The following is a 46,238-nucleotide window of genomic DNA, read 5'->3' as shown; positions in this document are numbered from 1 at the left end:
GGAATCTTTGACTTTATTGAATGAACAAACTGCTCAATTAATGTCATTAAGTCCACATAAACGACCTTATTATCAGCGAGGTCGAAGAGCCGAGATGCTTATCCGGTCTACCTTTTAGCCATAGTTGTCACCCCGTCAGGCCTAGCAGCCGAAAGCAGACGCTTTTCCCAATCCTCTCTATTGGCTGCATATCCGGTTGCTGTTGATTCTCCATTAGTAATCAACAGTGGTTCTAATTCATTGAAAACAAGGTTGTAGTCGGGTTCTAGTGTGGCAATGAATGAGCTTTGGCTACGATGATGACTTGGAATTAATAAACTTCTGTTGGCTGGGTTAGCTTTAATTAACTTCTCAATCTTTTCTGGCGAACGATGGTCTTTTCGTTGATTGCTGTATGCAATTCGAGCTAAGGTAGGAGCATCGGTTTCTAATTCAAAACTGATGCCTCGTTTTTGCAATCCGGGGATGGTTGGTTTTTGAGCATGACCGAGTTTACTAGCAGCAAATCTTACACCAGACATCTCATAACGCAGTCCATCTACTACCCCTTCTCTTGTAACTTTTGCCCCAACTGTTATGCCTCTAGCTTCTAATGCTTGTACGTAACTGGTAAAGTTTTGAGTAACTGCAATTGCTTCTTCTATAGCATCCTGAAGCTGGTCAATCACCGGAGGTTGCGCTGGTGTATCCTGTTCCTGTTCTCGCATCATCCGGCGCTTTTGTCCGGTTGATGGTGCAGTACGGTTGACTTCCCAGGAACAGGGAACAGGCGTTAAATCAAATGTTAGCAACATCTCGAAGCGGACTGTACGTTGCTTTGATTTAGTTGGCATGGTAGTACTCTATATGGAACAGTGGTTAGCCTTGGTTTTAGCAACAATATTTGTGCGATAACTGTGGCAAAATTCTTGCCACTGAGCTTCGTTCTTAAACCATGAATGTCTGTTGTAGTAGTTCCGAAGCAGGTGGGGACTGCAATTTAACAACAAATTGATTAGCTGCTCGAATTCCCTCCAATTACATTTACGTCAAAAGCGATAGAAGAAAAAATCACTTTTGGCATATCAACTAGTATTGAATAGCTTGATAAGTTGAAATCAATTCTTAAAAATCAACTAATCGAGAACAGATGCAATGGGCAGATTAACAAAGCTAGCCTATCCCGAAATAACGCTAACTCTGGATTTTGGTGGCAGTGGTACCAAGGGAATTGTACAAGTTAAAGGAGGCGTTCCCCATGCCCTGTACATGGAGCCAGAGGTGATTGAAGCAACTCGCCTTTCGCTAATCGATAAAACCGAAAACAACCTGAGCAATGCCTACCCGGAGAACGTAGCTTGGGTGGGAGTTGGTGACGAATATCGAGCAGTGGGATATCTGGCAGCAAATTATTATAGTGCCGCACAGGGGCTACGACCGAGAAAATACGAACTAGCACTGTACAAGACATTGGCAGCTATCTGGGTGGTGAAGCAGAAATATAAGTTATCTGAAGCGTTTCGCGTATCCTTAGCACTACTGTTGCCACCGGGGGAGTTTGAAGATTCCTCGCTGCTGAAACCAATGCTAAAAGAAGCACTGGCTGGTTTTAATACCCCTACAGGTGAAATCCAAGCAAACTTAACCAATTACGAATGCTTTCCCGAAGGTGGTGGCATCTATGCGATGTACTGCAAAAACTCCAAAGCAGCTATTAAGCGTCAAATAGTTGCGCTGGTCATGGTAGGTTATCGCAATGCTTCCTTGCTGGTATCCCGTCGCGGCATCTTGGATAAAGGTAAAACAACCAACTTGGGTATGGCTAGGATGGTTGAGCTAGTTATGGAACGCACGGCAGGACTAACATCCTCCCAATTAGTTCCGGCGATACTGGCAGCAGGAAATCATCCAAAACCGCAACATTTCCTTAAGTTAGTTAGGGGCAGCGAGCGATCGATCCGCGATACCGAGATAGATAAAATAATATCTGCGGTAGAATCTGCCAGGACAGAGTATGCAACATCGCTTGCCTCATGGTTAAAGGAAGTGTTGCCACCCAGTAGTGAATTAGACGAAGCTATTGTCTGCGGTGGCACAGCAGATTATTTGCACCAAGAACTAAATGCGATATTTCCCGGAACGCCTGTAACGTGGCATGGCGGGGTAGAAATCCCCACATCCCTAAACGAACAATGGTTGGGTACTCGCTTGGCAGATGTATGGGCGCTGTCAGTTTACCACGCTGCCAAGGTGAAGGCACTGGCTAAGTTGCAAGAACAGGAAAAGGAGGCAGTGGTAAATGGCTAACCGAAAAAAAGATTTGACCTGGCGTTATCAACCACCTGTTGATTCGGATAAAGCAAAGTTACTCAGTTACATCCAGAATCAAAAGCTGCATCCAAATCAAGACAAAACAGCAATGATTATCAATGCCCTGACTTCATACTATATGCCAGTAGCATTGCACAGCGAGGGCAGTTATTCGCAGGAAACTTTGGAATTGCTACTGCTAGATTCAGCAATAGCTTTTGCCAATCAACTCAAGTATTTATGTGCTGCTTTAAATGTAGAACCAATGCGGGTAGGCAGCGTTTTGTGCAGTGCTTTTCCAATATCGAATTCAAACTACAACCAAACCAAAGTTTCAGATGCAGCACGGAATGAAATTGTGGATGAATTGGATGATTTTGACCCGCAAGCTTGGAATTTGTCAGGAATCACAACCGACAGCGAAACTTTTGAATTTATTAATTAGGAGAAAAGTTGATGGCAAGAATACATTTAATTGATGGAGAAAAAGGCGGCGTTGGCAAATCATTATTTGCCCGTGTTATGGTGCAGTATTGTATTGAAAATAAGATAGAACACGCCTTGATAGATGCAGATATCACCAATCAAGATGTGAAGCGGTTCTATGACTATGCCGTTGATGCAGAATTTTCCGAAGCTCTGAACAAGGGAAATAAAGCTGACATTATTTTTGAGTTAGCTAGGGAAAAAGCAGTAATTGTTAACCTTCCGGCTAATGTATTTCCCTTGGTAAATAACTGGGTTACAAAGGGGAGACTGCTAAATGTGGCTGATAAGTATGGTGTTGATGTGTGCAAGTGGTTTATCTGCGATGGTGGATTTGAATCGATCGAGTTATTCTATCAATCAATGGAGCAATACAAAGACAAAATGCTGCACGTTTTTGTCCGAAATTTAGGGAAAACGGACGACTGGAGTTTTTTAGAAAGCGAATCTAAGTATCAAGAATTGAAAGATAAGTACAAAAAGACTTTGCAAGTTATTGATTTTCCATTGCTGTATCCAGGTGATAGATATTTCATCGACTCGAACAAATTCAAATTCAATGACCCTCAAATTGAAGAGAAGATGCCAATTATGTCCCAACAGCGATTGATGACATTTCTGGAAGATTCCTACTTGCAAATTGCGGTTACAGAACTATGGACACCGGATAAGCAACCTAAAAAAGCTGAGAAGGAAAAAGCAGTAACTTCTAGTAAGTGAGCCAAATGTACCAAATCAATCCGATACACGATACCGCTGCGACTCTCAACTGTGATGTTACCCAGGATGGACAATATCTAGGACGGCTGTATGTATTTCCAACCACTAATCCCAACTTCATAGTAATGGGAATTGAGAAAGAGTGGTTTTTAGCTCATGCAGAAGGAGAGTTCGTTATTAGCGGTTACATTAATACTAATGGACAGTGGAGTTTGTCACCTCATCAAAGCTTGCAATTGTCAGAGGAGTATACCACTCAATCTGCAATATTTGACCGAGTATTTAGCCCACAATACGTTCTGGATATACTGGCATCCAGCAATCTCGAACCATCTTTGGTAGCCAAAGATATGACGGTTGCAAATGATAGTAATAACAACGTTAATGGGGAATCTGGTGAGGATCAGCCAATGAAGTTTGACAATAAATTAATGGTTGATTGGAATGCGATGATTCCCCATCTAGATGTGTTAAGAGAATTGCTAATTCGCGAAGTTGAACAAGAAGAGTTTTCTAATCACTTTGAAGAAGAGCAACCCAACGAATTAGCGACAGAAACTGAACGTCTTAAGGTTCAAGATACTTTAATTGACGCAGTTTTGGAAGAATACCAGGAACAAGAAACAACAGAATTTATGCTGCCACCTTTTGGCATTGTTACGGTACACGCCCAAGAGGAATATTTTGTACTGCGTTCTGAGAATGACGGACAGACAATACTGGTCGCTAGCTTAGATGGAGAAGTCATCGAAGAACTTTCTCAGAATGATGCTGCCAAGTTTGAGGATGTTTTGAAACACTCGAAAGTAGAGGTAACTAAATGGCTTGATACGAATAGCAATCTAATCGGTCAAAAAAGTAAACAAGTGCAGGATGTGGAATATGGTGATTAATTTTAAAGAAGGCGTACAAGCCAGAAATGAAAATGCTTTGTTGCAGTTATTGGCAGATAAGGATGCTGAGTATCAAAAGCGGGTACTAGCAGTAGCAGTTGAATATGGTTTGAAGACAAACGACCCCCTGTTCCTAGTGATGTTAGCAACGGGACAATTGCAGGTAATTTTAGAAGATAAACCGCACGAACTGAATGGTTTGTTTGATAGGTGGACTGAAGCCATCCACGACCAATTAGAAACAGCAAAGCGTACTGCTACTAAGGGTCAAGAAATCGAAATTCGCAAGATGGTAGACCGATTGATTGCTTATTGTTCTGCCAAAGAACGCAGTCGTCTTTCGTTGATGTTACCTGCTTTTGGGTTGTTTGTAGCGGCAATGGGATTGGGTTTTTTAGGTGGAATGGCAGTTCCAATTTGGTTACAAGGTGGTTATGCACCAGGACAAAAAATCACAATGGATGCAGCTGAAAGTTTACGCTGGGCGCAAAGTCCGCAAGGTCAATTGGCAAGGAATATTGTGACTTGGAATTCCGAAAGTTTAGCTAATTTGAATTGTACCAAATTAGCTGCTCAACAATCGTTGGTAGCTAAAGAAAAGGGGAAAGCAGCTGTTTCTCAATACTGTTTATTGCGAGTAAAACCAGTTAAATGAAGGAGTAAATGTGATGAAAAGTGAAAGCAAGTTGATGCGCGTGTTGGGGAGAGTACAGGATATTTGCGGATGGGTGCTCACAGTGAGTATGGCTATTTTGGCAATGGTGCTTATGTTTTTCTTGCCTCTGCGTGCTGTGTTGTTTGGGTTGATTGCGATCGGTGTTTGTCCCAGAGTGAATCTTCCTGATACTGTAAGAGTTGTGGTGGCAATTGTCGCTTTGATTGGTTTGAGTGTTTGAGTAAAGCGAACTCCCGATTTAGGGCTTGCTGAATAAGCCTGCGATCGCAAAAAGCGGAATTAAGCAGGGCGATCGCACTTATTCAAGCAAATGATTTCTGTACAGAAGATAAACCAACCGTTTCTGCATCTCGACAGACTACTGCTGGGGTTCTTGCATAAGTTCCCCTAATTGAGAGATATATGTAAGCGGATAATCATCTTACATACTGACGATTTGAGTAGCGAAGAGCACGGTGGTTTAGGTGTCGCAGCGAGAGTGGTTAATACTTCTGATATCACTACTTTATTGATCGCGTTTGAAGTGGGTACTTAGCCGCACAAGCAGTTGGTTTTTGCATAAGTCCAAAAATGCCAGACATATCACTAATCAGAAAACAATCTAACTACTGGACTATGCAATTTCAAGCTTTCAAAACGGCAATAACACAATATGTAACGTAGTTTATCTGATGTGCGAGTTATGCGTTCTCGAAAAATCGGTTTAACGGTATTTATGACACTGCTGGCTACTATTTCAGAGCCTTTTGGGTTTATCTCAGTACCATTGGTTATAGAAAAGGCGATCGCGCAAACTGCCAATAATCAAAATTTAGACGAAAATCGCGTCGCCAATCCTGCTGTATCCGGCAGCTTTGTTGATTACTTCGCACAAAAAACTCAACTTAAAGGGCATCAGAGCTATAATCTCAGTGCCAGTTTTAGCCCAGATGGCAAACAGATTATTACAGCATCGGGTGATAACACCGTCCGACTTTGGTATTCATCTGACAATCACCTAGCCCAACTTCGGTTCCCTGAAGCCTCCTCTTCCCCAAAAGTAGAATACAATCGACCAACGTCAGGTTTGCCGTTCGTTGCCCAAAGCGCAAATTTTAGCTCAGATGGACAGCAGATTCTCACAGTTAACGAAGACGGTACTGTGGGAATGTGGAATACTTCCGGCAAGTTACTGGCTCAAATCAAAGGAGATCGACATCAGATTACGAGTGCGGTTTTTAGCCCAAATAGCAAACAGATTCTCACAGTATCGAAGCACGGTATTGTGGCGGTGTGGAATACTTCCGGCAAGCTGCTGACTGAGTTAAAAGGACATCGGGATATTATCTGGAGTGCTAGTTGGAGTAACGATGGACAACGTATTGTCACTGCATCCGCTGACCAGACTGCCCGTGTATGGAATACCTCTGGCAAGCTGCTAACCGTTCTCCAAGGAAATCAGGGTCGAGTCACCAGTGCCAGTTTTAGCCCGGATGGACAACGGATTCTCACCACATCTTCTTATGAAGGTATCGTCCATGTATGGGATAGCTCTGGTAAGTTGCTAGTCCAAATTAGAGATACTGGTATTGCAAGTGCTTATTTTAGTTCAGATGGGCTGCGTATACTCGGTGCATTGACTAGCGGTGCTGCTCGCGTATGGGATACTTCAGGCAGGTTGCTAGTTCAACTTGAGGGAAATGAACCAGGTTTCGATCGAGTCTTTTTAAGCCCCGACGGAAAGCGAATTGTCATTGCAGCTAGAGATGGTACTGTCCGCGTGTGGGATAGTTTAGGCAAATTGCTAGTCCAACTTGAAAAAGATTATTTAAGAGTTTTCGATGTTAGGTTCAGTCAAGATGGACAGCGCATGGTAATTGTAAATGATGGCAGAACCGTCGATGTGTGGGATTTATCCGGCAACAAGCTAGCGTCATTCCAAGGGAAGATTGACAGTATTAGCGAAGCAAGTTTGAGTCCAAATGGACAGCAGATTGTTGTTATATTTTCTCAAGACCCCGCCCGCTTGTTGGATTTCTCTGGAAAACAGCTAGCAATTCTTACAGTACGTCCGAGTAGTGTCAACAGTGCTAGCTTTAGCCCAGATGGAAACTATATCGTGACTGCATCATCTGACAAAACTGCCCGTGTGTGGGATATTTCTGGCAAATTATTAGCGGAACTTCAAGGACATTTAAACAGTGTGAATGGTGCTAGTTTTAGCCCAGATGGAAAATTAATTGTCACTATGTCATCTGACAGAAGCGCTCGGATTTGGGATACGTCTGGCAAACAGCTAGCTCTTCTCAAAGGAAAAAATGACTCGATTACGGGTGCAATTATTGATTCTGGTGTTACGACTGTCAGCTTTAGCCCAGATGGAAAATTAATCGTCACTATATCTGGTGATAGCATCCTTCGCTTGTGGGATACATCTGGCAAGATGTTAGCAGAATTTTCAGAGCATTATCCACGTTTCCAGAATGCCAATTTTAGTCCAGATGGACAGCGCATTTTTACTTCATCTATTGATGGAACCATCCAAGTGTGGGATTTGTTTGGCAAGTTACTAACCGAACTTCCAAAGCAACTCCCAAAAGGTCAGTTAGGTCTGTTCAAAACCGCTTTTAGTCCTGATGGACAGAACTTAGTGATGATTTCCTTTCCAGATTTTTACTTTTCTAATGTTCGTGTATGGGTATCAAATTTGTCGATCGACCAACAGCCAGTTGAACTGAAAGGACATCAAGGTTTTGTATACAGTGCCAGTTTTAGTCCGGATGGCAAACGGATTGTTACAGCATCTAGTGATAAAACTGCCCGTATCTGGGACTTATCCGGCAAACTCCTAGCGGAAATAAAAGGGCATCAAGACATTATTAGAAGTGCAAATTTCAGCCCCGATGGACAAAAAGTTATTACCGCATCTGATGACGGTACTTCCCGTATCTGGAACATCAACGGTAAACAGTTAGCTGTTCTCACTTTATCTGTGTCTCCATCTTCTTCCAAGGTGGAAGCAGACTCTAATTAGCATTTTAGGAATATTTCAGCCAGGTGTTAGCTTAGAATATGGGTTAGCAGTAGGTGGAATCAAGAGTAATACTTTCATTACAATGATGGAATTACAAGCTGAGAAAGCCGTGCAATGGTGGCAAGAGACTGGGGAAATGATTGTTTTTGACAATTATTCGATTTGAGTATTGTTAGCTACGATGATAGCCGATAGTAACAGTACTATCGGCTATCAAATTTAGCTAATTAAAAGTAATTAAAGGGTAGTAAAATCAGTACTAGAGATAGCGTTAGCTTGGATGCCAATCAAAGTAGCAAGAACTTCATTGTTACTAACCAAACTAATCACAGTATTGCTGGCATTATTCCCCGTACCTTGAGAAACTTTGAGTTGTTCAAAAGTTAAGCCGTTGGTGAGACCAAAGCGATCGCTACCCACAATAAAATCGAAGATAGCATCAGTACCAGTACCAGCAACTAGCGCAAAAGTATCTTGACCGACACCACCAATTAAACTATCTTGACCAGCACCACCATAGAAAATATTATTTCCGTCGCCACCATCAAGATAATCATTACCAGCACCACCATCAAGCAAGTCATCCCCAGCATTACCAGTTAAGGAATCATCATTATCACCGCCAGCTAAAGTATCGTTACCTTCCCCACCTTCAAGTAAGTCAACACCCTTACCACCATCAAGGAAATCATTACCATCTTGACCGTAGAGTTGGTCATGACCATCACCACCAACAAGCGAGTCATTACCATCGCCACCTTCAAGGTAGTCATCACCAACACCAGCATCTAAGATATCATTACCAGCTTGACCGTAGAGTTGGTCGCGACCATCGCCACCAGTGACGAAATCATCATCTTCGCCACCTTCTAAATAATCATCACCTTTACCACCATCTAAAGTATCCTTGCCGAGTTGACCGTAAAGTTGGTCATTGCCATCGCCACCGGATAGGGAATCATCTCCGTCACCACCTTCGAGATAATCGTTGTTAGCATCACCGGAGAGGGTATCATTGCCAGCTTGACCGTAAAGTTGGTCGTTGTTGTTGCCACCACTGAGGTAATCATTGCCATCGCCAGCATCTAAATAATCATTACCCCCTTGTCCGAATAAGCTATCAATACCTTCACCACCATCGAGGTAGTCGTTACCATCTCCACCAACTAAGGAATCATTACCTGTGCGACCATAAAGGTCATCATCTCCGGTACCACCGTTGAGAGAGTCATCACCAGCAGCACCTTCTAGCGAGTCTCGACCAGCACTACCAAAGATTTCATCATTGCCATCTTCCCCAGTTAGCAAGTCATCGCCATTACCACCATCAAGGGAGTCGTTACCTTCTCCACCTGCTAAAGAGTCATCGCCGTTGTTGCCAAACAAAGTATCATCGCCTGTTTCGCCTAACAGCGTGTCACCGTCGTTACCGCCATCGAGGAAGTCGTTGCCAGTACCACCGAACAAGGTATCGTTGCCGAGTTGACCGAAAATGCGATCGTTCCCTGCATTACCATAAAGCAAGTCATCATTCTTCCCACCATCGAGAAGGTCATTACCATTGCCACCATTGAGGGTATCGTTGCCAACATTACCGTGAAGTTGGTCGTCGTCATCGCCACCATCGAGGGAGTCATTGCCATTACCACCAGTTAGGTAGTCTACGCCTGCTTGTCCGAACAGGATGTCTGCATCATCACCGCCATCGAGGAGGTCGTTGCCTATACCACCAAATAGAGTATCACTACCTTTTTGTCCGTAAAGGCGATCGTTATCTTCACCGCCATCTAGCAAGTCGTCGCCTACATCACCGTCTAGGTTATCATTGCCTGTACCGCCGTTGAGGGTATCGTTGCCATTTTGTCCGTAAAGATAATCATTGCCAGCGTTACCCAATAGTAAGTCTTCGCTGTCTCCACCTTCGAGGTAATCATTACCTTCTCCACCATCCAGGGTGTCCTTACCAGCTTGTCCGTAGAGTTGGTCGTTTCCGCTATTACCTGCTAGGGAGTCATCGCCGTCGCCACCTTCGAGGTAGTCGTTGCCAGTACCGCCGTCGATAGTATCGTTGCCAAGTTGACCGTAAAGTTGGTCGTTGCCTTCACCACCATCAAGGATGTCGTTACCTTCGCCGCCTTCGATGTAGTCTACTCCAGCTTTTCCATATAATAGGTCATTGCCAGCAGAACCTTGAATGCGATCGCGATCGTCTCCACCATCAATGGTGTCATCTCCTAATCCACCATCGATAAAATCAGTACCAGCTAAACCATCAATCCGGTTATTGCCATTGTCACCGATTAAGGTATCGATGAATTCCGAACCAATCAGGTTTTCAATTTGTGTTAAGGTGTCACCCAAGGCATCTCCCGCCCAACCTTTTCCGGTTAACAGACTAACTGCAACTCCAGTTTCCGAGTTGAAGTAGGAAGCGGTATCATCACCTGTGCTGCCATCTATGGTATCTGCACCTTTACCACCAACTATCAGGTCGTCGCCTGCTTCGGCAAAGATAGCATCTTCCCCTGTTTCACCGTAGATGGAGTCGTTACCTTCTCGACCATAAATTAGGTCGTTGCCATCTCCAGCAGTAATAATATTTGCTTTGGCATCGCCTGTAATTTCATCGTTGAAGATGGAACCGACAACGTTTTCAATATTGAATAGTTGGTCAATGTTATCAAAACCATCTCTGGCAGTGTTTTGTTCTAAGTTAACTATGGCACGCATTGGGTCACGGCGATAGCTGACGGTATCGATATTTTCTCCACCATTGAGGGTGTCATTGCCAGCGTTACCGATGAGTAAATCTTTGCCTGCTAATCCTTCAATGCGATTGTCACTGCTATTGCCGATGAGGATATCATCGAATTCTGAACCGATGATGTTTTCTAAGTTACGGAGGGTGTCGGTGTTGCCATATCCATCTTCGGCGGTGCCTGCATTGATGGTAAAGTTGGGTTCGATGTTAACTGGGTCAGTGGAGTTGTTGTTGTAGTTTTGAGTTTCGTTGATGTTAACAATGACTGCTTTGGGGGAGTTTTCGTAGGTGACGGTATCGATTTCTGTGCCGCCATCAATTAAATCGTTGCCGGAGTCTCCGATTAAAAGGTCGTTTTCGGAGTTGCCGTAGAGTGAGTCGTTACCTGCATTACCGTTAAGAGTGTCGTTTTCAGTTCCACCATTGAGGATGTCGTTGCCTTCGCCACCGATGAGAGAATCGCTGCCAGCTTCGCCGTTGAGGGTGTCGTTTTCAGTTCCGCCGTCGAGGATGTCGTTGCCTTCGCCACCGATGAGAGAATCGCTGCCAGCTTCGCCGTTGAGGGTGTCGTTTTCAGTTCCGCCATCAAGGGTGTCATTCCCTTCAGCACCAGATAGTATATCCGCTCCAGCTTCACCATACAGCAAATCTTGTCCTTCATGACTACTGAGAAAGTCATTGCCATCTCCACCTGCAAGGGTATCATTACCAACTTCCCCATAAAGTTGGTCATTTTCTGACCCCCCATCAAGGATATCATCTCCTATACCACCAATGAGTGTATCTGTATCTGCTTCCCCATAAAGCTGGTCATCTTCTGATCCACCATTGATGATATCACTCCCGATACCTCCTGCTAAGATATCTGAATCAGCGCCTCCATAAAGAAAATCGTTCCCGGAACCACCGTTAATAATGTCATCACCATTACCCCCATAGAGGGAATCTACACCATTTTCACCTTCAAGGTGATCATTCTCAGAACCACCATCAATAATATCATCACCATCACCACCAAATAAGCTGTCCGCACCAGATTGACCGTAGAGTTGGTCATTGCCATTCCTAGCTTCTAAATAATCATTACCTTCGCCACCTTTAAGAATGTCCGCTACAGCCCCGCCCCGAAGAATGTCATCACCAGAACCACCATCAAAGTCAACGCTAATATCTGCTTCTGGATTGAGGAAAATTTGGTCATTTCCAGTGTCTCCTAATCCAAGGATTTTGTTAATGTTCAAGTAAGTTTGTTCGTATCCGAAAGCCCAAACTTTAGTTTCGCTTACTCCTGGAACTTTGCTAAGAATGAATAGCTCATCAATAATTTCTGGGCTAGCATTGCGTTGACTTGCATACTCTCCCTCTCCCATATTGAGTCGTAGTACACCGTCACCCAAACGCAATGCTAGATTGGGGTCGAATGGCTGTTTTGCATTATCGCCAAAGACAAAATCAAATAACTCAATTTCAGCTATTTTCCATTCCTTTTTCTCAATAGTTTCCTTTAAAGCTTCTTCCCATCTTCCACGAAGTAAATTACCAAGTCCCTTCCAAATTCTGACAGGGTTGTATGTAATGTGTTCTACGTACAGGCTAGAACCAGCTTTGATGTCGCCGTCTATATCAAAAATTTCCAGCGGATCGGTTTGTAAATTACTAGAAATTTCTCCAAATCTGACCTTACCATCACCCGGAGTTGGATCGTCAAGTGAGAAATTACCACTACCATTTATGTAAACTTTTCCACCTCCTTTAAAACCGGGAATACCTACAGACCCATCCGCGTATAGATTGCCATTAAGTTTAAACACAGGCTGAGAATTATCTATGAAAAAACCCTGAGTAAAAATATCAGATGTAGTACCATTTGGTTGAGATGCTTTTCTAAAGCCTGCTGTGTCATATCCAAATGTGAAATTTGGAATTTCAAAACTTGCTGTACCTCCTAATGTCACAGTTACAGGAGGAAGAGCCCATACAGGAATAGGATAATCAGCAGAAATTGAGCCTTTAAATTCAGGTAATGTGAATTTAAATAGTTCTGCATCTTTATCTAAAAACAGGTTAAATGCTTGAGTAGGATCTTCAAGGATAGGAAATTTTAATCCTCCGCCTGGGATTTTTTCACTAGTTGTGAAGAAACTGCTTGCTCCATTAGCTTTGGCTTGCTCAATGGCATTACTGTTTGGTTGAAGACTAGTAAAGTTTTTATTTTGATCGATACTAAAGTTACCAAGATCTATAAGTACAGAGCCGCTACTATTGATGGTATTGTCAAGGTTTTTTATAGCATCTAGTGCTTTGATGAAGTCTGCACTTGAGGACAAGCCTGCCATGTTTAAAAGACTTAAATTAAGACCTACACGATCTAATACTGGTATAGGTTGAGATAAAAAATTGACAACGGGATCAAAGGATTTTGTAACATTACGAACTTCTTGTACAATCGGTTTGGCAAAATCGTTCAAAAATGAACCCAAGTCCAATTTAACATTATTAAATCCTATAGTGGGTAATTCGCCAAAGCTAGCATCGTCGATATCGACTGCATTAAAATTCCAATCTAGATTGAAGTCGCTGCTAAGTTTGGGGAATTTAGCTGAATCACCAAAGCTTGTTGCCAGATTTAAGTTAACGTCAGCATTGGCAGTCAGTTTAGCGTCAACTAAGCTTTGAAAATCCACTGAGGGAATCTCTGCAATTTTTAGCCGATCGCCAGAGTCAGCTAAATCGACAGTGAAGGAGCCATTAAAGTTAGTTCCTTTGTCTGTGGCATTAAGGGTAAGAAATCCAAGTTTGCCGTTGGCATTTAAACCTGGAGTTGCAGCATTTAAATCAATTTTGAGTTCATCATTTGTGGATGTATCAATGAAAAAACCTTCAGTTTTATTTACACCAAGTTTTAGATTAAAGTCAAAACCTAATCCAACATTTGCGTCACCACTCAACTCAAGTCCGACCCCTGGTATGCCAAAGTTTGATGCGAATGCGGTTTCAAAATTAGATGGTGTATTAGAACCAAGTTTTAAGTCAAAGATTACTTCATCAGTGGTGTCAACAACCTTGATTGCTTGTTTGAGAAGCTTTAATCCACTTGAACCTGAACCAAGTGCTGTGTTAAGAGCATTTTGAATATCAGTAACAGTTGCATTGCTTAAGTCGGTAATATCATTCAGTTTGTCGTGGACAGCAGTTCTAATATTTTCGACGAATTGCACTGCTTGCTCAGTAGAATTTTTTAAACTATCGCCAACAATAGGTATACTCTCGCTAAAAACTCGACTATTGATACCATCTTGTAGTTTAGTCAGCAGCTGATCTAATTCGGTAATAGCATTTTTGAATGTACCCGTGAAATTCTGCTCCTCCAGCTGAATAAGTTTTCCATCTAAGGTGAGAATAACTGTATCATTTTCAGCCTTTAATGCCCGAAGTGCAGATCCATTTAACTCCACACCTCGGACTACAGAAGAAAAAATCGCTCCTTCATCCCCAGCAGCATCGAATGTGTTAATTCGAGAATCAATAAAATGCCCAATTTCTTCTAACAGAACATTAGTAATCGCACTCCCATTGCCTGCATTTAATACCAAATACTCTTGAGCTAAATAAATCTTGTTATTCTCCCAAGAATAAGCACCATTAGCACCGTTAATTTCTGCGGCTTTGCGAATTTCAATTTCTGGTAATTCGACAAAGTTACCATTTCCCCATTGCTGAAGTAACTTATCGAGGTTTTCTTTATTTATTTCATCACCAAAAGCCAGATTTATTTTCCCTAACAAATTCTCATCTTTGGCAAAATTAGTTAATAAATCCTCTGTAAGTTCGGTAGCTTCATCAATTACTTCTACAGAATTAACGGTGTTAATTAAATTAACCATTGTTTTCTCCTTGGTTGAATTCTAGACGATGCAAAGTTTAGGCAAACGAATCTATCAACACTGCTACGAAAAAAGTGTGCTGAGTTCTGATAATTAAACTTGTGGCAAAAGTCAATTAAGAAAATTGTTTAGGGGAAGCTTATAAATATGTTTACAGAGAAACATGATTTTTTGGCGATTGCTTCACCCATTTTAGGGATTGTCTCTATTCGTCCTTGATTCTACCGAAAAGAGAATTAAATCTTAAAAAAGTGACCGTTCGGTGATGAGAGAACTAGTAGAGAATAACGCTGATAAGTAGAACTACATTTCACCCTGACAGTTTTCTGAAAATTACAGTTCAGAAATATCAGTATTTATGCTAAAACCTCAATTCACAGCTTACTGTGGAAATTACGGACTGGCAAGAATTTGTAAATCGCCTTTTACAAATTTAATTAAAAATCAGTCCGACATAGCAACAACAGTGCTGACATGGCAATACTTTAAGAATTTTTTCTTAAAGTACAGTTAGGCTGCTCCAAGTGCTATAGTGTCAAAAACAACCAATAACCGCAATATACCAACTGCACATTAGAAGGGTGTCAAGCATTGTCTTATCAGGATTTTCGGGGTGTAATCAGCATCTATGCGTACTCCTTTACTCAAATTAGGTAATGCTAAGAAAGGTAGAGAGTGCAGTGCTTGGTAGCCTGGAAGCATCCCCACCTCAGCGATTACTTATATTCTTGTTCAAGCAACTCTCGATGTCAGTTGGATAAAGTAGGGAAAAGTAGGTTTCCTTAGTAGGGTGTAGCTACCGTAAAATTACTTAACGTTGAGCTATGAACCTAGATAATCATAAGTTACTAATCGATTTAGTAGATACACTCCTGTTCCAAAACACCAAAAAACACCTAACAGACGTGCAAACAGCCATCATCAAAGGTGCATTGCAAGACAAATCTTACTCACAAACCAGCGAAGACAACGGATATACCGAACAATACATCAAAGAAGAAGGGTCAAAATTTTGGCGTTTACTCTCCAAAGTATTAGGAGAAAAAGTTACCAAGGTTAATTTTAGAGCAGCACTAGAACGTAGATTAGAATCAGAGAAAGTAGCACCAATCACAGTTGATTTACAATCACTTCAATCAACCATTCCCGCTATTGAACCTCACCAAGACTGGGGAGAAGCACCTGATATTCCGCTGATTTATGGTAGAAATAATGAATTGGCTACCTTAGAACAATTGCTAATTAAAGAAAAATGCCGTTTAATCGCATTATTAGGTATGGGTGGAATCGGGAAAACCACTTTAGCTTTACGCATTTGCCAAGCAACTCAGCAAAATTTTCAATATGTTATTTGGCGCAGTCTCCGGGAATCTCCACCAATTGAAAAAATTGTAACAGACTTAATAAAATTCCTCTCCCATCAACCAGAAGTACAAATACCCGAAACACTAGGAGAAAAAATTACCCAGTTAATCAATTACTTACGCAATTCTCGGTGTTTAATTATTCTAGATAATTTTGAATCAATTTTAGAGAGTGGTACTAGCAATAGTGACTATCGCCAAGGATATCAAGGATATGGCGATTTAATCAAAAGAATTGGGGAATCAAAACATCAAAGTTGTTTGATTATCACTAGCCGGGAAACTCCCCAAGAAGTAGTACAATTATCAGGAAAAAATCGACCTGTGCGTAGCTTACGTTTAAGTGGGTTAGCGCAATTAGAAGCACAAAAAATCTTTCAAGAACATGGCATTTTCTCGGCTTCCACAGAAGAATGGCAAACTTTAATCAATCATTATGCTGGTAATCCTCTAGCTTTAAATATGGTAGCTTCTGCAATTGAAGAATGTTTGGATGGTAATGTTTCGCGTTTTGTTAGCCAGTACTTAAACAAGGAACGTGCTTTGTTTGATGATATCCGCGAACTATTAAATCAGCAGTTTGAACGATTAACTTCGGCTGAGAAAGAGATTATGCACTGGTTAGCAATTAATCGGGAACCTGTAACTGATTGGCAATTAGAAAAAGATATCATTTCTCCGGTTACACAACAAGAACTCTTACCAGCTTTGCGTTCGTTAATGCGACGTTCCTTGATTGAAAAGGTTAATGATGGTTTTACTTTACAAAATGTCGTTATGGAGTATACAACCAAAAGATTAGTAGAAAAGATTAATCAAGAAATAACAACTGAAGAGGTTAAGTTTTTTATCAGTCATGCGCTGATGAAAGCCACAGCCAAAGATTATATCAGAGATACTCAAATTCGGTTAATTTTAAAACCACTTTTGGAAAGGTTAGTAGCTAATTTAGGAAATTTAGCTAGGGTTCAAGAAAAGCTCAAACGAGTGGTTTCTTGCTTGCAAAAGCATCCTCAACCTGGGTATGCAACTGGTAATACTTTAAATTTATTAATTCAACAGAAGGTTGATTTATCTAACTACGATTTTTCTAATTTAACTGTTTGGCAAGCTTTTTTACAAAATACAAATTTAAAGGGAGTTAATTTTAGTAAGTGCGATTTAACTAATTCGGTTTTCTCGCAAAGACTTAATGGGATTATGTCTTTAACTTATAGTCCAAATGGTCAGCTTTTGGCAACAGGTGATATAGAAAGCGATATTTGTTTGTGGCGAGTTGCAGACGGTCAATTATTATCTATTTATAAAGGGCATTCTAATTGGATAAAATCTCTGGCTTTTAGTCCTGATGGTAAACTTATTGCTAGCGGTGGTATGGATGCACTGATTAAATTAACAGAGATTCCTACGGGTAAGTGTTTGCGAACTATTACAGAACACTCTAACATGATTGGAACTGTAACTTTTAGTCCTGATGGGGAAATTTTGGCAAGTAGCAGTGGCGATCGCACTATAAGATTATGGAATGTAAAAACTGGAGAATGCCTTTCTATTTTACAGGGTCATACTCATTGGGTAGCTGCAATTGCTTTTAGTCCAGATGGCGAAATTTTAGTTAGTGGTTGTGATGATTATACAATTAAAGTTTGGCAGGTTAATACTGGAGAATGCTGGGCTACTTGGTCGGGACATACTGCTCCTATTAGATCGATCGCTTACCATCCTCATGGTAAAATTATTGCTAGTGCTAGTCAGGATGGCATCATCAAATTGTGGCAGATAACTACGGGTAAATGCCTAACTACATTAACTGCACATTCAGACGAAATTTGGTCAATCAATTTTAGTCCAGATGGCGAAACTTTAGCTAGTTGTAGTTCTGATAAATATGTTAAATTGTGGCAAGTTGATGAGCTTAGTAATATAGAATGTAAACAAGCTTTATTAGGGCATCAAGATATAGTTTGGCAGGTAGCTTTTAGTCCAGATGGTCAAACTTTAGCTAGTGGAAGTAATGATAAAACAGTTCAGTTTTGGGATGTACGAACAGGTCAAAGATTGAATATTCTCAAAGGGTATCTTAGTTGGGTAGAATCTCTGTCTTTTAGTCCCGATGGTCAAACTTTAGCTAGTGGAAATGGTGATGGTAGTGTGAGGCTTTGGAATATCAATAACTATGAATGTGAAAAAACTTGGTGGGGTCATAAAAATTTAGTTTGGACAGTTACTTTTAGCCATGATGGACAATACTTTGCTAGTGGTAGTACCGATTATACTATTAGAGTTTGGCAAGTTGGCACTGATGAATGTTTAGTTTTAACAGGACATACAGGTTGGGTACGAAAAGTGCTATTATCATTGGATAATAAAACTCTGATTAGTAGTAGTCATGACCAAACAATTAAATTTTGGGATTTGGTCACTGGTCAGTGTATAAAAAGTCTTAATGGACACGCAGGTTGGATATTTTCTATTGCTTTAAGTCCTGATGGTAAAATGTTAGTTAGTGGTAGTGGCGATCGGACTGTAAAATTCTGGGATGTTGATAGTGGTAAGTGTATCAAAACTTTGACAGGACATACAGATTGGGTTTGGTCTGTTGCTTTTAGTCCAGATGGAAAAACTGTTGTGAGTGGTAGTTCCGATCGCACTATCAAAGTTTGGTGTGTTGCTACAGGAGAATGTTTGATAACTTTGTTAGGACATCAAGATTGGGTAGGAAGTATCGACTTTAGCATGGATGGTAAAAGATTAGTTAGTGGTAGTAGAGATGGCACGATTAAGTTGTGGGATATGCAATCAGGAGTTTGTCAGCTGACTTTGCAGGGGCATGAAAATGGTGTAGAGTCGGTTATTTTTAATCCTAATGGTAATCTTCTAGCTAGTGGTAGTATGGATGAGACAATCAAGTTATGGGATGTAGCAACTGGTGCTTGTGTTCATACTTTGCGATTGCCACGACTTTATGAAGGGATGAATATTACTGGAGTTACTGGCGTGAGCAATGCACAAAAGGAAACTCTGAAAATTAATGGTGCTGTGGAAATGGAAATAACCAGTTAAATTAATAATAAAAATCAAACCACTTCCCATTCCAGAAGTGGTTAAATAAAGTTATTAAATATACTGGTGATAGCCCAAAATACCTCGATATTCGTAAATATCAGGATATCCTTTCTGTTCGTCGCCCGGAGTGCATTTACCGAAGTAGAACGCGATGTGGTCTGAGTTCCAATCGAAGCTACCATCACAACAGCGATAAAACCGAGTTTCTAGCCAGTTTTTACTACGGAAAGTTAGCCCGTATTGGTTAAACTGCAATGCAGGTGCAAAGCAATTACCACAGCAATTGGAAAACCAAATTCCTAAAAATTTGAAATGAAATTGCATAAGCTTTGTACATTTTAGATAACTTGATATTCAGTTTTTTTACCCCGTTAGGGGAGATTGTATTTATGCTAAAAAAAGCTAGCCCGCCCCCATCCTAAGAGCGAGCCTAAGTTGCTTAAAATTCGTCAGCAGCCGCAACTTCTGGTTTGTTCGCTTTAGCAGCTTGAATCCGTTCGTAACGATCGCTAGAACGCTTACCAACTTCAATTAGCGTTAGCAATTGATGGCATAACGCTAGCAATTCTTCATCGCTAACTTCTTCAAGTTGTTGATATAGTTTGGCACGTACAGCTTTACCATTATGAGCTTCTACAGTACCATCTGCTAATGCCTGAAAGTAAAGGCGCGACTCTGCTAATTCTACAGCAGTATTGAGCAGTTTACGAGAATTGGTACGAATACCCAAAGAACCTAATGAAATAGCCATAATGTTTGTCCGTTAATTAACTAATTCCAGTACTTTTTTGCCGTTAGGCATACTTTAGAAAAACCAATAATCAATGCTTCAAAATGTCAGCCTTTGCATCAATCTTACAATTGGTAAAAAACTGCTCCCTACAACCAGGGAGCAATGTTCGTGGCTATGAAATTTCATCAACTGCAACCAATCCAATAAGTTGAGGAACTAACAATTTGTGAGCAGTTTCTAGATTTTTCGTCATGCTAGAACGACCTTGAATGTTATGATTAGCAGCCAGTTCTTTGAGCTTAGTCAGTGTTAATTGTTGAAGTTGTGACTCGGTAGCAATTGTTAAACCTGAACTATTAAATAAATGATTGGCTTCAGGTTCGTTATTTGGCTCAGATAGTACCAACCATTCTTCAACCTCAACAGCTACTTCATCGATTGATTCATCTGCAACTATCGCCTTAGTTGCTTCACTTGTTGTTGCTAAATCCAGAAAATTGGTAGAACTTTCATCAGTTGATGATAGCTCTTGCAATAGTGCCTTAGTGCTATCCCTAACTACCTGCAAATTGGATGGACGTGCAGTTTTTAGCAGCTTTTGGTAAGTTGATAGTGGTGCATTAAATACCAAACTTGACCATCCGGTAGTCGCTATTGCATCTCCAACACATTGCTGCGATAAAATAGTACCTTGATTTTCCACTAGTTGCGCGATAATTTCTCTAATTGCAGTACGAGCGCATAATGGTGGAAATCGTAGACGACCTGCAATAATTGTTGCATTATTTTCTGCTAGCGTGAATTCAACTAAACTAAATTCTGCTAGTTTAATTACTGCTTGACGTTCGTTGATAATGGTGGGATTAGCGGTAGCAATCATCTAGAATTACCTTTGTTTTTTGTTCGAGCGACTTTGTGCGTTAGCACTGTTAACTATTACTCATAAGGTTCAATCGATAACCTAATTTGGCGTTGTAATTTGTACAAATATTGCGTTAACATTCTTCTGACGCGATGTTTTTTCTGGTGGCGACGTTGGTAATAATAATGCCGGAATTCTTTGATTAGTTGGTCGAGGCTTTTCTTTTTGTGATGGTTCATAAAGAAGTACCTAAAAAAACTTCCATTCCTACTGCGCGTGTGAACGCAGTCAGAATGGAGCAATACATTACAATTGAATTAAGGTTTCGCCTTGGATAATACGCCGTAGGTTTTGAATAAATTCAGTTCGATTGGCATGACTGCTAACTTGGGCGACTGCTGCACAATCTATTTGCAATGCTTGTAATAATGGTTGCAATAATCTGAGTTTGGATTGCTTTTGGGCAACCGCATTACTGTTAGTCGTAGCATCGATACCAATACACCATCCCCGCCAGAGAAATACGGCATCTAGTCCATACACATAATCGAGGATGACAGCAGCTGGTACGGCATCCCATTCCATAGCATACCTGCCATTTTTGATATGCCGTCCGTATTCTGATAGCAGGTAAGGTAAAGCTTTTTTGAGACGCTGCCATCCGAGTCTGGTAGCTTTGGCAATACGCACCAGTTGTGTAGTCTCAAAGTGAACTGGTTTAGCACCTGCTGTGATTGCTAGCCGTTGCACAATGCTTTCTGCGGCAAAACTGTTGATTTTTGTGATTGTAGACATGATGGTAAACAAGTGAAATGTTTGATTGCCAGCCGTGTTGATGGCTGTGCTTGCTGTTTCACTCGTTTTCTTGCGTTAGCAATAACTAAAACTTCTGTGGTAGGGGCAAGGATTAATATCCGATAACTGATTTACCGTAATCTTATAAATTGCTAATTGAGCAGTTGAATCTCCATTAACGCTGGTCATTTTGATTAATTTTAGCAATTGAGTTCTCACATATTTGGGCAAGATGGCATCTCATCACCAACTAGCAATCGTGCCAGACTGGGCAGTGCTTCGCCATAAGTGGGATGAATGTGAACTGATTGCTCCAATAGCTGCCAGGTTGCCCCAGCCTCCATTAACGACAGGAAGACATGGACTAGTTCAGCCGTTTCGTAGCCCACTAGCGTGGCACCAAGAATTTTGTCGGTATCGTTGTCGATTACCATGCGGTAAAACCCAAGATCGTGTCCCCACTCAATCGCACGAGCTATATGTGCCATCGGTAGCGTAACGCATCGGGCATTAATCCCTTTTTTCTGTGCGCTTTCAATAGTCATTCCCACTCGCCCAACCTGCGGTTCGGTGTAAACGGCGTATCCCAAAACGCGATCGCTACGAGTGCGATTCTCTCCACAGAGGATGGCTTTCAAACGGCGATAGTCTTCCCAGGAGACGTGGGTAAATGCTGGTTGGTCGGCAACATCCCCAATCGCATACACCCCTTCACAGGTAGTGCGGAACTGTTGGTCAATTTTAACGAATCCTTTCTCGTCTAATTCTACTCCTGTTGCGGCGACATTCAACGCTTGAGTGTTTGGTTTACGTCCAACTACAATCAACAGTGCTTCGCCCTGGAGTTCCTGTCCGTTGTCCAAATTCAGGGTGAATATACCATCGGCGTGCATAACTTTTTCTGTATTGACATGAAAGTGGAGATGAATCCCATCTCGCTGCAACGCTTGTGCGAGCACCTCACTAACATCGGGTTCTTCGTGATTCAGGACGCGATCGCCTCGTACAATCAAGTGAGTGTCACTGCCCAAACGTGCTAATCCTTGCCCCAGTTCTAGCCCAATATAACCCGCCCCAATCACTAACAGACGAGGTGGTAACTCCTTTAGGTCAAAGAAATTACGGTTAGTCAGGTAAGGGGTGTCTGCTAACCCAGGAATATTGGGAATTAGTGAAGACGTACCCGTATTAATCACTACCAACGGAGCTTGAACCGTCCGATCGCCCCCGGTTACAGTTCGTTCTCCAGTAAACGAGGCTTCGGCACAAACGACAGTAACTCCTGCATCGTGGAGTCCTTTTTGAACTCCTTGATTGAAGGAATCCCGGATGCTTCGGACTCGCTTCATTACCTCTGGAAAATCCACCTGCACATCCGCATGAATGCCTAACGCCTTCGCCTGACGAGCACGACCTGCTGCATGAGCCGCTGCTAGAAAAGCTTTGGAAGGTGTACAACCTCGGTTTTTTATTCTGGTTTGCTCATGAGTTTGGCGATGCGCTCTACAGTCCACTAATTCTGGCACGCACGGGAGGTAATGCGACTATATTAGGCGGCGTTTCGTCAATTATGGGGTTAGGTGGTGTGGTGGGTGCGATCGTCCTCAGCCTTTGGGGTGGCAGTCAGCAACGATGGCGCGATATGGCGCTGGGAATTATTGTCGTTGGTGTTAGTAAAGTTGCCTTTGGCTTGGGACGATCTCCTTTGATATGGCTACCCACTCAGTTTGCTGCATCTCTGAGTTTTCCTCTGTTTGGCGGTTCTGAACAGGCTCTTTGGTTCGCTCACGTTGAAGCAAACGTTCAGGGACAGGTATTTGCAGCAGTGATGCTGAGTCAGCAAGTTGCGATCGCCTTAGCTACGATAATGGCAGGACTCCTAGCAGATTATGTATTTGAACTTGCAACTCGATCTCAAAGCTGGTTGACACCGTTATTGAGTAATGTAGTAGGAACCGAACCTGGAGGAGGTATTGCCCTGTTGTACGTTATGACCTCAGCCAATTTAGTGTTGATTGGTTTTTATACGTTACTCAATTCTAAGCTTGGGCTAACAAATCGCCATAATAGATAAATCCAAATATTCACAATTAAAAAAGCTAGAGTGACGAACAAAAAACGAATAATCGGGTTTTTAATAGTGGTTTTAATGAAGAATTACATCAAATATTTGAAGACAGTGGAAATCTCGGCGAAGGAACGTTGAAGTTAATGGACTGGTTAGCCATAGCTCAACAATAGATGAGCAGTAAAATAAGTTTTTTCATTAATTAGTAATAAGCGAAAATTTGGGTAAATACTGCTTTTGATAGGGTGAAATCTCTCTAATAAGGAGAATTTTTTTAGTGGAGATGAAATCACAATGGAAAGTAGACCAAGTGTGGAGAATCGAATTTGACTGTATCGACTTCTTTGGAAGCAACAACATTAACCAAGCCGCGTTTGTGGATGCCCGATCGCGTTTTGTTCACTCCCGCTGCTCTAGAAGAAGCGTGGGGACAGCAGATTTTAGAGCGAGTGCAAGCACTGGGATTACCCGTTGAAGAGTTGCCCCGCAATCGATTGACAGGATTACGGGGTGAAAGCGATCGAGAAACCTACGACATCTCCAAACGCACCCTAGCAGTAGTTAATGCCCCCAATAGCCATTTCAAACTTAGCCCAATTCCCCCTTCAGCTGACTGGCAGTTTCATCTAGCAGAAGGCTGTCCGGCACATTGTCAATACTGTTACCTGGCTGGCAGTTTGCAAGGACCACCAGTAATTCGCGTCTTTGCCAACCTACCGCAGATTATTGCCAACCTTGCTGCTTATGAAAAGCCGGGGAAAAATACTTCTTTTGAGGTCAGTTGTTACACCGATCCGTTAGGCATCGAACATCTTACAGGTAGTCTTGCCGAGTGCATTCACTACTTTGGTACTCGTAAGGATGGTTATTTGCGTTGGGTGTCTAAATTTGATGCAGTTGAACCATTATTAGAGTTAGCCCACAACGGACATACCCGATGTCGAGTGAGTGTAAATGCTGCTCCTATTTCTACCAGAATGGAGGGAGGAACCGCTTCAGTTACCGCCCGTTTAGGAGCATTGCGAAAGCTGGCATTACCTACTCAACGGGGAGGAGGCGGCTATCCTGTAGGATTGGTGATTGCCCCGATAATGCCGATCGAAGATTGGGAAGACCATTATACTCAACTATTTGACCAAATCGGTGCTGCATTAGATTTTGATTGCGACCTGACATTTGAGTTAATCTCTCACCGCTTTACTCCAGGCTCGAAGGAAGTATTGCAAACCTGGTATCCTCATAGCAAGCTAGATTTGGATGAAGCGGGACGAGTCATCAAACGGAACAAGTTTGGTGGCATCAAGTATGTCTATGATAAAGACACCATGAACCCTCTGCGTCGCTTTTTTGAACAGGAAATCGATCGCCGCTTCCCACAAGCACAAATTCTTTATTGGACGTAAGCAAAGCGCGAGCAACGGACGCAAAAGCTAGTAGCCGCATTAGAATTTCTCTACCGCAAATTGTAAATCGAGTTCTAATAGGAGCTAATTTGCAATCAGATGCCCAGTTTTGACGTAAATCACACATCCTTCAATACTGAAAGGAGCGTGCATACTACCAGAAGGGTTGCGTATCCAAGTTCCTTTGGGATAAGTACCAAACTCATCTGCAAAAACACCATTCAGAACTAAAATTTCTTCCCCGCCCCAATGACGATGTGGTTGAAAATGAGTACCGGGAGCCCATTTTACCAAAGCTACATTTTCGCTACCGTAACTGTGCAGTAGCATCACTTGCAAACCATCAACTAATCCAGGCAACCAAGGGGTATGTTGTGTTTCGACGACAACACGCTGTGCTTCATCTGGTGGCATTTGCCAGAGCTTGACGAAAATTGATGCACCATGCTGACTAAAAGGTGTATGGGTAGAACCTACGGGGTTACGCACATAAGTTCCAGCCGGATAGTCGCCATATTCATCGGAAAACACACCTTCTAGCACTAGGAACTCTTCGCCACCACCATGAGTGTGAGGTGAGAACTGACTACCAGGAGCATAGCGGACGATCGAGGTAGCCCTTGCTACTTCTTCACCATCGCGCTCTAACATTCGGCGTTGTACTCCAGGGATGGGAGAATCAACCCAAGGGAGGTTTTCTGTGCGTGCGATCGCTCGTTCTGACAAATCTGCATGAAGTTTCATTTTATCAACTCCTTTCAAGAGCGAAACTTACGTTCTGACTCTAAAATTGGCACATCATTAATACTGGCTTCTCTTCGTTGCATCGGCTACCAACCTAAGACGGGACAGTTGGTGGCATCTTGATTCCAAGGATTTCAGGGTACTCTCCTCAGATATTTATTAAAATCAATAGTCGATAAAGCGTAGTACAATACTACTTAAGCCAGAAATAATAATTCCTAGCTGACTCTAAATAAATCATAATTAAATTGTCAAAATTCAGTTAATTTTTCCTAAAAAGAAGAAGATTTTCGAGGGAGAGGTAAGTCACCCATTTGGAGAATTACCCATTCAAATAAATTAGGAAATTCCACAGCAAATAAGCGTTGTGCAGCCGTAGTTCCATCAGTTCTTTTCAGGTCAAAATTATGAATAACAGTCAAGACTTGTAACTGCTGTTGAGAAATACCTCGCCCACAGTGATGCAGACGGGATAAATAACCATTACGCCCCTCAATCGCAGAAGAACTCCGCTGAAATTTAGCCGACATAAGAGTAGCCCAATTACGCCAACGCGCCCATTCATCTCGGTCGAGCTTACTGGTTAAAGGATGTAGTAGTAAGCGACTTAAAGCTTCCATTGATGTTGGCTCATAAATCTGGCACAAAGTTGGGTTTTTAGTTTGAGCAATCACTGAGCGCCAATAAAAATGGGGGAGAAAGTATTTTAATAACCAATCAGACATTTCCACATCTATTTCTTCTAAAAGTAAACTCTCCTCTACAGATTGCCACCATAAATTAATTCCCGCAGCCATCGCCGCAATCTGTCCACTAAATACTTTTATTGCTTTGTCCAGTTTCGCTATTTGGTAAGTATGACCTACAGCAGCTAACTGAGGAAGTAGTTGATAAAGAGCAGTGGCGACATCAACAGTAGATTGAAATCCACTACCATCGATAGCAAAGGGATGAACAACACAAGTAATTTGATGTAAAATATTATGATAAGCTTGTTGTCCAGTCAAGAAAAAATTGTATTCCTCTTGCAGAACTGTAATTTGTTGTGACAATCGTTCCGGAATTGGTTGGCGCTTTTGAGTGTAGTTCAAAACTTGGCTGTGTAGAGTACGTAACTGCTTTTTAAGATGGTTTAATCGACTGCCAAAACAAGAACCGACTACTTTAGAAATCCCACGCATTGCATGAAACAAGTCAGGAATAGAAGCACAGTCGAACCCTTGTACCGCTAACTGAATTAAAGCTTTAGCTCGGTCACTAACGAGAGATTTAACTACCACCATTCCACCCAGATTTTGCAGTGCCTTTTCCGCTTTTTGGCTCCAAGTCAAGTATTGCCTATCGTGACTAAAATCTTCTAAAATAATGTAGCCAGAAACCAAATCCATTAACACCAATACCACTTCAGGAAAAAAGGTTTCATCCGCACCCGCTTGGATGAACAATGTGGTAGGATTGTTTTTTAACTGTTGTTGTATCTGTGAAGAGTAATTGAGAATTTGTTCTCGCATTTGTGCCTCAATACGGCGCAAGCTGGTTGGAGAAACTCCGATTACGTTCTGCAAACGTAACAGATGAAAAAACCGCGAAATTACTTCACAGCCCACACCTTGTTGAATGCCAAAGATATAGACAGTCGCAAAAACTAACAGCCGTAACCATTGATATCCATCTGGTGTTTCCCAGAAGTACGACTCTGGATGTAGGTTACGTCGTTTCATTGCTTGTTGATGGCGATGAACGCTACTTTTAGAAATTTGCGTCAGATCTGCTAAACTACGAATAGATTTTAAGCCATTGATTAGACCAGCTTTGAAGAGTTCAAACCCCCGCACACGCACATTCATGCTATTTGCCAAATCCTCAGTACTTTAATTTACTATATTAGATTTAGTTCGCGTTATTATAACGCGAACTAAATAAATATTTACTAACCTGGTTTATGGACAGTGACCCCAAGAGAAAAAGCCACAATCAATCCCCAAAAGTGAAAGCGACACAAGCTCGTGATCTAGCAGCCCGTGCCGAGAGAATTAAAGAAGCAATCGCACTGTTACAGTCGGAAATTCAGCAGTTAGAATCAGAGGGAAATTTCGCACCGACTGATACTTGGGTAATGCGCTATAAAGCCCGCTCTCAAAAAGGTTATTATTGGTATTACAAATTACAAGCTAAGGTCAAATTCACTTTTTAAACTTGATGGTTTTACTCAAAGCTTTTCAGAGGCTTGGTTATTTTCCGAAATTGGTAGATATTCCTAAAAGCCTTGTTAATCATATTCGTAACAGTCTGCACCTACCATCCGATGTTTCTATCGGATATGAACAATCTCGGACGATGTATCGACATCGCACAGCCATTCGCGAGTATCTCAAAGTTACCCAATTTAACCAGTCAGCCCGACATTTAGCAGTAACAACCGTTTATAAATCTGCCAGTGTCATGGACAACCCGGCTGACTTAATTAATGTAGCAATTGATGAATTAATTCATCACCGCTATGAGTTGCCCGGATTTAATACCTTAGACCGCTTAGTACGTCGAGTTAGAAATCTAGTTAATCAAAAACTCTTTTTGCTAGTAATTAGCCGATTAAATCAGGAGTACATTGAGCGTTTGGATAACTTGTTAAAGAGTCATTCAGTGCATTTTCGCAGTCCTTATAATGACCTCAAACAGTTACCAAATCGTCCAACTCGCAATCACCTCAATGATTTACTAACACATTTAATTTGGTTAGATTCTTTTGGGGAAGTCAAACCTTATTTAGAGTCTATTACCAGTGCTAAAATTCAACATTTTGCAGCCGTTGCCAAAGCTTTAGATGCTGCCGAACTGAAAGACATTGGGCAACCCAAGCGAATTACACTTTTATTATGTTTAATTTATGCAGCCCAGGTGCAAGCAAGAGACAATTTAGTTTCCATGTTTCTGAAGCGAATGCGAACAATTCATAACAAAGCGAAAGAAGAGTTAGAGAAACTCCGACAGAAACATCTGGAAACTACAGAAAAGTTAGTAGGAGTTCTCACAAATGTGCTGCAAGTATTTGTAGATGAGTCTACCGAAATAGAAGTGATAACACAGGTACAAAACGTTTTCATTCCGGCTGGAGGAGTCGAGCAACTTCTGCATGAATGCGAAGCGGTTAATGCTTACAGTGGTAATAACTATTTGCCACTAATCTGGAAATTTTATAAAAGTCATCGTAGTGCATTTTTTCGGTTAATTAGTGCTTTAAAGTTTGCGGCTACTAGTCAAGATGAAACTTTGATTAAAGCTTTAGATTTTTTACTCTTAAATGCACATCGTCGTGGTGAGTGGTTGCCAGCTACAGTAGACCTTTCATTTGCGGGAACACAGTGGCAACGGTTAGTTTTTGGACGGGTTGAACAGCCTAAAAAAATGATTCGTCGTCACTTTGAAGTTTGTGTTTTTTCTTATCTAGCAGCTGAACTGAGGTCTGGAGATGTTTGCGTTCTCGGTTCAGCAGATTATGCTGATTATCGAGAGCAACTACTTAGTTGGTCAGAGTGTGAACCTTTGGTGTCAGAATACTGTCAAAATCTCGGTTTTAGTGATACAGCTAGTGGTTTTGTTGAACAATTAAAATCCTGGCTTATCGATACAGCTACGAGTGTAGATGCAGGTTATCCAGATAATCGGACGGTAGTAATTAATGAATTGGGAGAACCTGTATTAAAACGACAAAAAAGTAGTGAAGTTAGTCCTTCTGTGAAGGCTTTGGAAGCAGTTATTGCTGAACGAATGCCCGAACGTAATTTAATTGATATCCTCAAAAATGTAGATTATTGGACAAATTTTACGCGACATTTTGGCCCGCTTTCTGGCTCTGACCCCAAGTTGGAACGGGCTACCGAACGTTATCTGCTGACTACTTTTGCTTATGGATGTAATCTTGGCCCAACTCAAGCTGCACGTCACATGAGAGGGATAGTTACCCCAAGAGAGTTATCTTTTGTTAACCGTCGTCATGTGAGTGCTGAGAAATTAAATGCGGCACTGATTGATGTGATTAATCGTTACAATGTTTTGAGTTTACCAAAGCTATGGGGTGATGGTACGTCAGCTGCGGCTGATGGAACGAAGTATGATTTATACGAACAGAATTTGTTATCTGAGTATCACATTCGTTATGGGGGTTATGGTGGGATTGCTTATCATCATGTTGCTGATACTTATGTAGCCTTGTTTAGTCATTTTATTCCTTGTGGAACTTGGGAAGCAGTTTATATTATTGATGGGTTGTTAAAGAATCAGTCAGATATTCAACCATCTAAAATTCATGCTGATACACAGGGTCAATCAACGCCTGTTTTTGCTTTATCTTATTTGTTGGGTATTAAGTTAATGCCTCGGATTCGTAATTGGCAGGATTTAATTTTTTATCGTCCTGATAAAGAAGCGGTTTATCAACATATTGATTCACTTTTCAAAGATTCTATTGATTGGGCGAAAATTGCCACGCATTGGCATGACCTTTTACGAGTTGTTCTCTCAATTCAAACGGGAAAGATTTCTTCGGCTATTTTATTGCGAAAGTTAGGGAACTATAGTCGAAAAAATCGTTTATATCAAGCTTTTCAAGAATTGGGACGAGTAGTGAGAACGGTGTTTTTGTTGCAGTATATTTCGGATATGCAACTACGACAACAGATTACGGCTGTTACGAATAAGGTGGAAGCTTATCACGGTTTTGCAAAATGGTTTTTCTTTGGGGGTGAGGGGGTAATTGCTAATAATGACCCAACTGAACAGGAGAAGATTATTAAGTACAACGATTTGATTGCAAATGCGGTGGTGTTCCACAACACGGTTGATTTAACTGAGGTGTTGCGCCAACTTCAGCGTGAGGGTTATTTGCTGATGCGTTCGGATGTGGCGGCTTTAAGTCCTTATCTGACCAGTCAAATCAAGCGTTTTGGGGATTACTTGATTGATTTAGATGTAGTCCCGCAGGCGTTGGATGAGGAGATGGTGTTGACGTTTTCAGCCTCATGATTCTATCTCTGCGAGGAATTCTTTACATTTCTTTACATCGTGTCCTATTTTGCGCGTATCTCGGCTTTACCCCTATCAGAAATACATAAACTTGGGGAATCGATAATACTTTTAATCCCCAATATTTGAATACTCGTTGGCAAAACCACAATTCACTACGACAGGGATATTCTGCTGCCAAAGTAACCATTTTTTCAGCTATCATTGAATCTTGAATACAAGCAATAGCACCTCCCAAGGCAGTAGAAGATTTGATCGGCCCAAAACTAAACAAACTCACATCTGCTGAAGATGCACCACAATAACTAGTGCCACAAAAGGCTTGAGCGCAGTCTTCAACCAAAAGAATTTGATGCTTTTGACAAATCTCAACTATTGGTTCTAAATCAATAATTGAACCAAATAAATGAGCTATTACAAAAACACGACTTTTTGGCGAAATCAAACTTTTTAATAACTCAATATCAGGTGCTAGAGTATCTAAGTTAATATCAACAGGAACCGGAATTAACCCATGATTTTTCACAATCTCCTGCATATCTCGAATATTAATAGCACTCATCAAAACTTCTGTTCCTTTGGGGAGATTTAGTGCTTGTAACCATAAATCAAACGCAGTGCGAACCGAAAGTGTTACCAAAACTTGTTTGTGATTTCGGCTAAAATCTTGGATAATAGATGAGTTTTGTACAGATGATTTACTGAGCCAAGGAAATAAGCCAAAGGCGAGGTCAGCAAAACTAATATCTAAATTCAATCGCGGATAAAGATAGCTTTTCATTGTTCATAGAGTTAATTTTTAAACTAAAGTGATAAATCCATCTTCTGATTAGTGTTGTTTACTATTCCCTCATGCTAGCGTCGAACAAACAGCAAGCAGCGATGACTTCATTTCGACACACACGACGACAGTTTATACAAAGACTGGGAGGGGCAGGTGTCTTAACTCTCTTGAGTTGCAATCGACAGGAGCAAACAATGACCACACTCTACACTTTTGGCGATTCGATTTTAGATTGCGGAAGATATAATCAGTTTGGAGTTCATCCGGGACAGTTACTCGTCCAAAATGACGATCGCCTGTTCCCTGAATTTATTGGTCAAGACTTAGCATCACGCGGAAAAGCAAGGCTGGAACATCGTGCCCGTGATGGTGCAACAGTGGATGACTTACCATCACAAGCTCAGGGATTACGGGTTGAAGAAGGTGCGATCGCAATCATCACCATTGGCGGTAACGATCTATTGCGAGGATTAATTCAGGACAAAGGTGGTGGAATAGCCAGCTTTGCTAATGCCCTAGACACATTTGTGAAGCAATTACCCATTCGTCCGGTTGTGCTCGGCAATGTTTACGATCCTACCTTGGGAGATGACCAGCGTAACTTTTCGAGTGTTGACCCAGCTATTGCCCGTAAGAATTTTCAACGTATCAACACAAAAATTCAAGAAATTGCTAACCGTTATGGGCAATTTGTCGATCTGCACGCACACTTCCTCAAGGGCGACTCATCTTGGTTTACAGCTATTATTGAGCCAAGCCTACGGGGTGCTGATGAAGTACGACGGGCTTTTCTCCCTTATGTTATTGGTGAATCTAGATAGTTTTGTACCACTACCATAGACAACTGTAGACTAATTAATATTAATTTGTTGAGGATCGTAAGCAATAATCAGTTCATCTTCATATTTTAATCCATTGATGAAGGAGGTAATGATTTCCAGAGTGTCGGGAGTTTGAAAGTGTTCGGGTTTAGTTTCAGGATGAGGATAATAGATTAAACCAGGTTGCGATTTCCCTGGATTTAGTATAATTTGACAATCACAAAATGAGAAATCTTCTGCTGGTTCTGCTGCTGCCCATTTTAGATTTCTGAATGTATATTTAGGCTGTTTAATTTCGTATTTATATGGAGCAATAGAAATGTTGATTGTCCCAGTAAAATATTGACTTAAATCCAGACCAAGTTCCCTAAAAAAAGGCTTTTGCATTTCAATCGTACCATTAGGAAAACGCGCATCTTTAGCTCTGCCTGATGCGACACCATACCCTTTTTTTACTTTGACCTTGATTTCTATCCAATTTTCCATGCTTGGGTCAATTCTTAAAGCAGATAAAATTTACAACCAGGATTCAACAGACAATGTTCTTACTTGTTGAATCCGATCAAAGTCGCTATCAGCTGATACAACATTAAGACCATGCTGTAAGGCTATAGCTGCAATCCAAAGGTCATTTTCATCAAAACCCAGGTCTGTTACTTGAGTTTTTCTCCGTTTGCTTTTTTCTTTTGGGCCGAATTGTCTCATCAAAGCTGCTTTGAGTTGACCATAAATACTAGCTGTGTCCTCTGTAACATTGTAGATGCGTATATCTTCGCTAAATTCTCTCAAAAAACCTAAATTAGTTTCCCTCTGAGCAGAATTTTCCATCATGTATCTAAGTTCTCCTTGCACAATTACACAGGTGGCAATATTTAATTCTCCAACCTCAGTTATTCTACGGATTACATTTGGTTCGCCAAGGATGATAGCACTACAATGATTGGTGTCTAATAGGTACATTACTCAAGGATAATTTAAGTTTTAATCGAACTTGGCTTTGCCACGAGTTGCATAAACAGACTGAAGACGCTCATGAAAGTCATCACCTGTCCAAGTCCCTGCGTGTCTGAGGATGGAACGACCGGAAGCCGGACGATAGGGTAGCTCAGAACTGTCTGTCGGGTGTACTTCTGGTTCAGGTTGGCTATTGATACCAGCTGTTTCTGGCTTAATCTCTGGGGATTGCTTATCTTTTTTGGTTTTCAAAAAACGGAGAAAATCAAGAGTTTCTTCTAGGAGAGAATCCGTTGAAGATTCAATTTCTTGGAGCAGCAGTTCTTTGATAGTCATAGAAATATTATTTGATTAGAGACGAACTGGGAATGGCTTTCTCTTCTATCTTATGCCGCTACAGAACTTCTGCTACATTTGTAGAATTTATTGGTTAACTGACAGCTTCAGACAATTATGGCATTAAAGCCTTACAAATATCACAACTTTTATATAATATAAATTAGCCCTGATGCTAGAATACAGGGCTAATTAATTAGATAAATTGATGAGTTGATGGACGCATTACTCAAGGTGAAATAGCAGAGATTTTATTTGCTTGCTCCTGCTATCAATTTTTGCTCAACCGCTTTTGGTACTGGTTGATAATGGCTAAAGCTCATGGAAAACTGACCTCCACCAGAACAAAGCGATCGCAATCGAGTCGCATAACCAAACATTTGCGCCAAAGGTACTTGTGAAACCAGAATTACACTGTTGTCTACATACTCCAACCCTGTGAGTACCGCACGTAGGGATAACAAATCGCTTTGCACAACACCAATAAACTTGGATGGTACTTCAACTGTTAACAGCATTACAGGTTCAATAATTACCGGATCGGATGTTTCCAAAGCTTGATAAAAAGCTTGATTAGCAGCAAATCGGAAAGCATAATCGTTAGAATCAACCGGATGATAATCTCCTGACTCTAGAATTACTTTGACTCCAATCACTGGATACCCAGCTAATATCCCAGAATTAGCTGCATCACGAAAACCTTGTTCGCACGCAGAAATAAACTTAGATGGAATTGCACCACCAACAACTCTATTTTCAAAGATAAATAGTTCGTCGCACGCTTCCAATTGTCCGATTACCCGCGCATATTGACCGGGACCACCACCTTGTTTCTTCAGAGTATAATCAAATTTTCCACTTCTATCGACAACAGTTTTGCGGGTGGTCATAATCCCTCCAGTCATTTGATTTTAGATTTTTGATTTACCTCACAGATAAATGTGCGGCTTGTATCCCTTTACCCAATCTATACTATTTTATACTACAAATATACTACAAACGTCAAGAGCGATCGCATTTTCACAACCAGCAATCCGCTCAATCGCTCATAATTTGCTTAATCTGTTGCATCACAGCTAAATAATCAGGATGGGGATAACCATAAATCTGCATCAGATTCTTAGCTTTCCTGTGTAATTCAATTAACACTGTTTGTTCCACTTTATTTTGATTCAGCATAATAAAACCACTAAATTACTAAATGACTTTTCCCCGTAAGGGGAAGCTTAACCAGTTTCTAAATCAGGTGAATTATGCAATTGTTTAGCAGTACTAAATCGAGCAAAAGCTTGTTTTTCAGCCTCAGCGAAATTGCAAGTAATTGCAGGCGAACCTTTATGAGCCTTGTAAAGAGTACCCCGCTCAGATATTTCATCAACAATTCGCAAAGTTTCAGTAGGAGTATGAATAATCACTCTATATTGATGATTTTCGCCAAACGTAGCAGTTTGGATTTCTTCACCTGTATTAGCAACATTACCCTTCAAACTACTAATAGCAGCAGTCAGCATCTTCTTTTCCCATTCTGACCGCAATGGTGCTAATTCTGATGATGCAGCAGGAGGCTCAACTTCTTGTGGAGAATTAGTTGCTAATTGAGTAGCAGTATTGAGCAGTTCTAGCATTTCAGGTAAAGGAACGGCGATTAATTTTGTATGCTGTCCTCCTTGCATTTGTTCGTATTCCAAAGGAAAATTAAAAGCTTCTGTCAGCCTAGCAGCTGTCTTTACCTCCGCTTGAGCAGTCGGCAATAAAACACCAAAATAAAGTTCTTCTTGATTTCCTTTACTAGCAACTCCTATAAAACTATTTGCTCCAAACTTCTGCTCAATTTCCTGAGATAATGCCATAATCGATTCCTCAGAAAAACCGCGAGACTGCATAAAATCTTTCACTTCATCACTACCGATTAAATAAGCTTTCATTGCTGCTCGTTCATCGTGCATTAACCCTACAGTTTTTTCTGGATACTGCTGTTGTAGTAGTGGCTTAATCGCCTCAATTAAACTAACTTCTTTTAACTGAACTACAGGTTCCTCTTTCGTCCACAATTGCGGATATTTAACAGTTGATGAATCTACCTTAATATTAGCAATAGTAGCAGGTGCAGATTCTAAAGTAGCCGAAAACTGAAATCCTTGCACCGGAACACCTTTTTGAGCTAACTTATCAGCTAATTCTGTAAAAGATGCTTTATCAATTATTCCTAAAGGTTTACCATCAACTAAAGCTATAGCTGTAGGCTGCTTACCATGCTGAACTTGAATACTAATAGTACCAGTTTCTCCATGCCATTCCTTATCAGCAAAACCATACTTTTTCAACTGTCCTACCTTCAATTGATTGCCTTTAGTACTAGTAATAATTACACTAGCACCAGGGGGTGAACTGATAGTTGCCTCAAAAGAAGTACCAATAGGTAATTGCGCCGATTCACTACGAAATACACCTAACTTCTTCCCTTGTACCATCAACCAACGCTTATTTTGAGAAGGATTAGCTGGGTCAGGTGCTTGGATAATTTCACAACTAACTTTTTCGCCTACCCAACGCCGTTCCAGGTGTTCATTACTTGGTTTATGAACACCAACTACTGCAAAATCAGTAAACTGTAATTCCTGTAATCTTCCAATTATTTCATCACCAAATATAGCAAATGCTGCCGATAATTTTTTGGTTGCATTTTCATCCTTACCACTAGTAGATAATTCCCATATTGCTGCTGCTACTGACTCTTTTTCTGAATCAGGAATACTATCTCTAGCAGTATTAGCAAATTCTTTAGCTTGTTTAAAAGCTGCCTTCACTTGTGCTTGTGTTAATCCGGGTAAAACTTGTGTGGTTAGTCCTTTAAGTTCTGTCCATTGTTTCATCCGTTCGGGATATTTAGCCGCACTTTCTGTAGCAATATAACCTAATTTTTTATACTTGGGTTTCCCTTGAGCATCAAACACAGGTGCTAATGCTACCCAACGATTTTTGATTTTATTATCTGGTTTGTTATTTTCAACAATTTTAATATCCAATTTTCTTTGGGTATCAAAAGCATGAGGATGATGACATTGCGCTAATCCAATAATTTCAATAGAATTACCTTTAGCACTAGTTGCCACAATTCTTAATCCTGGTGCTTCTGCTACTTCTCTTTTCATTTCAATAGCACGATTGAGCAAAGTATCATAACTTTTCTTTAATTCAGCAGCTTGTTCTTTCTGAGTAGGTGTGAATTCTACTCCCGTAAACAAATCTTGGAATTGTTGAGTAGAACGAGCGACTAACGCACTTTCTGCAAATGCTTCATTAGTCGGTTTAATCATCAAATCAATCGCACCATGACCGATGGCATTCATACTTCTTGATGAATATACCGCATCAGTTTTCTTTTCTTCTACCCAAGGTGCAATATCAAAACTTTTAATTATTGCCTGACAAGCATTAACAATTTCTGGATTAGCACGATTAGCACTTTTCCCCCTATCCACTTCTATTTGCAGTTGACCACCTAATATCCCAACTACATCATGATAAAATTGGCGAGATTTTTCTAAGAATTGGTTAATATCTGCTGCACTAAGCTGCGGTAAATTAACTTGTTTATCGGCAATCAAAAGGTTATAATCATCAAGAGTATTGCATTCAGTCACACTCAAACCTTTATTATGTAATTGTTGAGAAAAAGCTGCCAATTGAGCAATCTGCTGTTTAATTTCTGGTGGATACCTCACGGGTTTTACTACATCATTTTCTGCGGCTAACATTCCGGTTGCACCAACAGAAATATCCCGCATTAACTGAAATGCTGCTGTTGGTGGTACTGCATTACATTCATTTTCTAAAGCAATTCCTTTCATGCAGAGATTGGCAATGACACCAATCTTGTTTTCCATTGCTGATAAAGCAATACTCTCAAAACTACCAAGGTATGCTTTCTTCTCTAATTTAACAATTTCTGCATAACGATTCTCTGCTTTCTGCCGTTGTTTGATTTCGTTAGCTGTATGGGGGAATTCTGATGCTAGAATGTAAGCTATGCGATCGCCATCGCAATCAGATAAGGAATGCTGTAATCCTTTGGGTGACATCTTGATTGTGCCAACATCATGCGGTTCGTGAGGCAGATGTTTGTTAACATAGACATCAACTGTATTAGAATTAGCAGTAGGGCCACGATAAACGATAACTTCTGCACCATCAGGATAGTTAGGAATATTAACTTCATTTTCCGCTAGATCGTGACAAGTTTGAGCCATCGCCGAATCAAACTTAATAAATCTGCCAGTCGCACAATCGAGGTACTGTTCGCGCCAATGTTCCTGAAGTTTATCAATAACTTTGGGTAATTCCAACACTTGATAATGACCATCTAAATCAGCTTTTAGGATGCGATACAATAGTTGGGAATCGCTATTACCAAATGCTTGTTCTATTAGTTTATCAAAAGCGTCTAAATCCAAGTTATCAAAATCAATATCTGACGAGGATGTACTATCTTCTTGTATCCGATATTTGTTCCTTTCATCCATAACTTTAATATAATCTCTAGCAATCTGGCGCGGGTCAGATGCCATTTCTTTAAGTTCTGCCAACCGTTTTTCTAACCGAGGTAATACATCATTTTGGACACCTGAAGGGAAAGAATTCCAAAATTGCGAACCAGTAGAAGTAATTCCCAAATAAGCATCAGTTTTATTACCAATGCCAATCGTCATTGTATATTCCCCTGGTTTGATTTCATTCCCACTTTTTATTGGTTTACCATCTGTTCCCAAAATCCCCAGCTTATTCTCTTGATTCTTGCGTCCTTTGAGTTGGTCAGTGCTAATAATTAAATCGTAACCATTACCAATCGTAGACAGGTCGCGGGGTGCAAATGTACCTTTTCCTACCTGCCAAGTTTGATTAACTGGTGTATCTTCTTGTAGTTCTAATCCTGCTTGGCGTGACTTAATCCCAAATCGAGTTTGAAATGGTGTATTTGCTGCATTTCCTAATGCTTCATGGGTGAGAACATCTATTTTTCCATCCCCATCTCCTACCAGTTTTATTGCTTCTTGATTGGGAATGATTCCACCATTTTCACCAGTAGCAGCATCTACGACTAGCACCCGCAAACCTTTAATTTCGGCAAAACTTTGACAAGGAGTGAACATATTGGAACCATAAGCAGCACCAAAGTGTGCTTGGTCAAATACTTTCTCCCGCAATTGTTTATCCATAAAATAAAAGCGGTCATCAGAAGCAAATTGTAAAGTTAAACCTTGTGCTTGCAGGTTTTGTAAATCAGCTTCTGTGGTAACACCGGGATAAACTGCACCAATTTTATAAGTAGCATCAGGAGCAAAATATGCTGCTAAACAATGTTCTATAGTTTCGGTTACAGGTTGTCCATCAACGATAATTGGTTGATTAGTTTTGGTGCAGAAATGTTCTAAGGTAATCGCCATAGTATCGCCTCAATTTTTAATTCTTAATTTAGTTTTTAGTTGAGGGATGCCGAATAAACCTTCAGATAGAAGTTGCTCTATCGCTTTAGTGATAAAAATAATATTCTGGTTCAGATTTGCTCTGATTTGTTAATATAGAACTTAGGTTTAAGTTAGTAAAAAATAGCGGATTAATTATGAGTAATAGTGAAGGGAAAAAACCAATTGAATTATCTGTTTCTCGGTGGCATTCTGATAACTTAGGTGACTTACTAGCAGATGGTACAGTAGATATTGATGAACTGTGCGGACAAGCTGTTATTGCCGAACAAAGGGAAGCAGCTTGGTTGGAAGAACAAAGAGAGTTTGAAGAATGGTTAGAGCAGAATCAACCACCTGAAGGAAGTTCTGTTAATAATGATGATTTTTGAATCAGCAGCAAATGATATCAGCTTTAGGGACTGATATCATTTGCTGCTATTACTGATACTTTTCTTGAGCTTTTTTGTAACCTATTTGGTAGAAAGGATTCTCTGATTGGGATGGAATTCCTAAATCCCCATCTACTTTACCTTTGTCATAGTAATACCAATCATTACTATGCCATAAGTTTTGATTTTGAATCCTTTCTGCAATCGGGAGAATTTCGCGTTCTACTGGTTCTGTTGCTCGGTCAACGTAGTGGAATTCTTCGTAATATTCGGGGTACATGAAGAGGGATTAGTATAATTTTCCCTCTTTGATAAGCGTAAGCTTTAATAAATAGCTCAGTCAAATAAAGTTATGTTGATTCACTGGGATACCATCCAGCCGGAATCACTTTAAAGTTCCATTCATCTTGGAAAATAAACATTCGCTTAATAATTTCCGAGGGAGGAACTGAATCTTGATTATTTGCTTGCCAATCTTTTCTGTCGATTGTTCCCATCACCAAATAATCGTTGCCTACGATTTGAGGATTTGTTGAATTAAACCCAAAAGCCATTAACGATTCTATTTCCTGCTTTTTAGCAATAATCAAATCACAGTTGGCACAGTATTTACATTGTTTATTGAGCAAAAACAACTGCTGTGGTTTGATATGAATCACCAAGTTAAATTTGCGAACCTTAGTTTTTGTTTCACATTTTGGGCATTTAGTAAACGCACAATCTGTATAAGGATTGAGAAAAAATTTATGTTTTTTCGGTGGAGTTTCCCCTGAAGATTGTTTTGGCTTTTTTTTAGGCATCTGACCAACTCTCCAGCAACAGCAAACAAGTGAATATTACTACAACTAGCAGTAAAGATAGACAATCCTACGACTTTTACTTTACAGAAGTCGTAGGATTGCCAACCCAGTTCTGTAAAACTGATTAACAGCGAAATTGTGCTTTATTCATCAACAGCAAATGCAGAAGTATCCACCGTTTGTGGTGCAATCACATTTGTCGTTGCTTCATCAAGAGTATCAGCAGCTTTGAGAAGATGTTTACTAAAGTTAGCTGCTTCACCTGCTAAAGTCCATAATTCCTCTTGTTTATCTAGAGATATGAACTTACCAACCGGATTAATTTGATTAGGAATCGCCACCATTTCTGGGATTGCTACCCAAGATTTCTTATCACCATTAGGTGGTTCCAATGATGGTTTAAAAGTGGGATGGAAAACTGTTAAACAGTGGAATCTATCATTCAGGCTGCGATATCCAGTTCCCATTGCTTTGGCATAAGCGATTTCCATTTGCACTTTAAATTGATTATACGCTTCACCAAATCTAGCAGCTGCCACGCCATGCACTGATAACACCAAAGGTACAGAATGCAGAAAACAGTTATTGTCGTCTACTAAATAAATGATATAAAACGAGCGTAAAGTTGCTGGTTTCTTGGGGTCAGAATTAATCTCCTCATATTTAGCACGACCTTCTGCTGTTTCATAGTTAGCAACAATTTCTCCAGTTTCTCGCATTTGCACATAACGGTCAGATTTTGCCAAAATGTGCATTCGTGGCGATTTAAATAGCACCCCTTTTTCTACTGTACCGCTAGAAAAAGTATGTTCATAATTTGCTTCTTCACCTCGCCAATCAATTAATGCTAAATTCTTCTCTTTGATGAATAATCCCACCGAAGTTGGTGTCTTTTCATTGAGAATTTGACAGATAGCTAAGGTAGTCAGTTTACCACTAAATTCGGCGGCAATAAACTGTGTTAAACGTGGGTCAATTGTTGTTTCATCAGCAGCGTTTTCTGTAGCGGTTACAGGTTCAGTTGTCTTGCTGTTTTTTGTAGGCATAGGTCGTTAAAGAGAAAAACTTCTTTCATCTACGTGCGTTAGCACTTCTAGGGGTTAGGGGTTAGGGGTTGGGGGTTAGGGGAAGATTTAGTTTATTGCAGTAGATTTTCGTCAACTAATCAGCACAAATTCATTATCAATCGTTCTCTAGGATAGAGTAAATCCAAAATTGTTCCCCACACCCTAACCCCTAACCCCCAACCCCTACTTCCTCAAAACTCGTTATCAGCTAATTGACCATTCTTAGGCAGTTGTTCTTGCAATTTTTGAATCTGCCAGTGCCGAATTTTAGTTTGTAGTTCTTGCAAAGCTACTACTAAAGCTTGCACAGTTGGCAAATTCTCTGGCGCAAACTGAATGATGATTGATTCATTTTGGTTATGCAGATACAGATTAACTGTATTATCTGCGGTAATACAGCTAGTGCAACTGTTGGATGTTAAACTAATGAAAGTAGTTTTGGAAATGTTCATTTCTTACCTCTAGAAGACTTAGTTAAATGGCGGAATCGGACGTGCTTTTCTGTAGTAATCTGGGCAAATTTACTGACATCTTCACCTGCTTTATGAGCCGCCATAATTTCGGAGTTTTTGGCACTAACTTTCACGGCTTGAAATTCAGGCGGCAAGCTTTCAGGTGCTACTGTCAGCACAACAGAAGGTGGACTATTTTGAAAATCAATCCGCCGTTCTGTGCCTACTACTTGCTCTGGTAACAATCCGAGTTTGTACAAACCCAACAAATAAGATTTCAGACTGTTTAATTGATTACGTCGTCTTTGAATGATGTTGGTATACAACTGGGTAATTCGCTTCACTTTTTCTTCCCAGATTTCTAAATCCAATTTCAATTGGTCAGCAACAAAAGCAATAGCATCTATCTTGGCTTCACTAGCATTCTGGATGTCTAATAGTTGAGAGTAAACCTCAGTTAAATCTGTATCTTCAGGACAGTTTTCTAGTTGTTGCCACAGTTCGGCAGCACTAATAGATAGCTGTGCTAAAGTAGCACGATTGATGTTGGTTTCACTCAAAGATGAGGTGGCATTCATAGCAAGATATTCCGTTTCTCATTGTTATACTAAGCGGTCTGCATACAGGAATTGGTCGTGATAATATTCCTGTTCTGCTAACATCCGAGCTTCCATTTCTACTAATGCTTGGTATTCCGGCGATTGCGGGTCATCAATAGCAGCTAACCATTCGCTATCTAATTCGTCGTACCACTGATTAAGTGCCGTTTCTTCTTCTGTTGTTAATGGTGCAGTTGTGCTTTCTTCAACAGGTAAAATGCTTTTTGATAGCATATTATTCCCACTCTATGACTTCACTTATCTGAAGAGCGTGAGCGGTTTTTTCTTTGATGAGTTTCCACAATTTTCTCCCAACTACATCTTCCCCGACCTGGGATAACTGTTAATTGATTGCGTTTGTAAGGTAAAATCAAATTGCTGTTAGGTACGAGTCCGTTTCGCTTGGGGAAATAGATTAAATAATCACCTGTTTTTTGGCAGTATAAATCTACCACTCCCACTGTACCTGTTAAATCGATAAACTGATAGCCATCATAACCTTTGACCTGAACTTTTGTGCCAACTTTGAGTACAGAAAAGTTGATTTCCAGTTGAATAAATTGTGGCGGCTTCATTCAGATATTTTTATGTAATTCTTTTCTTTCCTCACGTCAGTGAAAGAGTTATGTTTTATGCGAAATATCTTTATTCAATCCCATATTCAGTTTCCAAAAAAGCTAACAAGCGTTTTTGTTTTGATGTTAGACTTGCTGGATTAGACAACCTGGCAAATGCTTCCAATGCTGCTGCATGAGTCGGGTCAAAATCTTGATAAACTTTGTTCGCTAGCTGACGAATTCGCTGACATATTACTGCGGCATCAGCTTCAGAAGCGCCATCAATTGGTTCTAAATGTTCCGGTTTCACAGCATCAAAATCCATGCGCCAGGTTCTTATGATACAACTGTAATTCTTTACTTCCATGATTATGCACCAGCAACCTGACACTTGTTTTAAATCTGGATTACCCTTAGCCATGATTTGACAAACTTCACCCACTCGACGTGGATTAGGAACCCGTTGTTTGTCTTTAATTCGTTGCACAATATCGCCAGGATTGCGTAATTGCTCCCATCGGTAACTAGCAGCCTTCTTCCCTTCATTTTTGACGATTCTACATAGCGTTAAGGCTTCTTTTTTAGCGATTCTGGCTTCGCGACCCAGAATATCTTGCTTGATTTCCTCCCCCAAGGCAATGGTTAAAGTATCGATAGCCTCACAAAACCGAGCATCGCGTTTGATAGTACGACTGCTAACTTTATATTGCTGGGCTAACTGTTCAGCCACATCTACCGAAGTGACACTTTGTCCCTTCGGTGAGTTTTGCTTAAGATTGTCCAGCGGGTTGCCTTTGAGCAAACAGTAACGTTTTCCGCGCAGATAACTAGCGATTTCTGGCGTAATATTGCGCCGCCCTAGCTGATTGTCAGCAATCCAAGCAATTGCAGCACTGCGGTCTAGAAGTTCAATTTCGATTGTAGAGTAAGGAATCTGCAACTGGGTACAAAGACGATAACGGTTATGACCATCGAGCAGAATGTTGTAACCTTTCCACACTACCAAAGGTTGAAGACAGCCAAATTGCTGAAGATTTGCAGCTAACAACTCCAGTTCTTCTGGTGTGGGCGGTGGAATCAAAGCCTGAAATTCTGGATCGATACCGAAGTGACACTCAGATAAGTTTGCCCCTGTTGCTTGCTCGGATGCTGTAACCACCATAAATCATGTTTTCCATTTGATTCATATCAGACATTATATAATACCTGATATGAATCTGATGTAATATTGAGATGAGAAGTCCTAAATTGGCGAGATGGTAAAGAAAAGACAATCAGCAAAAATTAACCCCCGCTCCCTTGCCAATCTCAAACCTGGTAGCGAGGCAGAATATGGTGAATTAAAAAAGGTCAGGAGTATTGCTGTAACTGACACGGGTTATGCAGGTTTGCGTGCTAGAGCAGAAGCTTCTGGTTGTAGTTTGAGCGAATATTTAGAAAGGTTGGGTAGGGGACTTCTCTATGTCAACGAAGAAGCAAATCAATTGTTACCCGATTCAAAGCCAATCCACATCGTTTCATAATCTGAGAAACTATATCACCCTACTTAAATTCCAGAATCGATTCGAGCCAAATAAAACAACGTACCGATGCTAATCCTAGTGGGATTAAAAGTAGCCCATTTTTGTATACATTCACCAGGCTGATATTTTGATGATTGTTGACTCCAGCAATCCCACTCTGGTAACAACGATGGCGAATAAGAATATAATGCCATCCCAATCCGAATCCATTCATTGTAATCATCTGCTCTCCAAGGTGCTAGTTGAGCTAACAAAGCAGCAATTCGCTGATTTTTAACTGTCAATAATTGCGGTGCAGACTTAGAAGATTTGGGAATTAACTGATTCAACCATTTAGGAGCAGTAGCAACTGTGCATTCTACTGGACTAACTACCCAACGATATCTCCCAGTCTGAGGATGCACAGAAGGTGGTAGTACTGACATCATCCCCGCACTCCTAATTTCTAAAGCTTCACCTGACAACGGTGCTTTAATGCGCCGCGACTTAATTTCAGTACCATCAGGAATCGAAAATAGGTATTGACAACGCCCTGGTTTACCGCTAGTAAATGCGACAGTTTGTGGCATATTTCCCTTGGTAATTGTGTGTAATACCTTCATTGCCGAACTACCATCAACATCTAGAGCAACCATTCCCCGACCTGTCAATACACCAATTCCTTGAGGATAAACACGCACTTGATTACCTACTTGATTGCGAACTTTTACTCCACCTGTTGATTGCAATTGTCTGATTAATTCATCTTTATGAAATGGATTTTGTTGCCATTTGTAGCCTAAAGGTTGTTTATTTCCATTAGTCGGTACAATTGACCAACTACTAGGAATCAACGACAGACCTTGTAACAACCTTTGCATCAGATTGTTAGTCATTGGGTTGAATACATTTGAATGAAACTGTAAATTTGGGTGTAGGGAAGAGGAAGGGGTTGGGGGGTGGGGGTTAGGGGTTAGGGAAGAAGAAGGGGATAGGGGTTAGGTGTTGGGGGTTAGGGAAGAGAAGAACCCAACACGACTTTTATATGTTCTGCAACGTCGAAACAGGCGAAAGTTAGGCAAGAGAAGAAATTCCCCAACCCCTACCCCCTACCCCCTACCCCCTATCCCCCAGTTGTTACCTAATGCTTGATTTCAATCGGCATCAATACCTGAGTTGTCGGAATCAAGCTTTCTACTGGCGAGATAATTATGGGAGTAGTTGGTTCATCCAGTAGCAATTCTACCCAAGCAGTATCCAATTTCTTCAAACCTTCTAGCAGATACTTGATATTCAAACCAATCCGTAAACTTTGACCAGTCACCAATGCTTCTATTACCTCAACACCACTACCCCAATTTGCTGTTTCGACAGTTAATTGTATTGATTGCTCTGATTGATTGATATCAGCCACAACCACTTGACACTCTCACCGCACTGCGCTGTGGCGGGAGATTCTTGCTTCAACGAGTGACTTTGCTTGAGCGTTGTTTCCAAGCTCAAGTAGAGAGTCGTCTCTCCACAAGCGTTAATTTCGCTATGCCCTAGCGTATTTGATACATAGCCAAGTATTTGTAGTGCCTTAATTAGAATGATAATTAAAGTCAACGACTCTCTCACGAGAGCCGTTGCTCTCCAAAACCGTACTTGATACTTTTCGCATCATACGGCTCCTCAGTGAAATAGTGTTTGTCACACAAACGTCATTACCAGCATATCGTTAACCCATTTAA

General features: G+C 40.8%; 42 protein-coding genes. 15 read left to right on the top strand and 27 right to left on the bottom strand.

Going from position 1 to position 46,238, the window contains the following annotated elements:
* Positions 1–107: 107 nt before the first annotated feature.
* Complete coding sequence (locus ACE1CC_RS23645) at positions 108–833, bottom strand: hypothetical protein (RefSeq protein ID WP_413272893.1); 726 nt, start codon at positions 831–833, stop codon at positions 108–110.
* 301 nt (positions 834–1,134) lie between these two features.
* Between ACE1CC_RS23645 and ACE1CC_RS23640 the strand changes: the two genes are divergently transcribed.
* The 7 genes from ACE1CC_RS23640 to ACE1CC_RS23610 all read left to right on the top strand — a co-directional run bounded on the left by ACE1CC_RS23640 (position 1,135) and on the right by ACE1CC_RS23610 (position 8,077).
* Complete coding sequence (locus ACE1CC_RS23640) at positions 1,135–2,286, top strand: hypothetical protein (RefSeq protein ID WP_413272892.1); 1,152 nt, start codon at positions 1,135–1,137, stop codon at positions 2,284–2,286.
* Entirely contained in the window at positions 2,279–2,734 is a 456-nt protein-coding gene (locus ACE1CC_RS23635) for a hypothetical protein (RefSeq protein ID WP_413272891.1), read from the top strand. The genes ACE1CC_RS23640 and ACE1CC_RS23635 overlap by 8 nt, the downstream gene beginning before the upstream one ends.
* A gap of 11 nt (positions 2,735–2,745) precedes the next feature.
* A complete protein-coding gene (locus tag ACE1CC_RS23630) occupies positions 2,746–3,495 on the top strand; it encodes a P-loop NTPase family protein (protein WP_413272890.1) in 750 nt (249 codons plus the stop codon).
* Between the two features lie 5 nt (positions 3,496–3,500).
* Positions 3,501–4,388, top strand: coding sequence for a hypothetical protein (locus ACE1CC_RS23625; protein WP_413272889.1), 888 nt, complete (start codon positions 3,501–3,503; stop codon positions 4,386–4,388).
* Complete coding sequence (locus tag ACE1CC_RS23620) at positions 4,378–5,043, top strand: DUF6753 family protein (protein ID WP_413272888.1); 666 nt, start codon at positions 4,378–4,380, stop codon at positions 5,041–5,043. Before ACE1CC_RS23625 ends, ACE1CC_RS23620 begins: the two co-directional genes overlap by 11 nt.
* A 13-nt stretch (positions 5,044–5,056) precedes the next feature.
* Positions 5,057–5,284: a hypothetical protein gene (locus ACE1CC_RS23615; protein WP_413272887.1), complete on the top strand. Its 228-nt coding sequence runs from the start codon at positions 5,057–5,059 to the stop codon at positions 5,282–5,284.
* A gap of 462 nt (positions 5,285–5,746) precedes the next feature.
* A complete protein-coding gene (locus ACE1CC_RS23610) occupies positions 5,747–8,077 on the top strand; it encodes a WD40 repeat domain-containing protein (RefSeq protein ID WP_413272886.1) in 2,331 nt (776 codons plus the stop codon).
* Between the two features lie 237 nt (positions 8,078–8,314).
* On the opposite strand, the gene ACE1CC_RS23605 is transcribed toward ACE1CC_RS23610, so the two are convergent.
* Entirely contained in the window at positions 8,315–14,722 is a 6,408-nt protein-coding gene (locus ACE1CC_RS23605; protein WP_413272885.1) for a calcium-binding protein, read from the bottom strand.
* A gap of 824 nt (positions 14,723–15,546) precedes the next feature.
* On the opposite strand from ACE1CC_RS23605, the gene ACE1CC_RS23600 reads away from it, so the two are divergent.
* On the top strand, positions 15,547–19,149 hold the full coding sequence (locus tag ACE1CC_RS23600; RefSeq protein WP_413272884.1) for an NACHT and WD40 repeat domain-containing protein: 3,603 nt from the start codon (positions 15,547–15,549) through the stop codon (positions 19,147–19,149).
* 54 nt (positions 19,150–19,203) lie between these two features.
* Here the strand turns inward: ACE1CC_RS23600 and ACE1CC_RS23595 are convergent, their stop codons facing one another.
* The 6 genes from ACE1CC_RS23595 to ACE1CC_RS23570 all read right to left on the bottom strand — a co-directional run bounded on the left by ACE1CC_RS23595 (position 19,204) and on the right by ACE1CC_RS23570 (position 23,068).
* Positions 19,204–19,476 (bottom strand): hypothetical protein, encoded by a 273-nt coding sequence (locus ACE1CC_RS23595; protein WP_413272883.1) that lies wholly within the window; start codon positions 19,474–19,476, stop codon positions 19,204–19,206.
* A gap of 115 nt (positions 19,477–19,591) precedes the next feature.
* Positions 19,592–19,903 (bottom strand): hypothetical protein, encoded by a 312-nt coding sequence (locus ACE1CC_RS23590; protein WP_413272882.1) that lies wholly within the window; start codon positions 19,901–19,903, stop codon positions 19,592–19,594.
* Positions 19,904–20,057: 154 nt separating this feature from the next.
* Complete coding sequence (locus ACE1CC_RS23585) at positions 20,058–20,765, bottom strand: hypothetical protein (protein ID WP_413272881.1); 708 nt, start codon at positions 20,763–20,765, stop codon at positions 20,058–20,060.
* A gap of 56 nt (positions 20,766–20,821) precedes the next feature.
* Complete coding sequence (locus ACE1CC_RS23580) at positions 20,822–20,986, bottom strand: hypothetical protein (protein ID WP_413272880.1); 165 nt, start codon at positions 20,984–20,986, stop codon at positions 20,822–20,824.
* 67 nt (positions 20,987–21,053) lie between these two features.
* Positions 21,054–21,542 (bottom strand): hypothetical protein, encoded by a 489-nt coding sequence (locus tag ACE1CC_RS23575; protein WP_413272879.1) that lies wholly within the window; start codon positions 21,540–21,542, stop codon positions 21,054–21,056.
* Positions 21,543–21,757: 215 nt separating this feature from the next.
* Positions 21,758–23,068: a dihydrolipoyl dehydrogenase family protein gene (locus ACE1CC_RS23570; protein ID WP_413272878.1), complete on the bottom strand. Its 1,311-nt coding sequence runs from the start codon at positions 23,066–23,068 to the stop codon at positions 21,758–21,760.
* A 44-nt stretch (positions 23,069–23,112) separates the two neighbouring features.
* On the opposite strand from ACE1CC_RS23570, the gene ACE1CC_RS23565 reads away from it, so the two are divergent.
* Together ACE1CC_RS23565 and ACE1CC_RS23560 are read left to right on the top strand one after the other, a co-directional pair.
* Positions 23,113–23,616, top strand: a complete 504-nt coding sequence (locus tag ACE1CC_RS23565) for an MFS transporter (protein WP_413272877.1) — start codon at positions 23,113–23,115, stop codon at positions 23,614–23,616.
* 374 nt (positions 23,617–23,990) lie between these two features.
* The gene (locus ACE1CC_RS23560) at positions 23,991–25,013 is read left to right on the top strand and encodes a spore photoproduct lyase family protein (RefSeq protein WP_459563902.1); all 1,023 of its coding nucleotides are present in this window, start codon (positions 23,991–23,993) and stop codon (positions 25,011–25,013) included.
* Between the two features lie 84 nt (positions 25,014–25,097).
* Here ACE1CC_RS23560 and ACE1CC_RS23555 read toward each other — a convergent pair whose 3' ends face one another.
* Together ACE1CC_RS23555 and ACE1CC_RS23550 are read right to left on the bottom strand one after the other, a co-directional pair.
* On the bottom strand, positions 25,098–25,757 hold the full coding sequence (locus ACE1CC_RS23555) for a cupin domain-containing protein (protein WP_413272875.1): 660 nt from the start codon (positions 25,755–25,757) through the stop codon (positions 25,098–25,100).
* A 272-nt stretch (positions 25,758–26,029) separates the two neighbouring features.
* Positions 26,030–27,604: a DUF6399 domain-containing protein gene (locus ACE1CC_RS23550; protein ID WP_413272874.1), complete on the bottom strand. Its 1,575-nt coding sequence runs from the start codon at positions 27,602–27,604 to the stop codon at positions 26,030–26,032.
* Between the two features lie 140 nt (positions 27,605–27,744).
* Between ACE1CC_RS23550 and ACE1CC_RS23545 the strand changes: the two genes are divergently transcribed.
* A complete protein-coding gene (locus ACE1CC_RS23545; RefSeq protein WP_413272873.1) occupies positions 27,745–27,951 on the top strand; it encodes a hypothetical protein in 207 nt (68 codons plus the stop codon).
* 5 nt (positions 27,952–27,956) lie between these two features.
* The gene (locus ACE1CC_RS23540) at positions 27,957–30,779 is read left to right on the top strand and encodes a Tn3 family transposase (protein ID WP_413272872.1); all 2,823 of its coding nucleotides are present in this window, start codon (positions 27,957–27,959) and stop codon (positions 30,777–30,779) included.
* Between the two features lie 22 nt (positions 30,780–30,801).
* On the opposite strand, the gene ACE1CC_RS23535 is transcribed toward ACE1CC_RS23540, so the two are convergent.
* Entirely contained in the window at positions 30,802–31,560 is a 759-nt protein-coding gene (locus ACE1CC_RS23535) for a DegT/DnrJ/EryC1/StrS family aminotransferase (protein WP_413272871.1), read from the bottom strand.
* Positions 31,561–31,757: 197 nt separating this feature from the next.
* On the opposite strand from ACE1CC_RS23535, the gene ACE1CC_RS23530 reads away from it, so the two are divergent.
* Entirely contained in the window at positions 31,758–32,384 is a 627-nt protein-coding gene (locus ACE1CC_RS23530; protein WP_413272870.1) for an SGNH/GDSL hydrolase family protein, read from the top strand.
* 30 nt (positions 32,385–32,414) lie between these two features.
* Here the strand turns inward: ACE1CC_RS23530 and ACE1CC_RS23525 are convergent, their stop codons facing one another.
* The 6 genes from ACE1CC_RS23525 to ACE1CC_RS23500 form a co-directional block, all read right to left on the bottom strand.
* Entirely contained in the window at positions 32,415–32,870 is a 456-nt protein-coding gene (locus tag ACE1CC_RS23525) for a hypothetical protein (RefSeq protein ID WP_413272869.1), read from the bottom strand.
* A gap of 30 nt (positions 32,871–32,900) precedes the next feature.
* Entirely contained in the window at positions 32,901–33,344 is a 444-nt protein-coding gene (locus ACE1CC_RS23520) for a PIN domain-containing protein (RefSeq protein WP_413272868.1), read from the bottom strand.
* A 21-nt stretch (positions 33,345–33,365) separates the two neighbouring features.
* The gene (locus ACE1CC_RS23515) at positions 33,366–33,674 is read right to left on the bottom strand and encodes a hypothetical protein (protein WP_413272867.1); all 309 of its coding nucleotides are present in this window, start codon (positions 33,672–33,674) and stop codon (positions 33,366–33,368) included.
* Positions 33,675–33,925: 251 nt separating this feature from the next.
* On the bottom strand, positions 33,926–34,579 hold the full coding sequence (locus tag ACE1CC_RS23510; protein WP_413272866.1) for a translation factor GTPase family protein: 654 nt from the start codon (positions 34,577–34,579) through the stop codon (positions 33,926–33,928).
* 133 nt (positions 34,580–34,712) lie between these two features.
* Positions 34,713–34,853, bottom strand: a complete 141-nt coding sequence (locus ACE1CC_RS23505) for a hypothetical protein (protein WP_413272865.1) — start codon at positions 34,851–34,853, stop codon at positions 34,713–34,715.
* 47 nt (positions 34,854–34,900) lie between these two features.
* Positions 34,901–39,118: a hypothetical protein gene (locus ACE1CC_RS23500; protein ID WP_413272864.1), complete on the bottom strand. Its 4,218-nt coding sequence runs from the start codon at positions 39,116–39,118 to the stop codon at positions 34,901–34,903.
* A 176-nt stretch (positions 39,119–39,294) separates the two neighbouring features.
* Between ACE1CC_RS23500 and ACE1CC_RS23495 the strand changes: the two genes are divergently transcribed.
* Positions 39,295–39,528, top strand: coding sequence for a hypothetical protein (locus ACE1CC_RS23495; RefSeq protein WP_413272863.1), 234 nt, complete (start codon positions 39,295–39,297; stop codon positions 39,526–39,528).
* Between the two features lie 49 nt (positions 39,529–39,577).
* On the opposite strand, the gene ACE1CC_RS23490 is transcribed toward ACE1CC_RS23495, so the two are convergent.
* The 8 genes from ACE1CC_RS23490 to ACE1CC_RS23455 form a co-directional block, all read right to left on the bottom strand.
* Positions 39,578–39,808 (bottom strand): hypothetical protein, encoded by a 231-nt coding sequence (locus ACE1CC_RS23490; RefSeq protein ID WP_413272862.1) that lies wholly within the window; start codon positions 39,806–39,808, stop codon positions 39,578–39,580.
* A gap of 70 nt (positions 39,809–39,878) precedes the next feature.
* Positions 39,879–40,328 carry a hypothetical protein gene (locus tag ACE1CC_RS23485; protein ID WP_413272861.1) on the bottom strand — a complete coding sequence of 150 codons (450 nt, stop codon included), beginning with the start codon at positions 40,326–40,328 and terminating at the stop codon, positions 39,879–39,881.
* A 143-nt stretch (positions 40,329–40,471) separates the two neighbouring features.
* Positions 40,472–41,374, bottom strand: a complete 903-nt coding sequence (locus ACE1CC_RS23480) for a DUF5895 domain-containing protein (RefSeq protein WP_413272860.1) — start codon at positions 41,372–41,374, stop codon at positions 40,472–40,474.
* A 212-nt stretch (positions 41,375–41,586) separates the two neighbouring features.
* Complete coding sequence (locus ACE1CC_RS23475) at positions 41,587–41,847, bottom strand: hypothetical protein (protein WP_413272859.1); 261 nt, start codon at positions 41,845–41,847, stop codon at positions 41,587–41,589.
* The gene (locus tag ACE1CC_RS23470) at positions 41,844–42,425 is read right to left on the bottom strand and encodes a siphovirus Gp157 family protein (protein ID WP_413272858.1); all 582 of its coding nucleotides are present in this window, start codon (positions 42,423–42,425) and stop codon (positions 41,844–41,846) included. The genes ACE1CC_RS23475 and ACE1CC_RS23470 overlap by 4 nt, the downstream gene beginning before the upstream one ends.
* Positions 42,426–42,449: 24 nt before the next feature.
* Positions 42,450–42,680 (bottom strand): hypothetical protein, encoded by a 231-nt coding sequence (locus tag ACE1CC_RS23465; RefSeq protein WP_413272857.1) that lies wholly within the window; start codon positions 42,678–42,680, stop codon positions 42,450–42,452.
* A gap of 20 nt (positions 42,681–42,700) precedes the next feature.
* Entirely contained in the window at positions 42,701–43,021 is a 321-nt protein-coding gene (locus ACE1CC_RS23460; RefSeq protein ID WP_413272856.1) for a hypothetical protein, read from the bottom strand.
* A 70-nt stretch (positions 43,022–43,091) separates the two neighbouring features.
* Positions 43,092–44,165: a ParB N-terminal domain-containing protein gene (locus ACE1CC_RS23455; RefSeq protein WP_413272855.1), complete on the bottom strand. Its 1,074-nt coding sequence runs from the start codon at positions 44,163–44,165 to the stop codon at positions 43,092–43,094.
* A 94-nt stretch (positions 44,166–44,259) separates the two neighbouring features.
* Here ACE1CC_RS23455 and ACE1CC_RS23450 point away from each other — a divergent pair, with 94 nt between their 5' ends.
* Positions 44,260–44,526 (top strand): hypothetical protein, encoded by a 267-nt coding sequence (locus tag ACE1CC_RS23450; RefSeq protein ID WP_413272854.1) that lies wholly within the window; start codon positions 44,260–44,262, stop codon positions 44,524–44,526.
* A gap of 23 nt (positions 44,527–44,549) precedes the next feature.
* Here the strand turns inward: ACE1CC_RS23450 and ACE1CC_RS23445 are convergent, their stop codons facing one another.
* Both ACE1CC_RS23445 and ACE1CC_RS23440 read right to left on the bottom strand, forming a co-directional pair.
* Entirely contained in the window at positions 44,550–45,401 is an 852-nt protein-coding gene (locus ACE1CC_RS23445; protein WP_413272853.1) for a bifunctional DNA primase/polymerase, read from the bottom strand.
* A gap of 245 nt (positions 45,402–45,646) precedes the next feature.
* Positions 45,647–45,919, bottom strand: coding sequence for a hypothetical protein (locus tag ACE1CC_RS23440; RefSeq protein ID WP_413272852.1), 273 nt, complete (start codon positions 45,917–45,919; stop codon positions 45,647–45,649).
* Between the last annotated feature and the right edge of the window lie 319 nt (positions 45,920–46,238).

This window comes from Floridaenema aerugineum BLCC-F46, from assembly GCF_041929345.1.
Taxonomy (GTDB): Bacteria; Cyanobacteriota; Cyanobacteriia; order Cyanobacteriales; family Aerosakkonemataceae; genus Floridanema; species Floridanema aerugineum.
The sequence above is the reverse complement of the archived record's forward strand: the minus strand, read 5'-3'. Positions and strand labels throughout refer to the sequence as shown.

Bases quoted from the DNA above. Each gene is read 5' to 3' on its own strand.
- ACE1CC_RS23625 (WP_413272889.1), top strand. From the start codon at position 3,501: ATGTACCAAATCAATCCGATACACGATACCGCTGCGACTCTCAACTGT.
- ACE1CC_RS23600 (WP_413272884.1), top strand. From the start codon at position 15,547: ATGAACCTAGATAATCATAAGTTACTAATCGATTTAGTAGATACACTC.
- ACE1CC_RS23630 (WP_413272890.1), top strand. From the start codon at position 2,746: ATGGCAAGAATACATTTAATTGATGGAGAAAAAGGCGGCGTTGGCAAA.
- ACE1CC_RS23595 (WP_413272883.1), bottom strand. From the start codon at position 19,476: ATGCAATTTCATTTCAAATTTTTAGGAATTTGGTTTTCCAATTGCTGT.
- ACE1CC_RS23495 (WP_413272863.1), top strand. From the start codon at position 39,295: ATGAGTAATAGTGAAGGGAAAAAACCAATTGAATTATCTGTTTCTCGG.
- ACE1CC_RS23470 (WP_413272858.1), bottom strand. From the start codon at position 42,425: ATGAATGCCACCTCATCTTTGAGTGAAACCAACATCAATCGTGCTACT.
- ACE1CC_RS23450 (WP_413272854.1), top strand. From the start codon at position 44,260: ATGGTAAAGAAAAGACAATCAGCAAAAATTAACCCCCGCTCCCTTGCC.
- ACE1CC_RS23590 (WP_413272882.1), bottom strand. From the start codon at position 19,903: ATGGCTATTTCATTAGGTTCTTTGGGTATTCGTACCAATTCTCGTAAA.
- ACE1CC_RS23575 (WP_413272879.1), bottom strand. From the start codon at position 21,542: ATGTCTACAATCACAAAAATCAACAGTTTTGCCGCAGAAAGCATTGTG.
- ACE1CC_RS23585 (WP_413272881.1), bottom strand. From the start codon at position 20,765: ATGATTGCTACCGCTAATCCCACCATTATCAACGAACGTCAAGCAGTA.
- ACE1CC_RS23580 (WP_413272880.1), bottom strand. From the start codon at position 20,986: ATGAACCATCACAAAAAGAAAAGCCTCGACCAACTAATCAAAGAATTC.
- ACE1CC_RS23485 (WP_413272861.1), bottom strand. From the start codon at position 40,328: ATGCCTAAAAAAAAGCCAAAACAATCTTCAGGGGAAACTCCACCGAAA.
- ACE1CC_RS23540 (WP_413272872.1), top strand. From the start codon at position 27,957: ATGGTTTTACTCAAAGCTTTTCAGAGGCTTGGTTATTTTCCGAAATTG.
- ACE1CC_RS23520 (WP_413272868.1), bottom strand. From the start codon at position 33,344: ATGTACCTATTAGACACCAATCATTGTAGTGCTATCATCCTTGGCGAA.
- ACE1CC_RS23500 (WP_413272864.1), bottom strand. From the start codon at position 39,118: ATGGCGATTACCTTAGAACATTTCTGCACCAAAACTAATCAACCAATT.
- ACE1CC_RS23605 (WP_413272885.1), bottom strand. From the start codon at position 14,722: ATGGTTAATTTAATTAACACCGTTAATTCTGTAGAAGTAATTGATGAA.
- ACE1CC_RS23445 (WP_413272853.1), bottom strand. From the start codon at position 45,401: ATGACTAACAATCTGATGCAAAGGTTGTTACAAGGTCTGTCGTTGATT.
- ACE1CC_RS23510 (WP_413272866.1), bottom strand. From the start codon at position 34,579: ATGACTGGAGGGATTATGACCACCCGCAAAACTGTTGTCGATAGAAGT.
- ACE1CC_RS23480 (WP_413272860.1), bottom strand. From the start codon at position 41,374: ATGCCTACAAAAAACAGCAAGACAACTGAACCTGTAACCGCTACAGAA.
- ACE1CC_RS23555 (WP_413272875.1), bottom strand. From the start codon at position 25,757: ATGAAACTTCATGCAGATTTGTCAGAACGAGCGATCGCACGCACAGAA.
- ACE1CC_RS23490 (WP_413272862.1), bottom strand. From the start codon at position 39,808: ATGTACCCCGAATATTACGAAGAATTCCACTACGTTGACCGAGCAACA.
- ACE1CC_RS23560 (WP_459563902.1), top strand. From the start codon at position 23,991: ATGCCCGATCGCGTTTTGTTCACTCCCGCTGCTCTAGAAGAAGCGTGG.
- ACE1CC_RS23620 (WP_413272888.1), top strand. From the start codon at position 4,378: ATGGTGATTAATTTTAAAGAAGGCGTACAAGCCAGAAATGAAAATGCT.
- ACE1CC_RS23640 (WP_413272892.1), top strand. From the start codon at position 1,135: ATGGGCAGATTAACAAAGCTAGCCTATCCCGAAATAACGCTAACTCTG.
- ACE1CC_RS23505 (WP_413272865.1), bottom strand. From the start codon at position 34,853: ATGCTGAATCAAAATAAAGTGGAACAAACAGTGTTAATTGAATTACAC.
- ACE1CC_RS23460 (WP_413272856.1), bottom strand. From the start codon at position 43,021: ATGAAGCCGCCACAATTTATTCAACTGGAAATCAACTTTTCTGTACTC.
- ACE1CC_RS23565 (WP_413272877.1), top strand. From the start codon at position 23,113: ATGGGGTTAGGTGGTGTGGTGGGTGCGATCGTCCTCAGCCTTTGGGGT.
- ACE1CC_RS23515 (WP_413272867.1), bottom strand. From the start codon at position 33,674: ATGACTATCAAAGAACTGCTGCTCCAAGAAATTGAATCTTCAACGGAT.
- ACE1CC_RS23465 (WP_413272857.1), bottom strand. From the start codon at position 42,680: ATGCTATCAAAAAGCATTTTACCTGTTGAAGAAAGCACAACTGCACCA.
- ACE1CC_RS23615 (WP_413272887.1), top strand. From the start codon at position 5,057: ATGAAAAGTGAAAGCAAGTTGATGCGCGTGTTGGGGAGAGTACAGGAT.
- ACE1CC_RS23535 (WP_413272871.1), bottom strand. From the start codon at position 31,560: ATGAAAAGCTATCTTTATCCGCGATTGAATTTAGATATTAGTTTTGCT.
- ACE1CC_RS23530 (WP_413272870.1), top strand. From the start codon at position 31,758: ATGACCACACTCTACACTTTTGGCGATTCGATTTTAGATTGCGGAAGA.
- ACE1CC_RS23455 (WP_413272855.1), bottom strand. From the start codon at position 44,165: ATGGTGGTTACAGCATCCGAGCAAGCAACAGGGGCAAACTTATCTGAG.
- ACE1CC_RS23525 (WP_413272869.1), bottom strand. From the start codon at position 32,870: ATGGAAAATTGGATAGAAATCAAGGTCAAAGTAAAAAAAGGGTATGGT.
- ACE1CC_RS23645 (WP_413272893.1), bottom strand. From the start codon at position 833: ATGCCAACTAAATCAAAGCAACGTACAGTCCGCTTCGAGATGTTGCTA.
- ACE1CC_RS23635 (WP_413272891.1), top strand. From the start codon at position 2,279: ATGGCTAACCGAAAAAAAGATTTGACCTGGCGTTATCAACCACCTGTT.
- ACE1CC_RS23475 (WP_413272859.1), bottom strand. From the start codon at position 41,847: ATGAACATTTCCAAAACTACTTTCATTAGTTTAACATCCAACAGTTGC.
- ACE1CC_RS23550 (WP_413272874.1), bottom strand. From the start codon at position 27,604: ATGAATGTGCGTGTGCGGGGGTTTGAACTCTTCAAAGCTGGTCTAATC.
- ACE1CC_RS23610 (WP_413272886.1), top strand. From the start codon at position 5,747: ATGCGTTCTCGAAAAATCGGTTTAACGGTATTTATGACACTGCTGGCT.